The organism is Streptomyces sp. NBC_00328, assembly GCF_036139655.1.
In the GTDB taxonomy this organism is placed as follows: domain Bacteria; phylum Actinomycetota; class Actinomycetes; order Streptomycetales; family Streptomycetaceae; genus Streptomyces.
The window spans coordinates 6,829,735-6,886,338 of sequence record NZ_CP108013.1 but is presented as its reverse complement, the minus strand read 5'-3'; the positions used below and the strand labels follow the sequence as shown (position 1 = coordinate 6,886,338).

At 70.7% G+C, this 56,604-nt stretch carries 53 protein-coding genes and 1 pseudogene (2 of these 54 cut by a window edge); 11 read left to right on the top strand and 43 right to left on the bottom strand.

Annotated elements, in window-relative coordinates:
• Nucleotides 1–422: the 5' portion of a carboxymuconolactone decarboxylase family protein gene (locus OG485_RS30365; protein WP_328671758.1), read on the bottom strand. Its footprint begins 52 nt before the window's first position; 422 of the gene's 474 nt are visible here — the first part of the coding sequence; the start codon lies at nt 420–422; its stop codon lies off the left edge, out of view.
• Nucleotides 423–624: 202 nt separating this feature from the next.
• Between OG485_RS30365 and OG485_RS30360 the strand changes: the two genes are divergently transcribed.
• On the top strand, nt 625–864 hold the full coding sequence (locus OG485_RS30360) for a DUF6233 domain-containing protein (protein WP_328671756.1): 240 nt from the start codon (nt 625–627) through the stop codon (nt 862–864).
• On the top strand, nt 861–1,211 hold the full coding sequence (locus OG485_RS30355; RefSeq protein WP_443048785.1) for a hypothetical protein: 351 nt from the start codon (nt 861–863) through the stop codon (nt 1,209–1,211). Before OG485_RS30360 ends, OG485_RS30355 begins: the two co-directional genes overlap by 4 nt.
• Before the next feature lie 71 nt (nt 1,212–1,282).
• Here the strand turns inward: OG485_RS30355 and OG485_RS30350 are convergent, their stop codons facing one another.
• From OG485_RS30350 to rpsB, 5 genes are all read right to left on the bottom strand, one after another.
• The gene (locus tag OG485_RS30350) at nt 1,283–2,422 is read right to left on the bottom strand and encodes a phosphatidate cytidylyltransferase (RefSeq protein ID WP_328671755.1); all 1,140 of its coding nucleotides are present in this window, start codon (nt 2,420–2,422) and stop codon (nt 1,283–1,285) included.
• On the bottom strand, nt 2,422–2,979 hold the full coding sequence (gene frr, locus OG485_RS30345; protein WP_037625129.1) for a ribosome recycling factor: 558 nt from the start codon (nt 2,977–2,979) through the stop codon (nt 2,422–2,424). Before frr ends, OG485_RS30350 begins: the two co-directional genes overlap by 1 nt.
• Nucleotides 2,980–3,151: 172 nt before the next feature.
• The gene (gene pyrH, locus OG485_RS30340; RefSeq protein WP_037625128.1) at nt 3,152–3,922 is read right to left on the bottom strand and encodes a UMP kinase; all 771 of its coding nucleotides are present in this window, start codon (nt 3,920–3,922) and stop codon (nt 3,152–3,154) included.
• A gap of 182 nt (nt 3,923–4,104) precedes the next feature.
• Nucleotides 4,105–4,941, bottom strand: coding sequence for a translation elongation factor Ts (gene tsf / locus OG485_RS30335; RefSeq protein WP_328671750.1), 837 nt, complete (start codon nt 4,939–4,941; stop codon nt 4,105–4,107).
• Nucleotides 4,942–5,037: 96 nt separating this feature from the next.
• A complete protein-coding gene (gene rpsB, locus OG485_RS30330) occupies nt 5,038–5,979 on the bottom strand; it encodes a 30S ribosomal protein S2 (protein WP_326785271.1) in 942 nt (313 codons plus the stop codon).
• Between the two features lie 270 nt (nt 5,980–6,249).
• Here rpsB and OG485_RS30325 point away from each other — a divergent pair, with 270 nt between their 5' ends.
• Nucleotides 6,250–6,855 carry a murein hydrolase activator EnvC family protein gene (locus OG485_RS30325; protein WP_328671749.1) on the top strand — a complete coding sequence of 202 codons (606 nt, stop codon included), beginning with the start codon at nt 6,250–6,252 and terminating at the stop codon, nt 6,853–6,855.
• 410 nt (nt 6,856–7,265) lie between these two features.
• On the opposite strand, the gene OG485_RS30320 is transcribed toward OG485_RS30325, so the two are convergent.
• The 18 genes and pseudogenes from OG485_RS30320 to proS form a co-directional block, all read right to left on the bottom strand.
• Entirely contained in the window at nt 7,266–7,823 is a 558-nt protein-coding gene (locus OG485_RS30320; RefSeq protein ID WP_328458084.1) for a TetR/AcrR family transcriptional regulator, read from the bottom strand.
• A gap of 156 nt (nt 7,824–7,979) precedes the next feature.
• Nucleotides 7,980–8,822, bottom strand: coding sequence for an RNA polymerase sigma factor WhiG (gene whiG, locus OG485_RS30315; RefSeq protein ID WP_326785273.1), 843 nt, complete (start codon nt 8,820–8,822; stop codon nt 7,980–7,982).
• Between the two features lie 271 nt (nt 8,823–9,093).
• Nucleotides 9,094–10,242, bottom strand: a complete 1,149-nt coding sequence (gene dprA / locus OG485_RS30310) for a DNA-processing protein DprA (RefSeq protein WP_328671747.1) — start codon at nt 10,240–10,242, stop codon at nt 9,094–9,096.
• Entirely contained in the window at nt 10,239–11,864 is a 1,626-nt protein-coding gene (locus OG485_RS30305; RefSeq protein ID WP_328671745.1) for a YifB family Mg chelatase-like AAA ATPase, read from the bottom strand. The genes dprA and OG485_RS30305 overlap by 4 nt, the downstream gene beginning before the upstream one ends.
• On the bottom strand, nt 11,864–12,235 hold the full coding sequence (locus tag OG485_RS30300) for a YraN family protein (RefSeq protein ID WP_328447639.1): 372 nt from the start codon (nt 12,233–12,235) through the stop codon (nt 11,864–11,866). Before OG485_RS30300 ends, OG485_RS30305 begins: the two co-directional genes overlap by 1 nt.
• Before the next feature lie 204 nt (nt 12,236–12,439).
• Nucleotides 12,440–12,748 (bottom strand): DUF2469 domain-containing protein, encoded by a 309-nt coding sequence (locus OG485_RS30295; RefSeq protein ID WP_003965949.1) that lies wholly within the window; start codon nt 12,746–12,748, stop codon nt 12,440–12,442.
• Nucleotides 12,749–12,803: 55 nt separating this feature from the next.
• Nucleotides 12,804–13,328, bottom strand: a complete 525-nt coding sequence (locus OG485_RS30290) for an NUDIX hydrolase (RefSeq protein WP_328671742.1) — start codon at nt 13,326–13,328, stop codon at nt 12,804–12,806.
• Nucleotides 13,318–14,091, bottom strand: coding sequence for a signal peptidase I (lepB, locus tag OG485_RS30285; protein WP_328671740.1), 774 nt, complete (start codon nt 14,089–14,091; stop codon nt 13,318–13,320). Before lepB (OG485_RS30285) ends, OG485_RS30290 begins: the two co-directional genes overlap by 11 nt.
• A 148-nt stretch (nt 14,092–14,239) precedes the next feature.
• The gene (gene lepB / locus OG485_RS30280; protein WP_328671739.1) at nt 14,240–15,181 is read right to left on the bottom strand and encodes a signal peptidase I; all 942 of its coding nucleotides are present in this window, start codon (nt 15,179–15,181) and stop codon (nt 14,240–14,242) included.
• Nucleotides 15,069–16,157 (bottom strand): annotated as a pseudogene (lepB, locus tag OG485_RS30275) (signal peptidase I); the annotation flags it as partial. The gene lepB (OG485_RS30280) and the pseudogene lepB (OG485_RS30275), both read right to left, overlap by 113 nt.
• A complete protein-coding gene (lepB, locus tag OG485_RS30270; protein ID WP_328671736.1) occupies nt 16,150–16,866 on the bottom strand; it encodes a signal peptidase I in 717 nt (238 codons plus the stop codon). The gene lepB (OG485_RS30270) and the pseudogene lepB (OG485_RS30275), both read right to left, overlap by 8 nt.
• 80 nt (nt 16,867–16,946) lie before the next feature.
• Complete coding sequence (rplS, locus tag OG485_RS30265; RefSeq protein ID WP_328671734.1) at nt 16,947–17,297, bottom strand: 50S ribosomal protein L19; 351 nt, start codon at nt 17,295–17,297, stop codon at nt 16,947–16,949.
• Between the two features lie 131 nt (nt 17,298–17,428).
• Nucleotides 17,429–18,250: a tRNA (guanosine(37)-N1)-methyltransferase TrmD gene (trmD, locus tag OG485_RS30260; RefSeq protein ID WP_328671733.1), complete on the bottom strand. Its 822-nt coding sequence runs from the start codon at nt 18,248–18,250 to the stop codon at nt 17,429–17,431.
• Complete coding sequence (gene rimM, locus OG485_RS30255) at nt 18,250–18,837, bottom strand: ribosome maturation factor RimM (RefSeq protein ID WP_328671731.1); 588 nt, start codon at nt 18,835–18,837, stop codon at nt 18,250–18,252. The genes trmD and rimM overlap by 1 nt, the downstream gene beginning before the upstream one ends.
• A gap of 119 nt (nt 18,838–18,956) precedes the next feature.
• Nucleotides 18,957–19,196: an RNA-binding protein gene (locus tag OG485_RS30250; protein WP_005479813.1), complete on the bottom strand. Its 240-nt coding sequence runs from the start codon at nt 19,194–19,196 to the stop codon at nt 18,957–18,959.
• Nucleotides 19,197–19,198: 2 nt separating this feature from the next.
• A complete protein-coding gene (gene rpsP / locus OG485_RS30245; protein WP_326785285.1) occupies nt 19,199–19,618 on the bottom strand; it encodes a 30S ribosomal protein S16 in 420 nt (139 codons plus the stop codon).
• A gap of 449 nt (nt 19,619–20,067) precedes the next feature.
• Complete coding sequence (locus tag OG485_RS30240) at nt 20,068–20,664, bottom strand: hypothetical protein (RefSeq protein WP_037625093.1); 597 nt, start codon at nt 20,662–20,664, stop codon at nt 20,068–20,070.
• A 251-nt stretch (nt 20,665–20,915) separates the two neighbouring features.
• Nucleotides 20,916–22,331, bottom strand: coding sequence for a proline--tRNA ligase (gene proS / locus OG485_RS30235; RefSeq protein WP_328671705.1), 1,416 nt, complete (start codon nt 22,329–22,331; stop codon nt 20,916–20,918).
• Nucleotides 22,332–22,530: 199 nt separating this feature from the next.
• Between proS and OG485_RS30230 the strand changes: the two genes are divergently transcribed.
• On the top strand, nt 22,531–23,388 hold the full coding sequence (locus OG485_RS30230; RefSeq protein WP_328671704.1) for an SAM-dependent methyltransferase: 858 nt from the start codon (nt 22,531–22,533) through the stop codon (nt 23,386–23,388).
• A gap of 26 nt (nt 23,389–23,414) precedes the next feature.
• On the opposite strand, the gene ftsH is transcribed toward OG485_RS30230, so the two are convergent.
• From ftsH to nsdA, 6 genes are all read right to left on the bottom strand, one after another.
• Nucleotides 23,415–25,349 (bottom strand): ATP-dependent zinc metalloprotease FtsH, encoded by a 1,935-nt coding sequence (gene ftsH / locus OG485_RS30225; protein WP_328671703.1) that lies wholly within the window; start codon nt 25,347–25,349, stop codon nt 23,415–23,417.
• 135 nt (nt 25,350–25,484) lie between these two features.
• Nucleotides 25,485–27,035 (bottom strand): signal recognition particle protein, encoded by a 1,551-nt coding sequence (ffh, locus tag OG485_RS30220; protein ID WP_326785290.1) that lies wholly within the window; start codon nt 27,033–27,035, stop codon nt 25,485–25,487.
• Nucleotides 27,036–27,600: 565 nt separating this feature from the next.
• Nucleotides 27,601–30,060, bottom strand: a complete 2,460-nt coding sequence (locus OG485_RS30215) for a [protein-PII] uridylyltransferase (protein ID WP_328671702.1) — start codon at nt 30,058–30,060, stop codon at nt 27,601–27,603.
• 41 nt (nt 30,061–30,101) lie between these two features.
• On the bottom strand, nt 30,102–30,440 hold the full coding sequence (locus OG485_RS30210; protein ID WP_142192909.1) for a P-II family nitrogen regulator: 339 nt from the start codon (nt 30,438–30,440) through the stop codon (nt 30,102–30,104).
• Entirely contained in the window at nt 30,437–31,774 is a 1,338-nt protein-coding gene (locus tag OG485_RS30205) for an ammonium transporter (protein ID WP_328671701.1), read from the bottom strand. Before OG485_RS30205 ends, OG485_RS30210 begins: the two co-directional genes overlap by 4 nt.
• 437 nt (nt 31,775–32,211) lie before the next feature.
• The gene (nsdA, locus tag OG485_RS30200) at nt 32,212–33,687 is read right to left on the bottom strand and encodes a transcriptional repressor NsdA (protein ID WP_328671700.1); all 1,476 of its coding nucleotides are present in this window, start codon (nt 33,685–33,687) and stop codon (nt 32,212–32,214) included.
• 447 nt (nt 33,688–34,134) lie between these two features.
• On the opposite strand from nsdA, the gene OG485_RS30195 reads away from it, so the two are divergent.
• Nucleotides 34,135–34,797 carry a bifunctional DNA primase/polymerase gene (locus tag OG485_RS30195; protein WP_328671699.1) on the top strand — a complete coding sequence of 221 codons (663 nt, stop codon included), beginning with the start codon at nt 34,135–34,137 and terminating at the stop codon, nt 34,795–34,797.
• Between the two features lie 96 nt (nt 34,798–34,893).
• Here OG485_RS30195 and ftsY read toward each other — a convergent pair whose 3' ends face one another.
• On the bottom strand, nt 34,894–36,096 hold the full coding sequence (gene ftsY, locus OG485_RS30190; RefSeq protein ID WP_328671698.1) for a signal recognition particle-docking protein FtsY: 1,203 nt from the start codon (nt 36,094–36,096) through the stop codon (nt 34,894–34,896).
• A 344-nt stretch (nt 36,097–36,440) separates the two neighbouring features.
• Here ftsY and OG485_RS30185 point away from each other — a divergent pair, with 344 nt between their 5' ends.
• Entirely contained in the window at nt 36,441–37,409 is a 969-nt protein-coding gene (locus OG485_RS30185; protein ID WP_328671697.1) for an LLM class flavin-dependent oxidoreductase, read from the top strand.
• A 132-nt stretch (nt 37,410–37,541) separates the two neighbouring features.
• Here the strand turns inward: OG485_RS30185 and OG485_RS30180 are convergent, their stop codons facing one another.
• A complete protein-coding gene (locus tag OG485_RS30180; RefSeq protein ID WP_326785297.1) occupies nt 37,542–38,960 on the bottom strand; it encodes a sugar porter family MFS transporter in 1,419 nt (472 codons plus the stop codon).
• Nucleotides 38,961–39,480: 520 nt separating this feature from the next.
• On the opposite strand from OG485_RS30180, the gene OG485_RS30175 reads away from it, so the two are divergent.
• A complete protein-coding gene (locus OG485_RS30175; protein ID WP_328671696.1) occupies nt 39,481–39,825 on the top strand; it encodes a DUF4326 domain-containing protein in 345 nt (114 codons plus the stop codon).
• Nucleotides 39,826–39,888: 63 nt separating this feature from the next.
• Here OG485_RS30175 and smc read toward each other — a convergent pair whose 3' ends face one another.
• From smc to OG485_RS30160, 3 genes are all read right to left on the bottom strand, one after another.
• A complete protein-coding gene (gene smc, locus OG485_RS30170) occupies nt 39,889–43,491 on the bottom strand; it encodes a chromosome segregation protein SMC (RefSeq protein ID WP_328671695.1) in 3,603 nt (1,200 codons plus the stop codon).
• Between the two features lie 207 nt (nt 43,492–43,698).
• Complete coding sequence (locus OG485_RS30165; protein ID WP_028802434.1) at nt 43,699–43,902, bottom strand: hypothetical protein; 204 nt, start codon at nt 43,900–43,902, stop codon at nt 43,699–43,701.
• A gap of 382 nt (nt 43,903–44,284) precedes the next feature.
• Nucleotides 44,285–44,566 (bottom strand): acylphosphatase, encoded by a 282-nt coding sequence (locus OG485_RS30160; RefSeq protein ID WP_328671683.1) that lies wholly within the window; start codon nt 44,564–44,566, stop codon nt 44,285–44,287.
• Nucleotides 44,567–44,719: 153 nt separating this feature from the next.
• Here OG485_RS30160 and OG485_RS30155 point away from each other — a divergent pair, with 153 nt between their 5' ends.
• Nucleotides 44,720–45,712 (top strand): CAP domain-containing protein, encoded by a 993-nt coding sequence (locus tag OG485_RS30155; protein WP_328671682.1) that lies wholly within the window; start codon nt 44,720–44,722, stop codon nt 45,710–45,712.
• Between the two features lie 255 nt (nt 45,713–45,967).
• Nucleotides 45,968–46,444, top strand: a complete 477-nt coding sequence (locus tag OG485_RS30150) for a winged helix-turn-helix transcriptional regulator (RefSeq protein ID WP_328671681.1) — start codon at nt 45,968–45,970, stop codon at nt 46,442–46,444.
• Nucleotides 46,445–46,511: 67 nt separating this feature from the next.
• On the opposite strand, the gene mutM is transcribed toward OG485_RS30150, so the two are convergent.
• From mutM to recG, 8 genes are all read right to left on the bottom strand, one after another.
• Nucleotides 46,512–47,372: a bifunctional DNA-formamidopyrimidine glycosylase/DNA-(apurinic or apyrimidinic site) lyase gene (mutM, locus tag OG485_RS30145; protein WP_328671680.1), complete on the bottom strand. Its 861-nt coding sequence runs from the start codon at nt 47,370–47,372 to the stop codon at nt 46,512–46,514.
• Between the two features lie 271 nt (nt 47,373–47,643).
• Nucleotides 47,644–48,501: a ribonuclease III gene (rnc, locus tag OG485_RS30140; RefSeq protein ID WP_328671679.1), complete on the bottom strand. Its 858-nt coding sequence runs from the start codon at nt 48,499–48,501 to the stop codon at nt 47,644–47,646.
• Nucleotides 48,502–48,520: 19 nt separating this feature from the next.
• Nucleotides 48,521–48,694 (bottom strand): 50S ribosomal protein L32, encoded by a 174-nt coding sequence (gene rpmF / locus OG485_RS30135; RefSeq protein ID WP_006139588.1) that lies wholly within the window; start codon nt 48,692–48,694, stop codon nt 48,521–48,523.
• Between the two features lie 2 nt (nt 48,695–48,696).
• Nucleotides 48,697–49,350 carry a YceD family protein gene (locus tag OG485_RS30130; RefSeq protein WP_328671678.1) on the bottom strand — a complete coding sequence of 218 codons (654 nt, stop codon included), beginning with the start codon at nt 49,348–49,350 and terminating at the stop codon, nt 48,697–48,699.
• Nucleotides 49,351–49,523: 173 nt separating this feature from the next.
• On the bottom strand, nt 49,524–50,600 hold the full coding sequence (locus OG485_RS30125) for a cell division initiation protein (protein WP_328671677.1): 1,077 nt from the start codon (nt 50,598–50,600) through the stop codon (nt 49,524–49,526).
• Nucleotides 50,601–50,699: 99 nt separating this feature from the next.
• Complete coding sequence (gene coaD, locus OG485_RS30120; protein WP_326790782.1) at nt 50,700–51,179, bottom strand: pantetheine-phosphate adenylyltransferase; 480 nt, start codon at nt 51,177–51,179, stop codon at nt 50,700–50,702.
• A 26-nt stretch (nt 51,180–51,205) separates the two neighbouring features.
• A complete protein-coding gene (gene rsmD, locus OG485_RS30115) occupies nt 51,206–51,793 on the bottom strand; it encodes a 16S rRNA (guanine(966)-N(2))-methyltransferase RsmD (RefSeq protein ID WP_328671676.1) in 588 nt (195 codons plus the stop codon).
• Nucleotides 51,794–51,860: 67 nt separating this feature from the next.
• Complete coding sequence (gene recG / locus OG485_RS30110) at nt 51,861–54,077, bottom strand: ATP-dependent DNA helicase RecG (RefSeq protein WP_328671675.1); 2,217 nt, start codon at nt 54,075–54,077, stop codon at nt 51,861–51,863.
• 167 nt (nt 54,078–54,244) lie between these two features.
• Here recG and OG485_RS30105 point away from each other — a divergent pair, with 167 nt between their 5' ends.
• Complete coding sequence (locus OG485_RS30105; RefSeq protein ID WP_328671674.1) at nt 54,245–56,083, top strand: HSP90 family protein; 1,839 nt, start codon at nt 54,245–54,247, stop codon at nt 56,081–56,083.
• Nucleotides 56,080–56,604 carry the 5' portion of a tetratricopeptide repeat protein gene (locus OG485_RS30100; protein ID WP_328671673.1) on the top strand. It continues 2,670 nt past the right edge of the window, so only the first 525 of its 3,195 coding nucleotides appear in the window; its start codon is at nt 56,080–56,082; its stop codon lies beyond the right edge, outside the window. The genes OG485_RS30105 and OG485_RS30100 overlap by 4 nt, the downstream gene beginning before the upstream one ends.

Here is a 56,604-nt window from a genome sequence, read left to right as displayed (position 1 = left end):
TTCGCGCGGTTGAAGGCGTTGATGAGCGCGATGCAGCACACCAGCGCGGCGAGCTGCTCCTCGTCGTAGTACTTGGCGGCGTTCGCCCAGCACTCGTCCGTGACGCCGCCCGCCGCGTCGGCGATACGGGTGCTCTGCTCCGTCAGCTCCAGGGCGGCGCGCTCGGCGTCGGTGAACACCGTCGCCTCCCTCCAGGCCGCGACCAGGTTGAGGCGCACGGAGGTCTCCCCCGCGGCCTCCGCGTCCTTACTGTGCATGTCCGTGCAGAATCCGCAGCCGTTGATCTGGCTGGCACGAAGCTTCACCAGCTCCTGCGTCGCGAGCGGCAGCGTCGACTCCGCGAGCGGCCTGCCGGCGGCGACGATGTGCTTCATGAACTTGGCCGCCACCGGGCTGGCGAAGAGGTTCAGACGAGCTTCCATGGTGTGCTCCCTGTGTCGTTTCCCGTCGTTACACCTGGTTGACGGAACGACCCGGCACGATGTGACCGGCCTGAATGTGACCTGCGTCTCTCTACGATCGGGCGGCACGCGAGGAGTGCTGTCGCGACGTTCCGCCAGACCCTAGAATCGAACATGTGTCCGAAGAAGTGTCCCGCCCGCAGCATCTGCGCAGCGTCCGCGCGTGGCTGTTCTGGCAACTGCGCCGCACCGACGACACCATCGCCGAGCTGGAGCGCCTGGAGGTCGCGGCCACGCGTGCGGCCCGCACGTCGCCCCCGACGCCGTCCACACCGGCGACTGCGGCATGGCCGGGGAGAACACGAGGCCGCTCGCCCGCGAGCAGGCTCTCCGGGCGATCACCGAAGACGGCGTCACGGCCTGCCCGTACTGCCGCCCCGACACGGATCCGGGTGTCCTGTGAACCACGAACACATACAGCCGAACGAAGACTCGCGCCCCGACCACGAAGGCGCACGGCCCGACGACGCGCACGCGCCGACCGCTTCGACCACCCCCACCGCGCCCACCGCGCCCATCACCGTCGGCCGCCCGGTCGGTGCCGGCGGGCGCCGCGTGACGATCCGCGGACGAAGTGCCGGCATCGCCCACAGCGACGCCGACGTGGTCGAGTTCCTGCGCCGCGCCGGACTGCCCGACGCCTGGGAGTACCTGGACGATCCGCACTGGGTGGAGTGGCAGGACGGCCGGCCCCGCACATACGACACCACCCCTCCGGGTCACGGCGATCACGGTGAGGTGATCGGATGACCCGAAGGGGTGGTGTCGTGGATGTGCGCGCGTCGCGGATACGTACGTCGTAAACGCGTGCGGAGAAACGATCAGCCGGAGCCGACGAAAAGGACGAGCAGCAGCCAGACGACCGGAGCCGTCGGGAGCAGCGAGTCCAGCCGGTCCATGATGCCGCCGTGGCCCGGCAGCAGGGTGCCCATGTCCTTGATGCCGAGGTCCCGCTTGATCATGGACTCGCCGAGGTCACCGAGCGTGGCGCTGGCCGCGACCGCGAGGCCGAGGATCAGACCCTGCCACCAGGTGCCGTCGTCGATCAGGTACTGCATGCACAGCGCACCCGCCACCATCGCGAAGCTGACCGCTCCGAACAGACCCTCGCGGGTCTTTCCGGGGCTGATCCGCGGAGCCAGCTTGTGCTTGCCGAAGCGCCAGCCGATGGCGTACGCCCCCGTGTCGCTGACGACCGTCAGGAGCAGGAAGGTCAGAACGCGGCGCGGGCCGTCGTCGGCGGTGAGCATCATGGCCACGAAGGTCGCCAGGAACGGCACGTAGAAGGCCGCGAAGACCCCCGCGGTGACGTCCTTGAGGTAGCCCTCGGGCGGTTCCGTCATCCGCCAGACCAGCACGGCCAGCGCGGTGAGCGCCATGGCCACCCAGGCACCCTCGGCTCCGCGCACGTATCCGGCGACGACCATGGCGGCCCCGCCGAGCGCGAGCGGCACGAGGGGCGCCTTGATGCCCTTGCGCTCCTCCAGCCGTGAGGTGAGCTCCCAGAGCCCCACCACCACGGCCACCGCTATCACACCGACGAAGACGGCCTTGACGACGAACAGCGACGCGACGATCACGGCGCCGAGCCCGACGCCCACTCCTATGGCCGCGCCCAGGTCGCGTCCCGCACTCTTCTTCTGCGGTGCGGGGGCGGGCTCGGGTGCGGTGCTGGGCATGGGCTCCTGCGGGCTTTGCGGATTGTGCGACGGATCCCCGTAGGGCGCCGTCGGCGGTGAGTCGTTGCGGACCGGGGGGCCGCTCAGCCGAGCGGCCCCCCTGTCGTCATCCTGGTCCCCGCCATGAGCGGGTACGTCGGGCGCGGTGGGCATGGGCCGAGTGTGCTGCGCGTCATGCGCATCGTACGTGGGACCCGCCGGGGCCGCCCCCTGGAGTGGCCCCTGCTCGGACGGCCCCCAGTACCCGGCTTGTGGCGGCGCCCCCCAGGAAGAGTCGTTCATCAGACCTCGAGCAGCTCCGCTTCCTTGTGCTTCAGGAGCTCGTCCACCTGGGCGACATACTTCGCCGTGGTGTCGTCGAGTTCCTTCTCCGCACGGCGGACCTCGTCCTCGCCGGACTCCTTGTCCTTGACGAGCTTGTCGAGAGCGTCCTTGGCCTTGCGGCGCACGGCGCGGATCGAGACCTTGGCGTCCTCGCCCTTGGTCCGCGCGACCTTGATGTAGTCCTTGCGGCGCTCTTCCGTCAGCTCGGGGAACGTCACCCGGATGATGTTGCCGTCGTTGCTGGGGTTGACGCCCAGGTCGGAGTCGCGGATCGCCTGCTCGATGTTGCGCAGGGCACTCTTGTCGAACGGGGTCACCACGGCCATGCGCGGCTCCGGAACGGAGAACGAGGCCAGCTGGTTGATCGGCGTCAGCGCGCCGTAGTAGTCGGCCACGATCTTGTTGAACATCGCCGGGTGCGCACGACCGGTGCGGATCGCGGCGAAGTCCTCCTTGGCGACCACGACCGCCTTCTCCATCTTCTCCTCGGCCTCGAGGAGGGTCTCTTCGATCACCACTTGCTCCTGCGTGTCTTGAGTAGGCCCGGCAGCTTTTCCTCGTCGGAGTCCGGCGGCCGGCTGCGTCGCGTCTTGTTCCTGCACGGTTCCGGACCGGCAGGACATTGTCCATCCCCCGGTCGGGGTCCGTCCCGGACCGGAAGGCGTACCCGGTCCAGCGCGTTCCCCGTCAGGCTCGGCCGCTCTGGTCGCCCACGAGTGTGCCGATCTTCTCACCCTTGACGGCCCGCGCGATATTGCCCTCCGCCAGGAGTTCGAAGACCAGGATCGGCAGCTTGTTGTCCCGGCACAGCGTGATGGCGGTCATGTCGGCGACCTTGAGGTCCCGGGTGATGACCTCGCCGTAGCTGAGCGCGTCGAACTTGACCGCCTCGGGGTTGGTCTTCGGGTCGGAGTCGTAGACCCCGTCCACGCCGTTCTTGCCCATGAGGAGCGCCTCGGCGTCGATCTCCAGGGCACGCTGGGCGGCAGTGGTGTCGGTGGAGAAGTACGGCATGCCCATACCGGCGCCGAAGATGACCACACGGCCCTTCTCCAGGTGCCGCACGCCGCGCAGCGGGATGTACGGCTCCGCGACCTGGCCCATGGTGATGGCGGTCTGGACGCGGCTGTCGATGCCTTCCTTCTCCAGGAAGTCCTGGAGGGCGAGGCAGTTCATGACCGTGCCGAGCATGCCCATGTAGTCGGAGCGCGCCCGGTCCATGCCGCGCTGCTGGAGTTCGGCCCCGCGGAAGAAGTTGCCGCCGCCGATGACGACGGCGATCTGGGCACCGCCGCGCACGACGGCCGCGATCTCGCGGGCGATCTTGTGCACCACGTCGGGGTCGACGCCCAGTCCTCCGCCACCGGCGAACGCCTCGCCGGAAAGCTTCAGCAGGAAGCGGCCCGCGCCTTTGCCGTCGTCGCTCTTCTCGCCGTTGCCGGCCTGGGTGGTGGTCATGGAGATCTCCTCATGGTGCACATACGAAGAAGGCCATTGCCGCTGGGGTGTGTTCGCATCCCATACTCGGCAATGGCCTCCTCGTCAGATCTGCTGTCGTCCGGCACACACGTGTGAGTGCCGACGTACGCGGACGACTGCTGTCGACCCTATCGGGGTCGCGCGTCGATCGCTGTACGGACTCAGATGCCGACCTTGATGCGCGAGAAGCGCTTCAGGGTGACACCGGCCTCGTCCAGAACCTTCTGGACGGACTTCTTGTTGTCGAGCGCGTACGGCTGACCGAGGAGGGTGGCCTCCTTGAAGAAGCCGTTGACGCGACCCTCGACGATCTTCGGGAGGGCGGCCTCGGGCTTGCCCTCGGCGCGGGTGGTCTCCTCGGCGACGCGACGCTCGGTCTCGACGACCTCGGCCGGAACGTCCTCCTTGGAGAGGTACTTCGGCGCGAAGGCGGCGATGTGCTGCGCGATGCCCTTGGCGAGGTCGGCGTCGGCCTTGTCCAGCTCGACCAGAACACCGATCTGCGGGGGCAGGTCGGGCATGGTGCGGTGCATGTACGAGGCCACGAAGGCGCCGGAGAACTGGGCGAAGCGGTCCAGGACGATCTTCTCGCCCAGGTTGGCGTTGGCCTCGTCGACGAACGCCTGAACCGTCTTGCCGGGCTCGATCTCGGAGCCGAGGAGCGCCGCGATGTCCGCCGGGGACGTCTTGACGACGTGCTGGGCGATCTCGTTGGCGACGGCCTGGAACTTCTCACCCTTGGCGACGAAGTCCGTCTCGCACTTCAGCTCGACCAGGACACCGGAGGTGTTGTCGTCAGCGATGATGGAGACCACGGCGCCGTTCTCGGCGGAGCGGCCCTCGCGCTTGGCGACGCCCTTCTGGCCCTTGATCCGCAGCGCCTCGACGGCCTTGTCGACGTTGCCGTCGGCCTCGTCCAGCGCCTTCTTGCAGTCCATCATGCCGGCGCCGGTGAGCTCACGGAGCTTCTTGACGTCAGCGGCGGTGTAGTTCGCCATGATTCCTGGAGTCTCTCTCGAAGTCTGAAGATCTACGGGACGAACGGCGGGGGCTTTGTGGGCCCCCGCCGTTCACAAACCCGAAAGGGTGAGGGGTCAGGCCTGCTCGGCGTCCGCGGCGGGGGCCTCGGCGGCGGGCGCCTCGGCAACCTCGGCCTCGGCGGCGGGGGCCTCGACGGCCTCAGCCTCGGCGGGGGCCTCGGCCTGCTCGGCGTCGGCGACCTTCTCCGTCTCGGCGGAGGTCTGGACCTCGGCGTCGTCGGCCTTCTTCTCGCCCTCGAGCAGGTCGCGCTCCCACGCGGCGAGCGGCTCGCCCGCGGCCTTGTCGCCCGCGGCCTTGCCGGCGCCGGAGCGGGAGATGAGTCCCTCGGCGACGGCGTCGGCGATCACGCGGGTGAGCAGGGTGACGGAGCGGATCGCGTCGTCGTTGCCCGGGATCTTGTAGTCGACCTCGTCCGGGTCACAGTTGGTGTCGAGGATGGCGACGACCGGGATGTTGAGCTTCCGGGCCTCGCCGACCGCGATGTGCTCCTTCTTGGTGTCCACGATCCAGACGGCGCTGGGCACCTTCTGCATCTCGCGGATACCACCGAGGGTCTTCTCCAGCTTGGCCTTCTCGCGCGAGAGCACGAGAAGCTCCTTCTTGGTGAGACCCGAGGCCGCGACGTCCTCGAAGTCGATCTGCTCGAGCTCCTTGAGGCGCTGCAGACGCTTGTAGACGGTGGAGAAGTTGGTGAGCATGCCGCCCAGCCAGCGCTGGTTGACGTAGGGCATGCCGACGCGGGTGGCCTGCTCCGCGATGGCCTCCTGCGCCTGCTTCTTCGTGCCGACGAACATGACCGTGCCGCCGTGGGCGACGGTCTCCTTGACGAACTCGTAGGCGCGGTCGATGTACGACAGCGACTGGAGCAGGTCGATGATGTAGATGCCGTTGCGCTCGGTGAAGATGAAGCGCTTCATCTTCGGGTTCCAGCGACGGGTCTGGTGACCGAAGTGGACGCCGCTTTCCAGCAGCTCCCGCATCGTGACGACGGCCATGGCCGTTCTCCTCGGTGTTCTCGGTTGTACCGCGCATGCCGGACGGCACACGCGCCTGACGCCCGCGATGCGCCTTGCCACAAAGGACCGAGAGGCGCTGACACCGATCTGTGACGACCAGGTGCCGGGGCGTGCGAAGTCGACTCGGTGACCCGAATCGCCATCAGAAGTGTACGGGACCCGAGAGGGGGCAGGTGACGCCGCTGTCCACAACCAGCCGGTACTCCACAGATCCCGGCCATGATCCGCTCGGTGCGGCACGGTTCCCGCATGCGAGTGAACCGATGTGTGCGTGCGTGGCTCCTGCTGTGCCTGGCGGTGACCGTCCTGGGCGCGTCGGCGCCGGTTCACGGGACCGGTCCCGGACCGAGGGCCCCGGTCTCGGTCTCCCCGCCGACGACCGACCCCTCGGTGCCGACGCTCGCCCGCGCCTGGCCGGTGGGCGTCCGGCCGTTCGTCGTACGGGGCTGGGAACCGCCGGAGACGGCCTACTCGCGGGGGCATCGCGGGGTCGACCTGGCGGCCGGGCCCGGCGCCGAGGTACGGGCCGTCGCGTCCGGCCGGGTGTCCTTCGCGGGCCGGGTCGCGGGCCGCGGGGCCGTCTCGGTGGAACTGCCGGGCACGGGGGCGCCGCCGCTGCGGACGACGTACGGACCGGTGCGGGCCTCGGTGCGCAAGGGCGACGAGGTGCTCGCGGGCCAGGTCCTCGGCACCCTGGAAACACCGGACACACACTGCGGGCCGACAGCCTGTCTGCACTGGGGCCTGCTCAGAGGCACGGCCTATCTGAACCCGCTGTCGCTGCTCCCCCCGTGGCTCCTGGGCACGGGCCCGTCCCGTCTGCTGCCGCTCGACACCCCCGACACCCGTCCCTGACCGGCCAGACGCCGGCCAGGCAGGGGCGAGGCGGCAAGGAGGCGAGGAAGCGAGGAAGCGAGGAGGTGGTCAAGCGGGCAAGGCACCCCGGGCCCGTGACGGCGGGACCCAGCCTCGGGGCCGGGACGGCGGGGGCAGCCCGATCCCATGACAGGGCGAGGAGTCCCGGTCTCGGGGGACGGCGGGGGCCCAACCCTGGCTCCGGGACGGCGGGGGGCAGCCCCGATGACGGGGCGGGGAGCCCCGGCCTCAGGAGACGGCGAGGGTCCAGCCCTGGCTCCGGGACGGCCGGGGGCAGCCCGATCCCATGACGACGGGGGCAGCCCTGGTCTCGGGGGGGGGCGGCGGAGCTCAGCCCTGATCCCGGGGGGACGGCGGGGTTCAGCCCTGGCTCCGGGGAACGGCGGGGTTCAGCCCCGGACGCCCCGGAGGGCCATCGTCACGGCCGCCTCCGTGATCGCGGAGGGATCCTCGGCGGCGCCCAGCTCGATACGGCGCACCGCGGCGTCCACCACGCCCTGGAGGAGCATCGCGGCCAGCCGCGGCTCGGCGTGGCCCATCTCCGTGAGCGCCTCACCGATCATCGTGACCAGCCCGCCGTGCGCGGCCCTGATCTTCTCCCGGGCACCCGCGTCGAGTTCACTGGCGGAGATGGCGACCACGGCGCGGTGCCGCCGGTCCCCGACCAGGGCCAGCTGACGGCGCACATAGGCCTCGACCGTGGCCTCGGGGCCGTCCGCCGCGGCCATCGCGGCGGAGACCTCGGCCGCCCAGACGGGGAAGTCGACCTCGCACAGTTCCTCGACGACGGCCGCTCTGGACCGGAAGTACTCGTACACGGAGGAACGCGCGAGCCCCGTGCGCTCGGCGAGCGCGGGGAAGGTCAGCGCCTCCGTCCCGCCCTCGGACAACAGGGACCGCGCCGCGTCCAGCAGGGCGGCTCGCTGCATCGACCGGTGCTCGGCCACGGAGGCCGCTCGAATCCTTGGCACGTCAACCACTGTACGGACGCGGTGCCGCCGACGGGAACCACTCCGCCGAGCCCGCCCCGATGGCGTCCGCCACGACGGGCCCGCCGACAGGACGGCAGGGCGGCACCGCCCGGCATCACGGCACGGCCCGGCTCAGCGTCCGAAACTGGCCAGCTTGGCGCGCAGCTGAAGCACCGACTTGGTGTGGATCTGGCTCACCCTGCTCTCGGTCACCCCGAGCACATTGCCGATCTCCGCGAGCGTGAGCCCTTCGTAGTAGTACAGCGTGACCACGGTCTTCTCCCGGTCGGGCAACGTGTTGATCGCCCGCGCCAGCAGCCTCCGCAGCTCCCGGTCCTCGGCCACCTCGACCGGGTTGTCGGCGGCGGTGTCCTCCAGGGTGTCCATCAGGCTCAGCCGGTCGCCGCCCTCGCCTCCGGCATGCAGCAGTTCCTCCAGAGCGACCACGTTGGCCAGCGACAACTGGCTGAACACCGCGTGGAGTTCCTCCACACCGATGCCCATCTCGGCGGCGACCTCACCCTCGGAGGGGGTGCGCCGCAGCCGCGCCTCCAGCGTCGCGTAGGCGCGCTCCACGTTGCGCGCCTTCTGACGCACCGACCGCGGGATCCAGTCCAGCGCCCGCAGTTCGTCGATCATCGCCCCGCGGATGCGGGTGATCGCGTACGTCTCGAACTTGATCTCCCGCTCGATGTCGAACTTCTCGATCGCGTCGATCAGCCCGAACACCCCCGACGAGACGAAGTCGGCCTGCTCGACATTGGCCGGCAGACCCACGCTGACCCGGCCCGCGACGTACTTCACCAGCGGCGAGTAATGCAGGATCAGCTGTTCCCGCAGCCGCTCGTCACCGGTCGACTTGTACGACCGCCACAGCTCGTCGAGTGTCGAGGGCGCGGGCGGGCGCACGCTGCCGCCGTCGCGGGCGGCTGGCGGGATCGCCGTCCGGTCGGACCCGGAGGTGTGCTGGGGCATTCGTCGCCTTGTGCCGTTCTGCCGTGAACTGGGATGACCTGGGTGTCCTGTCGGCGCCGTGCCGAGATCGCGTGCCTGCTTCGGATTCCTGTGAGCGTAGCGTGACTGGGCTGTCGCAGTGCGCGAAGGGCGGGCTGTCACCCGCACGCGAAACCTTTCCCCGGGACGTCCCCCGGAGTCACGGCGGTCGCCCTGCGTAACTGTCACGAGCCGCCAACTGCGAGGATTCCCAGGCGTGTCGGCATTCCCCCGGACGGCCGAACACGCTCGGTCAGCATCCCTCCCGATCACCTCCGCCGGAGGCCGTCGCCTGGCGTGTCAACTTCCAGCCGTCGCCGTGTCGTTCGACGAATCCAAGTGCTCGGAGTTCGTACAGTCTCCCGACCGCGTCGTCCGTACTGGTCGCCGCCCGCCGGGCGATCTCCTCGGTCCCGGCCGGATCCCGTGCCGGCAGAGCGGCCAGGACACGCACCGCGTCCGGGGGCAGCAGGTCGCGCGGCAGTACGGGACCACGCCGTTCCGGAGCCAGCTCCCCCATGTCGCCCACCAGTTCGGCGACTTCCGCGGCGTCGGACACCAGGACGGCCTCCCCGCGCAGCATTTCGTGCACCCCGGCCGACAGCGCGCTGGTGACGGGTCCCGGCACGCCCATCGTGAACCGGCCCAGCCGCTGTGCGGCGCGGGCGGTGACGAGCGCTCCGCTGCGGTAGGCCGCCTCGACGACCACGGTCCCCCGGGTGAGCGCCGCGATGACCCGGTTGCGAAGGATGAATCTGCTCTGCGTCGGGTGCTCGCCCGGCGGCAGCTCCCCCACGACGAGACCCTGTTCCGCGATTCTGGTGATCAGCTGGGTGTGTCCGCGCGGATAGGGCCGGTCGACGCCGCAGGCGAGCACCGCGACCGTGGCCCCGCCCGCCCCGAGGGCGCCCCGGTGCGCGGCGCCGTCGATGCCGTAGGCGCCGCCGGACACCACCACCCAGCCCCGCTCCGCGAGACCGGCGCCGAGGGTGGCGGCCATGTGCGCGCCGTACTCCGTACAGGCACGGGCGCCGACGACGGCCACCGATCTCAGGGCCCACAACCGCAGACCGGCCGGCCCGCGCACCCACAGTCCGACGGGCCGGGCGTCCCCCAGGTCGTCGAGCTGCGCGGGCCATTCGGATTCACCGGGACAGACGAACCTCACCCCGGCGCCCCGGGCGAGGGCGAGGTCGCGCTCCGGGGCGGCCCGCGCGGCCCTGGCCCGCAGCCCGGCCCACCTTCTGTCGGTCATCCCCCGTGGCTGGTGGCCCAGGTCCCCGTGCAGCCACCGGACCGCTTCCGGGGCCCCGACCTCCCGGATCCAGCGCCCGCACACCTCGTCACCCGGTTCGACGACCCGGGACAGCGTGACCCGGGCCTCGCGTTCGACGGCTGTCATGCCGGCGAGCCGATCGCCATCGGCACACCGCGCGGGATGCCGGTGCGCAGCTGGAGGGCCAGGGCGACGTCCCCTGCGTCGGGCCGGTCGTGTCCGGACAGGTCCGCGACCGTCCAGGCGACCCGGAGCACCCGGTCCAGGCCACGGGCCGTCAGCAGCCCTCGCTCCAGGCCCCGCTCAGCCTCGTCCATCGCTCCCGGCCGCGCCTGCCAGCGTCCGCGCAGCTCGCGTCCCGGCACCTCGCTGTTGGTGTGCCAGGGAGTCCCCTTCAAGCGCTCGGCGGCCCGCTCACGGCCGGCGACGACCCGGTCCGCGACCGTCTTCGTCGACTCGCCCCGCGCCCCGCGCGCGGTGAGTTCGGCCCGGGTGACCGGTTCGACGTCCACGCGCAGATCGACCCGGTCGAGCAGCGGCCCGGAGAGCCTCGCCTGATAGCGGCGGATGACGGAGGGCGGACACTCGCAGAAGTCGTTCGTCGTGCTGAAGCGGCCGCAGGGGCAGGGGTTGGCGGCCAGCACCATCAGGAACTTCGCGGGGAACCTCACCACACCGGCGCTGCGCGCGATCACCACGTGTCCCGCTTCCAGCGGCTGCCGCAGGGCGTCCAGCGCGAAGCCGCTGAACTCCGGTGCCTCGTCCAGAAAGAGCACGCCACGATGTGACAGGGACACCGCTCCGGGGCGCCCGAGCCCCTTGCCGCCGCCGACTAGCGACTGCATGGTCGCGGAATGATGGGGTGCGCAGTACGGCGCGACGTCCACCAGCGGTTTGCCGGGCGGCAGCAGGCCCGCGACGGAGTGGATCGCCGTCACCTCCAGGGATTCCTGCCGGGTGAGGCGCGGCATGATCAGCGGCATCCGCTCGGCCAGCATCGTCTTGCCCGCGCCGGGCGGCCCCTGGAGGAAGACATGGTGGCCGCCGACCGCCGCCACCTCCATCGCGGTGCGTGCCGAGAGCTGGCCGACGACGTCGCCGAGGTCGTGGCCCTGGTCGTGTTCCGGCACGGCGATGCCGCACAGGCCGGTGGCCTCGCCCGTGCCGGGCAGGCGCAGACCGGCCGACAGCGGGTCCGGGCGGCCCCGCTCGTCCGGCTCCTCCTCGGGCACCGGTTCGTCCGCCAGTACCGCGATCAGCTGGCGCAGGCTGCGGACCCCGAGCACCGAGACCCCCGGCACGAGTGAGGCCTCGGCCGCCGCGCACTCCGGCACCACCACCTGTACGTACCCGGCGTCCGCCGCGGCGAGGACGGCCGGCAGGATGCCGCGGACCGGCCGCACCCGGCCGTCGAGCCCCAGTTCCCCGATCATCACGATGTCGGCGAGCACGCGGGGGTCGATCCGCTCGGAGGCGCCCAGCACCGCCGAGGCCACGGCGAGGTCGAAGCCGGAACCGCCCTTGGGCACCGAGGCCGGGCTCAGCCCCACCGTCAGTTTCTTCTGCGGCCAGGACGCGCCGGAGTTGACCACCGCCGCCCTGACCCGGTCCCGGCTCTCGGTCAGACTCTTGTCGGGGAGCCCGACCAGTGTGAAGGCGGCGATGCCCGGCTCCAGGTCGGCCTGGACCTCGACGACGACGCCCTCCACGCCCACCAGGGCGACCGAACACGTACGCGCGAATCCCATCAGGCCACCCCCCGCGCGTGCTCGACCACGGGCGCGCCGCGTTCGGGGATCAGGACGCCGACCAGGTCGATGCGGACGCCGCCCGGCGGGGCTCCACCGTGTTCCTGAAGCCAGCGTTCGGCCAGGCCGCGCAGCCGGCGGGCCTTGGCCGGTGTGACGGCCTCCATCGGATGCTGGAACGCTCCCGCCCCGCGGGTCTTGACCTCGCAGACGACCAGCGCGTCGCCGTCCCGGGCCACGATGTCGATCTCGCCGGTCCTGCCGCAGCGCCAGTTGCGTGCCAGGACCGTCATTCCGGCCCCGGTCAGCCGCCGCGCGGCCAGTTCCTCGCCGTAGGCTCCCAGTGCGTTACGTGCCTCGGGTGTCTTCATGTCGGCACCACCTCCGGCACCGACACTGAGGCCTTGTCACCCAGCTGTTGGATCTTGGTGGACGAGCGGGCGACTGTGGAGAACCCCGTCACCCGTACGAGTCAGCACCGTGATCGCCGCTCACCCTTGGCGGGCGGACCTGGGTCCGGCCGGCCCGACCTCGGCCGCCGGACCTCAGCCACCCGCATCTCCGTCACCCGGATCTCAGCCGCCCGGCAGCTCCAGATCGCTCTTGTTCAGCTCCTCGATGTTCACGTCCTTGAAAGTAAGGACGCGCACCTGTTTCACGAAGCGGGCGGGCCGATACATGTCCCACACCCAGGCATCCGCCATGGACACCTCGAAAAACACCTCACCCTGGACCGAGTGCACCTGCATCTCGTAGTCGTTGGTGAGATAGAAGCGCCGCTCGGTCTCGATCACATATTTGAACAGACCGACGACATCGCGGTACTCCCGATAGAGCTTCAGCTCCATCTCGGTCTCGTACTTCTCGAGGTCCTCGGCGCTCATGGCATGTTCCCCTTCAGCCGTGCGTTCCCCTATTGTGCGCCAGCCCCGGGAGCCCCTAGACGATTTCCGTGTCGAGGACCTCGGGCGTGGCCGGGGGCCCCTCGTCGAGCACCCTGCGCAGCAGCTCGGCGAGCTTGGTCGGATACACCGTCTCATGTGCCTCGGCCAGTTCCCGGCACGTCCACCAACGCGATCCGGCGACGCTGCGCCGCTCCAGCTCCGTCAGACCCGTGGCCGCCGTGGCGGTCTGGGTCGTACGGGCCAGGAAGTACCACTCGTCCTGGTCCCAGCGCCTGCCCGCGAACGGGAACGAGCAGGTCCGCCGCCACAGTACGGGGCCCAGTTCGACCTCGGTGATCCCGGTCTCCTCCACGAGTTCCCGCAGGGCGGCCTGCTCCCGGGTCTCGTCGCCCTCCACGCCGCCGCCGGGCGTGAACCACCAGTCGTCGGAGGGATCGTCCGGCTCGTGGCCGTGCAGCAGCAGGACGCGGTCCCGCGGGTCGAGCAGCACGACCCGGGCGACCTTGCGCAGCCCGTCCCGGCCGGGGCCCTCGTCCGTGCCCGCCGCCTCAGCGGGCACCGGCGGACTCCGTGCGCGCGCGGGAACGGCCGGCCAGCTTGGCGACCGGCCCGTACGCCGCGCCGCCCAGTACGAGGACGGCGCCCGCGATCACCAGGGCGATCATCGTGGGGAGCGGTCCGGGCCGGGACAGCGCACCGAGTTCCTTGAAGCCGTCGGGGCGGGCGAGCATGCCGTTCATGGGCCAGGCGACGGCTTCGACCCGGGCCTTCACGGCGCCGCGCGCCACGGTGCCGCTGGCCGCGTCCGTGAGGTGCGCGGTGGAGTCCAGGGAGCCGCGCCGCTCGTCGCCCAGCAGGAACAGCCGTCCCTCGGGGACCTTCACGGTCGGGAAGCCCGTGAGCTCGGCGAGGCTTCCCTCGGGCAGATACGGTTCGTCGATCTTCTTGCCGTTGACGGTCAGCTTGCCGTCGGTGCAGCAGCCGACGGTGTCGCCGCCGACGGCGACCACGCGCTTGACCACGGACGAGCCCGTGACCCAGGTCTTGTCCTCGAAGACGACGACGTCACCGCGGCGGACCTCGCTGCCGTCGACGCGCTGCGCCAGTACCCGGTCGCCGATCTTGATCGTCGGTGCCATCGAACTCGTGGGAACGGTGTACGGCCGGTAGACCAACGCCGCCCAGGCGAATCCGCCGAGGAACAGCACCAGACCGAGCGCGACAGCCAGCCCGGACAACCGCTGTCCGGTCCTGCTGCCCACCGGGGCCTTGCCGGTGCCGCCGCTGCGCGGGGCCGTACGTGTTGCGCTCTCGCCACCCATGGGCCCGCACCTTACCCGGGGGTACGGTCCGGGGTCAGCCCCCGCTGGATCACGATCGCCGGAGCGGACCGGATCCGTGCGGGAAACGAGCGGGGCCGGCCTCTGCGGACAGGTCCGCAGAGGCCGGCCCCGAAGGCCGTGCGGCGGTTCAGTCGTCCTTGGACGCCTTGCGCCTGCGTCGCACCAGCACGAGCGGCACGGCGCCCAGCAGGGCCACCGACCCCGGCGAGGTGACCGCCGCGGCCGCCTGGGCGCTCAGACCGGGCTGGTCGAAGGTGTCCGGCACCGGGAGGGTGCCCCAGCGGTTGATGGGCCAGGCCTTGACGATGGCGCGGCCGACGACATCGTTCACCGGCACCATGCCGTGGTGCTTGTCCGCCTGGTTGTAGCGCGAGTCCCGCGAGTTCTGGCGGTGGTCGCCCATCACCCAGATCATGCCCTTGGGGACCTTGACCTTGAACTGACCGCCGTCCTCGTCCTGGCTGCACGGGGTGTTCCCCGCGTACACGTACGACGACTCGTTCAGTGCCTTGCCGTTGACCTTCAGCGGGCCGGTGTTCTTGCACTCGATCGTGTCACCGGCGACGCCGATGACCCGCTTGATCAGGTCCTTCTCCTCGGCGGACGGCATCAGGCCGATCCAGCTGAGGACCGTCTGCAGGGCGTTCGGGTCGGCCGTGGGCTCGCCCGCCAGCCAGTTGTCCGGGTCGTGGAAGACGACGACCTCGCCGCGCTCCGGCTCGGAGCCGAACCACGGGGTCAGCTTGTCGACCAGGACGCGGTCACCCTGCTGGAGGGTGTTCTGCATCGAGTCCGACGGGATCGAGAACGCCTGCACCAGGAACGTCTTGATGATCAGCGCAAGGACCAGAGCGATGCCGATCAGGATCGGCAGCTCCTTCCAGAAGGAGCGCTGTTTGGTGGACTTGGGGTCCCGTTCGGGACGCCCGGCCGGGGCCTCACCGTCCTCGGAGCCGCTCCCGGAACCCGAACCGGGTTCTACGGCCGGTGCAGCCGCATCCTCGGGCCGCTCCGGCTGCCCTTCGGGACCTTCGTGCCCAGAACGCGCGCCGACCGCCACATCCCCCACATCCACTCCTCACTCCGTGCCGCCGCCCGCGCCGTATTCGGCGCAGGCCCACCACTCCCATAACGAGCGGGAGTTCCGCAGGGCTCGGGAGCGGGATCAATCCATCTGGATCCGCAGAGGCCACCCTATGCGACAGAGCTGGAGCGGAAGCCGACCCTCCAGGCGCGTCGGCCACCGTCGAGAACGTGTTCGGCTCCTGCAGACGGGTCCAGTGACCGATGGGCCAGCCGATGACCATCGCCCGGCCCACGACCGAGTCCTCGGAGACGGTGCCGGAGAACTTGTCGGTGCGGTGGTAACGGGAGTCCGCCGAGTTGCCGCGGTGGTCGCCCAGCACGAACAGACGGCCCGCGGGCACCTTCACCTCGAAGGAGAAGTCCGACGGTTTGTCTCCGGCGTAGATGTACGGCTCGGTCAGCGGAGTGCCGTTCACGGTCACCCGGCCCTGTACGTCGCAGCACTTGACGGTGTCCCCACCAAGCCCGACGACCCGCTTGATCAGGTCCTTCTCGTTGTCGGAGGGCAGCAGACCGATGAAGGTCAGGCCCTCCTTGAACTGCTTGACGACCACGGGGTCGCTCTTCTTCTGGGTGTCCTCGGCGGTGAGCCAGCCTCCGGGGTCCTTGAAGACGACGACGTCACCGCGCTTGGGCTGGGAGCCGAACCACGGGGTGAACTTGTCCACCAGGACGCGGTCGCCGATCTGGATCGTGTTCTCCATGGAGCCCGACGGGATCACGAAGGCCTGGACGAGGAACGTCTTGAGGACCAGGGCTATCAGGACGGCGACGCCGACGAGGAGGGGTATCTCCTTGACCGCCGAGCGGCGCCTGCGCCGCTTGATCTTGCGCGCGAGTTTGCGGCGCTCGACCCGGCTGGGCCGGGCGGCGCCTCCGGCGGCGCGCCGGGATCCGGTGGGGAGCAGGTTGTCGGCGGCGCTGGCGGAGACCCCGCGCGCCCGTCCACGGTTACCCATGCGCACCCCCGGCGGCCGGCACACCCGCGTAGGCGTCGGGACGCGTCAGACGGGTTCCGTGGCCCACGGGCCAGGCGATCCAGTCGGCCCTGCCGATGACATCGCCGACGGGGACCATGCCGCCGCCGGGTGAGCCCAGATGGTCACGGGAGTCGCGGGAGCGGCTGCGGTGATCGCCCAGGACGAACAGGGACCGCGCGGGCACGACGATGTCGAAGGGCACCTCGGACGGGCTGTCGCCCCGATAGAGAAATGTCGACTCGTCGACCGCTCGGCCGTTCACTTCGAGTCTCCCCTCCTTGTCGCAGCAGACCACGTGGTCTCCCCCTACTCCGACGACGCGTTTGACGTAGTCCGCGTTCCCGAAATAACCGGTGCCGTCGAAGACGACGACATCGCCCCGCTGCGGCTCGGAACCGAAACGGTACGCCAACTTGTTTACGAGAACGCGGTCCCCGATCCTCAATCCGGACTCCATGGAGCCGCTGGGAATTTCGAAGGGCTGCATCACGAAGCGGCTGACGAGCAGCAGGAATACCAGACAGACCAGCACGGTCAGGGTGATCCGGCCTCCGGGAAGCCACTCGGCGATCTTGTCGGAGAACGCAGAAAGCGACCGCTCCTCCGGCCCCGCTGTGTCCGAGATCTCCTCGGAAGCGGAAGGGCGGGAGGAGCGGTCGCGCTCCACGGGCTGTGCTTCGGTGTCCATCGGGGCCAGATGCTATCCGGCCTCCCTGAGACACCGTCCTACCGGCTCGGTCGCCGACGGATCACCGCGGCGGCACCGGCTCAGCGGTCGCGCTTCTCCTTGATCTTCGCGGCCTTGCCGCGCAGGTCACGGAGGTAGTACAGCTTGGCGCGACGCACGTCACCGCGGGTGACGACCTCGATCTTCTCGACGATCGGGGTGTGCACCGGGAAGGTGCGCTCGACGCCGACGGAGAACGAGACCTTGCGGACCGAGAAGGTCTCACGGACACCGGAGCCCTGGCGGCGGATGACTACGCCCTTGAACTGCTGCACACGGGAGCGGTTGCCCTCGATGACGCGGACGTGGACGTTGACGGTGTCACCCGGGCGGAAGGCCGGGATGTCGGTGCGCAGCGAGGCGCCGTCGACGGAGTCGAGCAGGTGAGACATTTTGTCTGCTTTCTTCGCTGATGCCACAGGCCATCAACGGGAGAGAGGTTCGAAGATGATGCTGTCTCGTCGGGACGGGCGTCGTGTCCCCCTGTGGCAGGGGCGCACGCCGGACGACGTAGAGCAGCGGCTTATTCTTCCACGGCGTCCGGCCTGCGCCAAAATCGGCCGTCGGGAGCAGGTCGCCAGCCCATGATCGAGAGCATCTCGCGGTCCTTCTTGTCGAAGGCGGAGGCTTCGCAGCGCTCGATGAGGTCGGGCCGGTTCGCCGCCGTACGGCGCAGGGCCTCGTCGCGGCGCCAGCGGGCGATCTTCCCATGGTGACCGCTGACCAGCACGTCGGGGATCTCACGGCCGCGCCACCGCGGGGGCTTGGTGTACACCGGGCCCTCCAGGAGGTTGGCCATGGCGCCGGGGGCGAAGGAGTCGTCCCGGTGGGACTCGGCGTTGCCGAGGACGCCGGGCAGCAGCCGGGCCACGGCCTCGGTGACGACGAGGACGGCCGCCTCGCCGCCGGCGAGCACGTAGTCGCCGATGGACACCTCGTAGACGGGCATCCTCGTCGCGTACTCGTCGATGACACGGCGGTCGATGCCCTCGTAGCGCGCGGGCGCGAAGACCAGCCAGGGGCGTTCGGAGAGCTCCACGGCGAGTTCCTGGGTGAACGGGCGCCCGCTGGGGGTGGGGACCACGAGGGCGGGCCCGTGGGAGCCCGTCTCGTACCCGTCCGCCAGAGCGGAATCCAGGGCGTCGCCCCAGGGCTCGGTCTTCATGACCATGCCGGGGCCGCCGCCGTAGGGCGTGTCGTCGACCGTGTTGTGCCGGTCGTACGTCCAGTCCCGGAGGTCGTGCACGTGCACGTTCAGCTGGCCACGCGCGCGGGCCTTGCCGACGAGCGAGACGTTCAGGGGCTCCAGGTACTCGGGGAAGATCGTGACGACGTCGAGCCGCATCAGGCGCCGGCCTCCGTGGCGTCCTCGCCGGCCTCGTCGGAGCTGTCCTCCGCGTCCCGGGTGGACACGACCTCCGCGAGGTCGTCGATCAGCCCGGGCGGCGGGTCGATGACGGCCCGCTGCTCCTCCAGGTCGATCTCGACGACGATCTCCTCGACGAACGGGATCAGCACCTCGGTGCCGTCCTCCCGCTCGACCACGAACAGGTCCTGCGAGGGCAGGTGCGAGATCTCGGTGATCCGGCCGACCGCGGAGCCGTCCGTGGTGAACACGTCCAGGTCCATCAGCTGGTGGTCGTAGTACTCCTCCGGGTCCTCCGGCATCTCGTCCGGGTCGACCTCGGCGATCAGCAGGGTGTTCCGAAGGACCTCAGCGCCGTTCCGGTCGCGTACGCCGGCGAAGCGCAGCAGAAGACGGCCGCTGTGGACGCGGCCCGTCTCGATGGTCAGCGGTCCGGCGGAGGCCGGATCGGTGAGCAGGACGGCACCGGGTCCGAGCCGCAGCTCCGGCTCGTCGGTGCGGACCTCCACGGTGACCTCGCCCTTGATGCCGTGGGCGCGGCCGACGCGAGCGACTACCAGCTGCACTGTGCTTGATCTCCTGTCGTGTACCGACGGCAATGCTTCGGAATACGGGTGCGCAGACGACTACGGGCCGGGGACGGCTGGTAAGCCCTCCCCGGCCCGAGCCGGTGCTGCCTGTTACGTCAGCGGACGTGGTCCACGTCGACGAGGTCGACGCGGACACCGCGGCCGCCGATAGCACCCACGACGGTGCGCAGAGCGCGCGCGGTGCGGCCGTTGCGGCCGATCACCTTGCCGAGGTCATCGGGATGGACCCGAACCTCGAGAACGCGCCCGCGGCGCAGGTCGCGCGAGGCGACCTGCACGTCGTCGGGGTTGTCGACGATGCCCTTCACGAGGTGCTCGAGAGCCTCCTCGAGCATGCTCAGGCCTCGGTCGACTCGGACTCGGCCGGGGCCTCGTCCTTCTTCTCAGCCTTCTTCTTCTGGGTGATGGCCTCACCCTTGCCCGTGTCCTCGCCACCGAGGGCGTCGAACAGCGGGCGCGCGGCCTTCGGCTCGGCGACGAGCAGCGGAGCCGGGGCCGGCAGGCCCTTGAACTTCTGCCAGTCACCGGTCAGCTTCAGGATGGCGAGCACGGGCTCGGTCGGCTGCGCGCCGACACCCAGCCAGTACTGCGCACGGTCCGAGTCGACCTCGATGCGCGAAGGGTTCTGCACCGGGTGGTACAGACCGATCTCCTCGATGGCCCGGCCATCACGGCGGGTACGGGAGTCGGCGACGACGATGCGGTAGTGAGGCGAACGGATCTTGCCCAGACGCTTCAGCTTGATCTTGACTGCCACGGAAGTGGTGTCTCCTGGTCTTGACGGGGTTGGGCACGCAGAGATGGCCGCGTGGGGTTGCGGTACCCGAGTGCCCGATGGACGCGTCAGCCGGAGGAGAGAGGGGTCCTATGCGGCTGTCGAGTACAGCTGACCATTCTGCCACATCCTGCGGTCCGCCCGGACCGAGGGTGTGCGAGCCCAGGCCTGGGCGAGGCCGCGCCTCGGCGAGGCGCGGCTGAGCGGGCCCTGCCTGAGCAGGGCCATGTCAGCGGGCACCCGGTGTTCCGGGTGCCCGTCGGGCAGGGGCGGCGGTGGACCGGCCGCCGGGGACGTCGGAGAGGGGCCGCCCGCGCGCACTCGTGCCTCCTGAATTCCCCCACGTGCTCCAGGGCAGTGGGGGAGGCACGACTGCTCACGGGCCGCGCGGACTCGTCCGGCACCCACGAGACGCCGGTGGAGCGCGCACCTCAGCCCGCGGCTGCTCCGACCACCTCCGGAATCCGGAAGGGTTTACCGCACCCTCCGCACACGATCGGCGCCTGCGCGAGGACCGAGGGGACCACGCGCACGTTGCGCCCGCAGTCGCAGACGGCCTTGACGCGGACACCTCCTCCGGAGGAGCCGTGGCGGGCGGCCGGACCGCGGAACGAGCGGGCGGTGTCCGCGGACGTGGCGGCCGTGTGGGCCTTCAGCGCGCGCTGGAGCCGCTCGATGGTCGGGCGGTAGCGACGCTTCGCCTCGGGGTTGAGCGTGACCAAGGAGAAGCCACTGCTGGGATGCGGCTCCTCGGGATGATCGAGGCCCAGCTCCTCGGCGATCGCGAGGAATCTGCGGTTGTGATAGCGGCCGGCGCGCGAGGTGTCGCGGACTCCACGCGCGGCGGCGATGCCGTGGACTGCTTCGTGAAGCAGTCGCTCGAAGGAGAGTTCGTGTCCGCAGGCGGACGACGACTCCCCGATCAGGGACTCTGGCGCGGCAAGATCGGGCAGTTCGGGGTGGTGCCGCTGAATGTCGGCCCACGCCCCTGCCAGCTCTGCGGCGAGAACAGGTGGTGTCGTGCTCACGTAATGACAACGAGCGGGAGTGCCTCCGTGTTCCTATTACGGGGCATCCCAAATAATTTGCACGTACCCGTCAGTTGCCACTGATGTGTCCTGACGAGGGCGGGTGCGCTGATCTGCGGAGAAGCCTCACAGCTCATATCAAGCCGGTACGTAGTAACACGTACGCCCCGGCGCGTAGACGGGATCCGCACGCCGGGGCACCTGGGGCCGGCGGATGCGCAAGTGGTGTTTCGGCCGCCCTGCGGGCCGGCTCAGTAGGCGCGGGCGACGACGGCGACGTTACCGGGTGCGTCGTCGGTGCCGGGCACCGACCCGTCCTCGGCGACCAGACACCGTACGGTCACCGCGTGCTCGGCGAGCCTGGCCTCGCCCTCTTCGCCGAGGTCGGCCCAGGGAATGCGCGCCCAGCCGCCGGCCACGGCGGCCTCCACGGCCGCGTCGATCGTCGACACGTCGGAGGTACGGGACTCGCGGCGCTCGCGGGACTGCCTCAGGAGCAGCGCCTGGTCCTCCTCGAGGACGGCGGGGAGCAGGGCCGCCAGCGCGTCGAGGGCCACCGGCTCCTTGCCTCCGGGGATACGGCGGGCGAGCATCGCCGTACCGTTCTCCAGGTCACGGGGGCCGACCTCGACGCGTACGGGGACCCCCTTGAGCTCCCAGTCGACGGCGCGGCGCCCGAAGGGGGTGTCCGTGCGGTCGTCGACCTGCACCCGTACACCCGCCGCCTTCAGCCTGTCGCCGGTCTCGCGGACCTTGGCCAGAACCGCTTCGTCCCCCTTGATCGCGAGGACGACGACCTGTACCGGGGCGAGCCGGGGCGGCACCCGCAACCCACTGTCATCACCGTGCGACATGATCAGGCCACCCACCATGCGGGTCGAGGACCCCCAGGAGGTCTGCCAGACGAGCTCCTGCTTGCCCTCCTTGGACAGGTACCGGGTGTTGAACGCCTTCGCGAAGTTCTGCCCCAGCTCGTGACTGGTGCCCATCTGGAGCGCCTTGCCGTCGCCCATCATCGCTTCGAGCGTGAGGGTGTTGATGGCGCCCGCGAACCGCTCGCCCGCCGTCTTCCGGCCGAGGACGACATCGATGCCGAGGACGTTCACCATGAAGTCGGCGTACACCTCCTTGTGGATGTGCGCGGCGTAGTCCCGGGCGTCCTCGTAGGTGGCGTGCGCGGTGTGGCCCTCCTGCCAGAGAAATTCGGTCGTTCGCAGGAAGACCCGCGGGCGCATCTCCCAACGGACCACGTTGGCCCACTGGTTGATCAGCAGCGGCAGATCGCGGTAGCTCTGCACCCACTTGGAGAAGTACTCGTTGACGATCGTCTCGGAGGTGGGGCGGACGACGACCGGCTCTTCCAGCTCCTTGCCGCCGCCGTGCGTGACGACCGCGAGCTCGGGCGCGAAGCCCTCGACGTGCTCCGCCTCCCGGGTCAGGTACGACTGCGGGATGAACAGCGGGAAGTACGCGTTCTGGGCCCCCGCCTCCTTGATGCGGGCGTCCATCTCCTGCTGCATCCGCTCCCACAGCCCGTACCCGTAGGGCCGGATGACCATGGTTCCGCGCACCGGTCCGTTGTCGGCGAGCTCGGCCTTGTTGATCAAGTCCTGGTACCAGCGCGGGAAGTCGTCCGCCCGGGGCGTGAGAACGGGTGCCTTTGCCATGGGGGCGATGCTACGGGCCCACGTTGCCGGTATGTGAATTCTTGCGCCTTTCGCGGCCTGGGCACAAACGGGCCCCCGCGCCCCCTGGACGGCACGTCGAGGGCGGAGTTACCTGACATACGGGGGGGTGCGGGCCTCGTGCGCGGGGGCGGAGGAAAGGGGGCCCGGCGGCAACTCTCGGCGGATTGGGGCACTTTCGATGACACCTACGCTCGTGCGGCAGCACCTTCCTCATGCGGGCCCCTCGTCCCGCGCGGACCGGGGTGCACGCGCGCGTGACTGGGCCGAGATCCAGGAGCGGATGCTGGTGCCGCTCTACGAGGCCGTCTACGAGCGGCTCGAAGTGGGCGGCGGGACACGGCTGCTCGGGCTCGGCTGCGGGTCGGGGCTCGCCCTGCTGATGGCGGCCTCCCGTGGCGCCGCGGTCACGGGTGTCGACTCCTCGTCGCCCGAACGGCTGGCCCTCGCACGGGAACGTCTGCTGCCGCGGGACGGGGACACCGGCCCGCGCGCCGGGATCCGGATCGTGTCCGGGTCCCCCCGGGACACGGTGGCGCAGGGAGCGCCGGCGTACGACCTGGTGACCGCGTTCGAACCGATCGGATGCGTGGCCGGCGACTCCGAAGGGCTCGGTTCGCTGCTCGCGGAGGCGGCACCGCTCGCCGGCCGGGGCACGCCCGTGGTGCTGGTCGGGTGGGGGCCGCCGGAGCGGTGCAGCACCTCGGCAGTGCTGAGGGTGGCCACCAAGCTGGCCGATCCCCTGCGCGGCGCGGCGAGCTGGCGTGCCGCTCGCCGGGACGACCTGGAGGACGTCGCCCAGCGGGCCGGGCTGCGGCCGGACGGCTCGGGGCGGGTGTCCTGCCCGTTCGGTTACGCCGATGTGGACAGCGCCGTACGCGGGCTGCTCTCGACGGGGCTCTTCGACGCCGCGGTCGCCGCCACCGACCAGGCGCAGGTCGACAAGGAGGTGGCCGAGGCGCTGCATCCTCATCGGCGGCGGGACGGGACGGTCTGGATGCCGAACGTGTTCCGGTATCTGATCGCCCGTACGGCCTGAGGCCGGTCCGGTCCGGGGCGTGGTGTTCAGACCTCCTTGGCCGTCCGGGGCACTCCGGCGATCCGGTACGCCTCGGCCTCCTCCAGCGTCTCGTTCGCGAGGAGCGCCTCGGCCAGGGCGTCGAGCTGTCCGCGGTGCTCGCGGAGCTTCTGGCATGCCTCCTCGTAGCACTCGTCGACGATGCGGCGCATCTCGTGGTCGATCGAGTCGAGGGTGCCCGGGGCCGCCGCGAGGCCGTAGGCCTGCTGGGAGTCGCCCGGCAGCGCGGACAGCCGGCCGACGCGTTCGCTCATGCCCCAGCGGGCCACCATGCCGCGGGCGAGGTTGGTGACCTGTTCCAGGTCGTTCTCCGAGCCCGTGGTGATGACGTCGTAGACGACGTGCTCGGCGGCCATGCCGCCGAGGGCGCCGATGATCCGGCCGCGCAGATATTCCTCGGTGTACGCGTACCGGTCCGCGTCCGGCGTGGAGAGGGTGACACCGAGCGCGCGGCCGCGCGGAACGATGGTGATCTTGCGGACGGGGTCGGCGCCGGGCCGCAGCATCCCGAGGAGGGCGTGGCCGCTCTCGTGGAACGCGGTGCGGCGGCGTTCCTCGTAGGGCATGACCAGGGAGCGTTCGGCGCCGAGCTGGACCTTTTCGAGCGCTTCGGAGAGGTCGCCCTGGGTCACCTCGGACTGCTTGCGCTTGACGGCGAGGAGGGCCGCCTCGTTGGCGAGGTTGGCGAGGTCGGCGCCGGTCATGCCCGGGGTCGTCCGGGCCACCTGGGTCAGGTCCACGCCGGGGGCGAGCGGGATGTCGCGGGTGTGGATCTCCAGGATCGCCTCGCGGCCGCCGCGGTCGGGGGGCGAGACGTTGACGACCCGGTCGAAGCGGCCGGGGCGGGTGAGCGCCGGGTCCAGGATGTCCGCGCGGTTGGTGGCGGCGATGACGATGACGCCCTCCGAGCCGGAGAAGCCGTCCATCTCGGTGAGGATCTGGTTCAGCGTCTGCTCGCGCTCGTCGTGGCCGCCCATGGCGGAGCCGCCCGACCGTGACCGTCCGATGGTGTCGATCTCGTCGATGAAGATGATGGACGGGGCCACCTTGCGGGCCTCGGCGAACAGTTCGCGGACGCGCGAGGCGCCGACGCCCACGATCATCTCGATGAACTCGGAGGCGGAGGCGGAGAAGAACGGCACTCCCGCCTCGCCCGCGACGGCCCGCGCGAGCAGGGTCTTTCCCGTACCGGGCGGGCCCGCCAGCAGCACGCCGCGCGGCATCTTCGCGCCCATCCTGCGGTACGCGTCGGGGTTCTTGAGGAAGTCCACGACGTCGTCGACTTCGCCGGCCACCTCGTCGATGCCGGCCACGTCCGCGAACGTGGTGCGCTTGCCGCCGGGCACGAGTTCGACCGGCTTCGGGGGCGCCTTGCGGCCGAGCATGCCGCCCGCGCCGCCCATGCCGGAGCCCATCCGCCGGGCGATGAAGATCCACAGGACGATGAGCAGGGCCATCGGGGCGAGCGAGATCAGCAGATTGAAGAGGACGCTGCGCTCCTGGACGACCGGCGAGGCGGTCACCGTGACGTCGTGCTTCTCCAGGTTCTGCCAGAGTTTGTCGTCCGCGAAGACCGGGCGCTGGGTCTTGAACTTGGTGTATTTCCCGTCGCCGTCGGGCTTCTCCTGCGAGTCCTTGAGCTGTCCCTGGATCGCGTCGCCCTTGGCGTAGATCTTGGTGACGTTGCCGTCGTCGACCTGCCGGCTGAACTCCGTGTACGAGATCGTCGGCTCGTTGCCCTTGTTGTAGAAGGACAGCACCAGGTTGGCGATCAGGAACACGATGAGCGCGGCCAGGGCCAGGCTCCACCAGCCGCCGGGCAGCTTCCGCCGGCCGCCCGGCGGCGGTGTCGGCTCGGGTGGCGTGCCCTCGGTACGCCACGGCTGGTCCGGTGCCTTGCGCGGCGGCACGGGATTGCTCATAAGTGGACGTTACGACAGATGGCGGACACCGGCACCTGCGGTCATGCCACTGGGGGCGCCCCTCACGGTGAGGGGCGCCCCCAGTGGGCGTCACATCGGCGCTCCCGCACGGGGCGGAAGGTCAGTGCACGAGCGTCAGCCCATGAACTTCTTGAACTCGTCCGGCAGCTCGAAGTCCTGGGCGCCCTGCTGCGGGAGGCCGAAGGCGTTGCCGCCCTGGGCGCCCGCCTCGCGGCGGGCCACCTCCTCTTCCTCCTGCTGCTTGCGCTTCATCGGGTTGCCGGAGCGCTGCTTGCCCTTGGCCTGCTTCGGCTTCTTCTTGGCGCGGCCGGGGCCGCCGCCCATGCCCGGCATCCCGGGCATGCCCGGCATCCCGCCGCCCTGGGCCATGCGGGACATCATCTTGCGGGCCTCGAAGAAGCGCTCGACCAGGCCCTTGACCGCGCTGACCTCGACGCCGGAACCCTTGGCGATACGGGCACGGCGCGAGCCGTTGATGATCGTCGGGTCCTGGCGCTCACCCGGGGTCATCGACTTGATGATCGCGCCGACGCGGTCGACGTCCCGCTCGTCCAGGTTGTTGATCTGGTCCTTGATCTGGCCCATGCCCGGGAGCATGCCGAGCAGCTTGCTGATGCTGCCCATCTTCCGGACCTGCTCCATCTGGGCCAGGAAGTCGTCCAGGGTGAAGTCCTGGCCCTTCTTGGACGCCAGCTTGGAGGCCATTTTCTCGGCCTCTTCCTGGCTGAACGTCTTCTCCGCCTGCTCGATCAGGGTGAGGAGGTCACCCATGTCGAGGATGCGGGAGGCCATCCGGTCAGGGTGGAAGGCGTCGAAGTCGTCGAGCTTCTCGCCGTTCGAGGCGAACATGATCGGCTTGCCGGTGATCTGCCGGATCGACAGGGCGGCACCACCGCGGGCGTCACCGTCGAGCTTGGAGAGCACCACGCCGTCGAAGCCGACGCCGTCGCGGAAGGACTCGGCGGTGTTGACCGCGTCCTGGCCGATCATCGAGTCGACGACGAAGAGGATCTCGTCGGGGCTGACGGCGTCGCGGATGTCCGCGGCCTGCTGCATCAGCTCCTGGTCGATGCCGAGGCGGCCGGCGGTGTCCACGATCACGATGTCGTGGACCTTGGCCTTCGCGAACTCGATGGAGTCCTTGGCGACCTTGACCGGGTCGCCGACGCCGTTGCCCGGCTCGGGGGCGTAGACGGCGACGCCCGCGCGCTCGGCGACGACGCTGAGCTGGTTCACCGCGTTCGGGCGCTGAAGGTCGGCGGCGACGAGGATCGGGGAGTGGCCCTGGTCCTTGAGCCACTTGCCGAGCTTTCCGGCGAGCGTGGTCTTGCCCGCGCCCTGGAGGCCCGCGAGCATGATCACGGTGGGCGGGTTCTTGGCGAACCGGAGGCGGCGGGTCTCACCGCCGAGGATCGTGACGAGCTCGTCGTTCACGATCTTCAGGACCTGCTGGGCGGGGTTCAGCGCCCTGGAGACCTCGCTGCCGAGGGCCCGCTCCTTGACGTTCTTGATGAAGGTGCGGACGACCGGGAGGGCGACATCGGCTTCGAGGAGCGCGATGCGGATCTCGCGGGCCGTGGCGTCGATGTCCGCCTCACTGAGGCGCCCCTTGCCGCGGAGGTTTTTGAACGTCGCGCTGAGGCGGTCGGAGAGGGTATCGAACACGGTGGCTTCGGTCCTCGGAGTCGGGGTCGGTTTCGGGCTGCCCTCCAGGGTATCTGTCCCCGCAAGCGATTCGTCCCCGCGCACCGCATTCGGCGACCGGGGACGAGGCCCGCGGCGGTGGGGGCGGCGGTCCGCGGCCCTGGCGGACCGGCTTTCGGAGACCGGACGGCTCCCCGGGTCGCGGAGATCACATGTCCGCTCGCCGCCCGGAACGAATGCGAGGGCGGAACGCACACGGGGTCATAGCGAGTCCGGGGGCGGAACGAGTGCGGCGACGGCGCAAGTACGCAGGCGGAGCAAGTACGCAGGCCGGCAGAGCGCGTGCGGGCGCGGGACGACCACGAGCCCCGGAACCGGTACGGGCCCGGAACGACCACAGCCCAGGACGACCACGGGCCCGGAACCCGTGCGGGCCCGGAACGACCGCAGCACGGAAACGACCGTAGGCCGGGACCACCACGAGCCCGGAACCGGTACGGGCGCTGAACGACCGCGGCCCCGGAACGACCGCGGGTGCGAAACCGGTGCGGCCCCCGGGACGACCGCCGGGCCGACAGGCGCGAGGTCAGCCCCGCAGCGCCTCCTCCACGGCCCGCGCCACCGAGGCGGCCTCCTCCCCCGGCAGGGGCTCCCCCTTCGTGCCTGTCACGTAGAAGGCGTCGACGGCGTTCGCGCCGAGCGTGGAGACGTGCATGCTCCGTACCCGTACCCGCGCCGTCTCCAGGGCCCGCCCGATGCGGTGCAGCAGGCCCGGGGCGTCGTGGGCGCGGACCTCGATGACCGTGGCCAGGCGGGACGCCGCGGGCGCGACGGTGACCCGCGGAGGGGGCGCGACCACACCCCGGCGGCGCGGGTACGCGGCGTCGCGCTCGGCGAGGCGGGCGGTGATGTCGAGGGAGCCGTCGAGGGCGCGTACGAGGTCGGCGCGCAGTCGGGCGGCCTGCGGCAGGGAGCCGTATTCGGCGGCGACGCGCCAGTTGAGCAGCAGCACCGAGCCGTCGACGCCGTCGGGCAGGTCCAGGGCGCGCAGTTCGGCGGTGCGGACGGTCAGCCGGTGCATGGCGAGGACGCCGGCCACCGAGGGGAGCACGCCCGGCTGGTCCGGGACCGCGATGAGCAGTTCCACACCGAGCGGTTCCGGGTCGTCCGGGACGGTGGCGGGCTCGGCGTCGGTGTCGACCGGTTCCGTCTGTGCGCGCAGGGCCAGGACGGGCCCGCCCGTGCGGCACGCCTCGATCGCGAGACGTTCCATCTCGGCGGTGGGCGCGGGGGCCTCGGGTTCCTCGGGAGCGTCCCCGGCGAGCACGGCCGAGACCCGTTTGACCAGGTCGGCGACGAGGGAGCCGCGCCAGGACGACCAGGCGGCGGGCCCGGTGGCCAGCGCGTCCGCCTCGGTGAGCGCGTGCAGCAGTTCCAGGGTGCCCTGTGATCCGACCGCCTCGGCGACGGAGCGGACGGTGACCGGGTCCTCCAGGTCGCGCCGGGTCGCGGTGTCGACGAGCAGCAGGTGATGGCGTACGAGGGTGGCGAGCACCGCGACGTCCACGCGGTCGAAGCCGATGCGGGCGGCCACGTCACGGGCGATGATCTCGCCGGCCACGGAGTGGTCGCCGGGCCAGCCCTTGCCGATGTCGTGGAGCAGGGCGGCGACGAGGAGGAGGTCGGGGCGGCCGACGCGGCGGGTCAGTTCGGAGGCGCGGACGGCCGTCTCGATGAGGTGGCGGTCGACGGTCCAGATGTGGACGGCGTTGCGCTGGGGCCGGCAGCGCACCCGCTCCCAGTCGGGCAGCAGCCGGGTGATCAGCCCTTCGGCTTCCAGCGCCTCCCAGACCTCGATGGTCGCGCGGCCCGAGCCGAGGAGGGTCACGAGCTGATCGCGTGCCTCGGCGGGCCAGGGCGTGGGGAGGGGACGTACGGCGGCGGCCATCCGCCGTACGGCGTGCAGGGAGATCGGGAGGTCCGCCTGCGCGGCGGCGGCAGCGGCGCGCAGCGGGAGCACGGGGTCGCGCTCGGGACGTGCGGTGCGGGCGAGCCCCACCTCGCCGTCCTGTTCGACGACTCCTTCGGCGAGCGGGGACCGTTCGGCGACGGGCTTGCCGCCGCCCAGCATGGCGCGCAGCCGCGGGCGTACGGCGCGCGAGCGCAGGACGCGTCCCACTTCGCGCCAGGTGACGTCGCTGGCGTACGACACGACGCGCGCCGCCTCGTACACCTGGCGCAGCAGGGTGTCGGCGTCCAGCAGGCCGAGTTCGGCGGCGACCTGGTCCTGTTCCTGGAGCGCGAGCCGGTCGGTGGCGCGGCCGGTGGCGAGGTGCAGGGCGTCGCGGACGTCCAGGAGCCGGCGACGGGCGTCCGCGAGTCCTTCGCGGGGGGCGTCCGCGAGCCAGGACGCGGCGACGGCGCGCAGCGCGATGGCGTCGCGCAGTCCGCCGCGTGCTTCCTTCAGGTCGGGTTCGAGGAGGTACTGGAGTTCGCCCTGGCGTTCGGCGCGCTCCTCGCACAGTTCCTGGAGCTGGGGCAGCCGCTTCGGCGCCTGGTTGCGCCAGTCGGCGAGGACGGCCGTGCGCAGTCCGGCGGTGAGGCCGAGGTCGCCCGCGATGTGACGGGCGTCGAGGAGGCCGAGCTGGGCCTTGAGGTCGTCGGTGGCGGTCTTGCGGGCCTCGACGGGTGTGCGGACCGAGTGGTCGAGATCGAGGCCCAGGTCCCATACGGGGTACCAGAGGCGGTCGGCGAGGGCGGCGACGGCGGCGGAGTCGGTGCCGTCGTGCAGGAGGAGCAGGTCGAGATCGCTGCGGGGGGAGAGTTCGCCGCGGCCGTAGCCGCCGACGGCGACGAGGGAGACCCCGCGCAGGCCCTGGGATCCGGCGGCGAACAGGCCGGTCAGCCAGTCGTCCGTCAGGTCGGCGAGGGCGGTACGGCGCGGCGGCCCGGACCGCGCCCCCTCTTGGAGGAGGCGCAGCCGGGCCGCCGCGTAGCCGCTGGGTCCCGAGTCCTCTTCTTCCACTCGCGTGTCCGTACTCGTCACCCAGCGACTCCTGTCTTTCTTCTTCGTGCGGGCCGATCCGGTCAGAGTGCGTCCGGGCCGCGCTCGCCGGTCCGCACCCGGACCGCCGTGTCGACCGGGACGGACCACACCTTGCCGTCACCGATCTTGCCTGTACGGGCCGCCTTCACGACGACATCGATGAGCTGTTCGGCGTCGTCGTCCTCGACCAGGACCTCTATGCGGATCTTGGGAACGAGGTCGACCGTGTACTCGGCGCCGCGGTACACCTCGGTGTGTCCCCGCTGCCGACCGTAGCCGCTCGCCTCGGTGACCGTCAGTCCGTGGACCCCGAAGGCCTGGAGCGCCTCTTTGATCTCGTCGAGCCGGTGGGGCTTCACGACGGCGGTGATGAGCTTCATGCGTCCACCTTCTTGGCGTCCGTGTCGGCCGGGGCGGGCACGGCGGTCCGGGCGGCGCCACCACCGGCGCCGCTGAAGTCGTATGCGGTCTCGGCGTGCTCGGCCTGGTCGATGCCGGCGATCTCCTCGTCCTCGGTGACCCGCATGCCCATGGTCTTGTCGATGAGGAAGGCGAGGATCGCGGAGACGACCAGGGAGTAGCCGAGGACGGCGAACACACCGGCGCACTGCTTCCAGAACTGGGTCAGACCGCCGCCGTAGAAGAGGCCTTCGACGGTCGACTGGCCCTTGCCGCTGGCGAAGAAGCCGATCAGCAGGGAGCCGATGACACCGCCGACGAGGTGGACACCGACGACGTCGAGGGAGTCGTCGTAGCCGAACTTGTACTTCAGGCCCACGGCCATGGCGCACAGGACACCGGCGATGGCGCCGACCGCGATGGCGCCGAGCGGGGAGACGGCGCCGCCGGACGGGGTGATGGCGACCAGACCGGCGACCGCGCCGGAGGCGGCGCCCAGTGTGGTGAACGCGCCGTGCCGGATCTTCTCGTAGAGGAGCCAGGCCAGCATGGCGGCCGCGGTGGCGATCTGCGTGTTGACGAACATCAGCGCGCCGACGCCGTCGTCGTTGCCCAGCCACGAGCCGGCGTTGAATCCGAACCAGCCGAACCACAGCAGACCGGAGCCGAGCATCACCAGCGGGAGGCTGTGCGGGCGCATCGGGTCCTTCTTGAAGCCGACGCGCTTGCCGATGACCAGGATCACGCCGAGCGCCGCGGCACCCGCGTTGATGTGGACCGCCGTACCGCCGGCGAAGTCGATCACACCGAGCTCGAAGGCCCAGCCGCCCGCGCCCCAGACCCAGTGGGCGACGGGGAAGTAGACGAGCGTGGCCCACAGCGTGATGAACAGCGACCACGCCGTGAACTTGACGCGGTCCGCGAGGGCACCGCTTATCAGCGCGGGCGTGATGATCGCGAACATCAGCTGGAAGATCATGAAGACGAAGACCGGGATGGTGTACCCGTCCCACAGTTCCGTCAGGCCGATGTTGCTGAGGCCGACCCAGTCGGAGGTCCAGCCGATGAACGATCCCTTGTCCGTGCCGAAGGCGAGGGAGAAGCCGTACAGCACCCACAGGATGGTGATGATCCCCATGCTGATGAAACTCATCATCAGCATGTTGAGGGTGCTCTTGACGCGGACCATGCCTCCGTAGAAGAAGGCGAGGCCCGGCGTCATGATGAGCACCAGGGCGGAACAGATGAGCATGAACCCTGTGTTGGCGGCAGAGAGCTTGGGTGCCTCTGCGGCAAGGGTGATGGCTGGTGCCATCGGCGTCTCCTCGTCGTTGGTACGGCCCCGTGCGGGCGAAGCCTGAGTGGGTCGTGAGGGGTGGGCCGGTTATGCGCCATGAGATTGACGCAGCGCGGTTTCCGTGGAAGCCCCTCGATGTTTCGCACCAGTGACGAAGGCACTCTGTGTGTTACACGTTCATGAACTGCCTGATTGTGGTCGAAGCGATCGTTATCGTGACGCAATCTCCGGCAGGATGCTCGCGGCGCCCCCGGCGACCGGGGACATGCCCACCGTGCGGGGCATCCCCGCGATGACGGGCCGCGTCCGCGCGAGCGGCGCAGGCCGGGGCCGCATACAGCGGAGCCGGCCACGGCAGGCCGTCCGATGACCTGGCATGGGGGAGCCGAGTCGGGCAGTTCGGGACGGCCGGCCGCGGCCGGGGTACTGAGCGGGGCCGCTTCGGCGGCCGGGCGTCAGACCGCCTCGGCGGTCTCGGGCAGGTCGACGGCCAACTGGTCGGTGAGGTCGATGACCTCGGCGAGGTCGCCGAACTCGCGGACCGCGGTGTCGACCGTCTTTCGGATACGAGTGTTGACGCGTTCGGAGCGCACTTTCCTGCCGATCCTCAGGGCTTCCTTGGCCAGGACGGCACTCTGCTCGGGTTCACGCTGGAGCAGGTGCACGGTGGCCATGCCGATGAGGTTGAGCGCGTACGACCGCTGGTGCTCGGAGTCCTTGCCGAAGCGGTCGACCGCCTCCTGCATCAGGGGCTCGGCCATGGAGGCGTACGTGGGGCTGCGTCCGGCGACGTAGGCGAGATCGCGGTAGGAGTGCGAGTTCTCGCCGTACAGCTCGGCCTGGGAGAAGAAGCGGATCCAGTCGGGGTCCGGGTCGTCCCACTCGTGCACGTCGGCGAAGGTGTCCTCGGCCATGCGGACGGCCCTCTTGCACTTTCCGGGCTGGCCCATGTTGGCGTAGGCCCGGGCCTCCATCGCATACAGCATCGACTGGGTGCGCGGGCTCGCGCAGTCACGGCTGCCGTACTGGGCGAGATGGACCAGCTCCAGGGCGTCCTCGGGCCGCCCGAGATGGATCATCTGCCGGCTCATGCTGGAGAGGATGTACGAGCCGAGCGGCTTGTCACCCGCCTCCTTCGAGGCGTGCAGGGCGAGCACGAAGTACTTCTGCGCGGTGGGCTGGAGACCCACGTCGTAGCTCATCCAGCCCGCCAGCTCGGCCAGTTCGGCGGCGACCTTGAACAGGCGCTTCTCGGTGGCGGCGGGCTGCGGCTCCTGGAGGAGGTCCGTCACCTCGTGCAACTGCCCGACGACGGCCTTGCGGCGCAGTCCCCCGCCGCACTGCGCGTCCCACTGACGGAACATCACGGTGGTGGACTCCAGGAGATCCAGCTCCGGCTGGGAGAGCCGGCCGCCGCGGCGCGTCGAGGCCGGCGGTTCGGCCGCCTCGTAGGACGCCGGTGGTGTGGGGACGAGCCAGCGCTGCATGGGCTCGATGAGGGCCGGGCCGGCGGAGAGCCCCAGCGAACTGCCGAGGAAGCCGCGCCGCGCCAGCATCAGGTCGCTGCGCGAGTACTCGCTGATCAGCGCGACGGTCTGGGGACCGGTCCACGGAAGGTCGATGCCGGACACGGAGGGTGCCTGGTGGGGCGCGCGCAGACCGAGGTCCTCCACGGCGACGACACAGCCGAACCGCTCGGAGAACAGCTCCGACAGGATGCGCGGGATCGGCTCGCGCGGGTTCTCCCCGTCCAGCCAGCGGCGCACCCGCGAGGTGTCCGTGGAAATGTGGTTGGCCCCCAACTGGCGCGCTCTGCGGTTCACTTGGCGCGCCAGCTCACCCTTGGACCAGCCACTGCGCACGAACCACGAGCCGAGCAGCTCGTTGGGGCGCTTGTCAGCGTTCGTCCCGCCTCCGCCGTTGCCGCCCACTGGAACGCCCCCACTCCCCGAGATCACTTGTCGCCGCTCTGCGCCAAGCCCTATCAGAATGCCCATAAACACGGCCGCGTGTCCGGTAGTTCTCACCCTTCGAACGGGAACCCGGCTTGCCCTTGGCATACTCACGAGTAAACAAAACCCCAGGACTCGTGCACTCAAAGTAATCCTACGATCACGCGTCCAGCCATGGCGATCCGTGAAACGCCACCATTCGCCACCCCTTCGAATGAACTCCTGTCGCCCTGCTCGCGATTCACTTGACACAGAACGACCAAGGGTGGGCGAAGAAGCGCACTCCAGGGCGCACGGAACCGAACGCACCACCCCACGCGCGACAAGGCGCCGCCTGGATCGCGCGATAACGGGCAGGCAGGAACAGAGGGTGACAATCCGGTTCCGTCACGTAACCACGGGCGCACCGGACCCGTTGGAGGGGGCATGGGCTTCACGATCGGCAGTAGTCGGGCGATGCGCGACATCCGGACCGGTGCACGTCGCCGCGGCCGCTCGTCGGAGGGCACCGCCGTAGCCGCGTTCACCGGACTGTGGGGATGGGACGTGGTCCCGGGTGCCCGAGCCGCCGCGGGGGCGTGCTCGTGCGGCCGGGCCGACTGCCCGGCGCCGGGTGCGCACCCCCTGGCCTTCGCCCCGACGATCCCGGCGGGCACGACGCTGGACGAGGCGACCGGGATCTGGGCCGGCTTCCCGGGCGCCGCGGTGATGCTGCCGGTCGGCCGGACCTTCGACGTGATCGAGATGGCCGAGCCGGCGGGGCGCCGCGCGCTCGTCCGGCTGGAGCGCATGGGTCTGCCGCTCGGCCCCGTGACGGCCACCGCGGACGGCCGCGCCCACTTCTTCGTCTCCCCCGGCTCCGCCGCCGAACTTCCCGAGCTGCTCTACCGCATGGGCTGGGACGACGCCTCCCTCGACCTGCGCGGCCTGGGCCCGGGCACGTTCATCACCGCCCCGCCCTCCGACCGGGCGGGGCTCGGCCCGGTCCGCTGGCTGCGCTCCCCCGTTCTCGACTCCGCCACGAAGCCGCCTCCGGCCAGGCTGCTACTGGGCACGCTCGCCTACGTGGCACACCGTTCGCGGGCCTGACGCGCCGGAGCGGTCCGTACAGGACGAAGCGCCCGTCCCCCGGCAGCACTGCGGGGGCGGGCGCTTCTTCGGTCACCTACGCGTTCACGCGGGTGGTCACTCGCCGATAAGGGCGTCAACGAACGCCTCCGGCTCGAACGGCGCCAGGTCGTCCGCGCCCTCGCCGAGCCCCACCAGCTTGACCGGGACGCCCAGCTCGCGCTGCACCGCGATGACGATGCCGCCCTTCGCGGTGCCGTCGAGCTTGGTCAGCACGATGCCGGTGATCTCGACGACCTCGGCGAACACACGCGCCTGCACCAGACCGTTCTGTCCGGTGGTCGCGTCGAGCACGAGCAGCACCTCGTCGAGCGGCGCGTGCTTCTCCACGACGCGCTTGACCTTGCCGAGCTCGTCCATGAGGCCGGTCTTGGTGTGAAGTCGGCCCGCGGTGTCGATGAGGACGACGTCCGCGCCCTCCTCGATGCCCTCCTTGACCGCGTCGAACGCGACCGAGGCGGGGTCGCCGCCCTCGGGGCCGCGCACGGTACGCGCGCCCACGCGCTCGCCCCAGGTCTGGAGCTGGTCGGCGGCGGCGGCACGGAAGGTGTCGGCCGCGCCGAGCACGACGCTCTTGCCGTCGGCGACGAGCACCCGTGCGAGCTTGCCGGTGGTGGTGGTCTTGCCGGTGCCGTTGACGCCGACGACCATCACGATGCCCGGGGTGTCGAGGTTCGAGTCGGTCTTGACGACGCGGTCGAACTCCGGGACGAGCAGCTGGATCAGCTCCTCGCGCAGCAGGCCGCGCAGCTCGTCCGGCGTCCGCGTGCCGAGTACCTTCACGCGCTCGCGCAGCCGGTCGACCAGTTCCTGGGTGGGCTGCACACCGACGTCGGCGACGAGCAGCGTGTCCTCGATCTCCTCCCAGGTCTCGTCGTCGAGGTGCTCGCGCGAGAGCAGCGTGAGCAGCCCCTTGCCGAGCGCGTTCTGCGAGCGGGAGAGCCGGGTGCGCAGGCGCACCAGACGCCCGGCGGTCGGCTCCGGGATCTCGATCTGGGGGGCGGCCGGAGGTTCCTCGACGACGACCGACGGGGCGGCCGGGCCGTCGGAGAGATCCACCTCCTCTATCGTGCGGCGCGGTTCTTCGCGCGGCGTCTCGGCTTCGTCGCCGACGTGCGGTTCGGCCGGAGGGGCGGTGATGTCGGGGGCGGCGGGGGGCGGCGGGGGCAGCTGCTTCCGCTTGCGACTGCCGACGACGAGCCCACCGAGTACGCCGATCACCACCACGGCGATGACTACAGCAAGGATGATGGTTTCCATAACAAGCCCAGTATGCGTGACCTGTCCTTCGGCCAGGCGTTGTCCGTGCGGGGCCGCGTGCCCCCGCGTCCGGGCCGGTCCGCCGCTCGGCCGCGCGTCGGCGGGAAGCCTTCAGGGCGGAGTCACAACGCACCCGGTATCAGCGGCGGCAGGTCGGCTGCTCTGGTTGGGGGTACGTACGGGTGCGCGCGGCGTACCCAGGGTGTGTCACGGCCCATGCCGTGGGCCGTGACACACCCTTGCCGCAACGTCACCTCCCATGGGCAGACCCCACCGGTTCCGCGCTATGGCAACCTGACGCCTCGTCAGTTACCGTCCCCCTCCACACACGAAGGGGGCTCCCCATGCCCGTGACGGTCGTGCGCTTCAACCTCGTCGAACCCGACGCCACCCCCGCCTCGCTCAGCGCCCGCTACCGGGCCGCCGTCGAGATGGCCACGTACGCCGACGACCGCGGGATCACCACGGTGCAGACCGAGGAACACCACGGCGCCGCCAACAACTGGCTGCCCTCGCCCTTCGCGTTCGCGGGCGCGGTCTTCGGAGCGACCCGGCATGTCGCGGTCACGGTCTCGGCGGTCATCGGCCCGCTGCACGACCCGCTGCGCCTGGCCGAGGACATCGCCGTACTCGACCTGCTCAGCGGCGGCCGCCTGGTGACCGTGGCCGGCATCGGCTACCGGCCCGAGGAGTACGCGCAGTTCGACGTGGACTGGAAGCGGCGCGGCAAACTCCAGGACGAGCTTCTGGAGACGCTGCTGAAGGCGTGGACCGGCGAGGAGTTCACCTATCGGGGCCGCACGGTACGGGTCACCCCGCGCCCGTTCTCGGACCCGCACCCCCTGCTGCTGGTGGGCGGCTCCTCCCGGGCCGCGGCCCGGCGTGCCGCCCGGCTCGGGCTGCCGTTCTTCCCGAGCGCGCACCTGCCCGAGCTGGAGGCCTACTACAAGGAGCGGCTCATCGAGTACGGCACCGAGGGCTGGACCATGATGCCCGGCGCCGAGACGCCGCTGCTGCACATCGCCGAGGACCCGGACCGGGCCTGGGCCGAGTACGGCCGCCACTTCCTGCACGAGGCACGGACGTACGCCTCCTGGCAGTCCGGCGAGATCCGCTCGGCGGTGAAGTCGGCGGCCACGACGGTCGGGGAGCTGCGCGCCGAGGGCGTCTACCGCGTCCTCACGCCCGATCAGTGCGTGGAGCAGGGCCTCGACAACCTCGTCCTGCATCCGCTGTCCGGCGGGATGCCCGTGGACGAGGGCTGGCGCAGCCTGCGTCTCTTCTGCGAAAGCGTGCTGCCCCGGCTCGCGTGACCTGACGGTCCGGGCCGGGGCAGCACGCCCTCTTTTACGAGTACGAGGAGAGGGGCAGCGGGGACTTGGCCCTTCTCCCCGAGTTCCGGGGAATCACCGGCGGCCGTGGGGAGCCGCCGGTGACGCGGGCGGTCAGCCCATCTCCTCCAGGGTCTTGCCCTTCGTCTCCTTGACGAACTTGAGGACGAAGGGGATGGAGAGGACGGCGAAGCACGTGTAGATCACATAGGTGCCGGAGAGGTTCCAGTCGGCCAGCGACGGGAAACTCGCGGTGATGGCCCAGTTGGCGATCCACTGCGCGGAGGCGGCGACGCCGAGCGCGGCGGCGCGGATGTGGTTCGGGAACATCTCGCCGAGGAAGACCCAGACCACGACGCCCCAGGAGAGGGCGAAGAAGAGGACGAAGACGTGGGCGGCGATCAGGGCTACCCAGCCCTGGGTGGCCGGCAGCTTGCCGTCGACCAGGTCGTAGGAGAAGGCCCAGGCCTCCAGGCCGAGACCGATGGCCATACCCACCGAGCCGATGAGGGCGAGCGGCTTACGGCCGATGCGGTCCACGAAGATCATGGCGATCACGGTGCCGATGATGTTGATGATCGACGTGGTGAACGAGTAGAAGAACGAGTCCGTCGGGTCGACGCCGACCGACTGCCACAGGGTCGCGGAGTAGTAGAACGCGATGTTGATGCCGACGAACTGCTGGAAGACCGAGAGGCCGATGCCGACCCAGACGATCGGCAGGAAGAGGAAGCCGCCGCCGAGCAGGTCCTTGAAGGTCGACTTGTGCTCGCGCTTCATGGCGTGCTCGATCTCGGCGACGCGGGCGTCCAGGTCGATCTTGTCGCCCTCGACCTCCTTGAGCACCTCACGGGCACGGTCCCTGCGGCCCACCTCGAGCAGGAAGCGCGGCGACTCGGGGATGACGAAGGAGAGCAGACCGTAGAGGACGGCCGGGATGACCATGACGCCGAGCATGACCTGCCAGGCCTCGACGCCGAGGAGCTGACCGCGCTGGTCGCCGTCTGCGGCGTTCAGGATGGCGTAGTTGACGAGCTGCGAGATGGCGATGCCCACGACGATCGCGGCCTGCTGGAACGAGCCGAGCCGTCCGCGGTACGCGGCCGGGGAGACCTCGGCGATGTAGGCGGGGCCGATGACCGAGGCCATGCCGATGGCGAATCCGCCGACGATGCGCCAGAAGGCGAGGTCCCACAGCGCGAAGGGCAGCGCCGAGCCGATGGCGCTGACGGTGAAGAGCGACGCGGAGATCTGCATGCAGCGGATGCGCCCGATGCGGTCGGCCATGCGGCCGGCCACAGCGGCACCGATGGCACAGCCGATCAGCGCGATGGCGATGACCTGGGCCAGCGCCGCGGAGCCGATGTCGTAGCGGCTCCGGATGGCCTCGACCGCGCCGTTGATCACAGCGCTGTCGTAGCCGAACAGGAAGCCGCCCATCGCGGCCGCCGCCGCGATGAAGATGACATGCCCGAGATGCTCGGGAGGAGCCGGCTTGACTCCTGGCACAGGTGCCTGCGATGCGCTGGTCACGTAAGACTCCTCGGGCCACCGGCCTCGCTGCCGGGGGTGGGGGGCGAAAGCCTTCGTTGGTGGTTACCAGTGGCGCACAGGTTCACGCGGGCCACCACCTGAAGGGAAAAGCAACGTCGGAGAGAATATGCCTTCAACTTTCGAAGTCAAACTTGCGCAGTTGTGAATATCTCTCATCGAAGTGACGCGGTTGTGTTCAAGACTTGAACATCAAGTGCCTGAATGGTCCAACGAAGCCCACGAGACACACCCGGCCGAACTCGCGCCCCGCCGGGTGAAGTCGGCGGATTCCACAGCGTGTCGGCTTGCCCACGGTCGACCTGTTCGGCTGATCGGGCCCGCCGGAACCCCGGCTCGGGCGGTGGGCACGAGGGCTGTTCCGGGGCGCCGGTCACGAACGGCGCCCGAGGTGTGACGCGCGCATGCGGTGGGCCGGTGCCGCAGAGGGACTCCGGACGCCCGCCGCGGCACCGGCCGTGTCCGCGTTGCCCGCGACCCTCTGAGCGGCGAGGATCCGGGCATGCCGCAGACCACGGTCGTCAACCTCAAGGGCCACCGCGACGATCCCGCGTACGCCGACGTGGTGTACGTGGGGCGTGCCATGCACCGGGGCGGCTGGCATCTGGCCGGCTCCCCGCTGGCGAGCCCGTTCCGCCCGGGCCACGACGGCACCCGGGAGGAGGTCGTCGAGATGTACCGGGCCTATCTGCTGGCACGCCCGGAGCTGCTGGCCCGGCTCCCGGCCCTGCGCGGCCACCGCCTCGGCTGCTGGTGCGTCCCCGAGCGCTGCCACGCCGAGGTGCTCGCCGAACTCGCCGACGAGGGCGTGGGCGTGGATCTGCCGGAAGCGGACGACCAGCCGTAGGCGGCGGGCCCGGCGACCCGCCCGGAAAGCAATGCAGGCGCCGGCCGATGACCCGCCCGGCGATCAGCGCAGGCGCTGGCTGATGACCTTCGAGACGCCGTCGCCCTGCATGGAGACGCCGTACAGCGCGTCGGCGACCTCCATCGTGCGCTTCTGGTGCGTGATCACGATGAGCTGGGAGGCCTCCTGCAGCTCCTGCATGATCCGGATCAGCCGCTGGAGGTTGGTGTCGTCCAGCGCGGCCTCGACCTCGTCCATCACGTAGAACGGGCTGGGGCGCGCCTTGAAGATCGACACGAGCAGCGCGACGGCGGTCAGCGACCGCTCCCCGCCGGAGAGCAGGCTGAGCCGCTTGACCTTCTTGCCCGGCGGCCTGGCCTCCACGTCGACACCCGTGGTGAGCATGTTGTCGGGGTCGGTCAGGATGAGCCGCCCGTCGCCGCCCGGGAACAGCCGGCTGAAGACCCCTTCGAACTCGCGGGCGGTGTCCCGGTACGCCTCGGTGAAGACCTGCTCGACGCGCTCGTCGACCTCCTTGATCACCTGGAGAAGGTCGGCGCGCGTCTTCTTGAGGTCCTCCAGCTGCTCGCTGAGGAACTTGTGGCGCTCCTCCAGCGCGGCGAACTCCTCCAGGGCCAGCGGATTGACCTTGCCGAGCTGCTGGTACGCCCGCTCGGCCGACCTGAGCCGCTTCTCCTGCTCGGCACGGTGGAACCGCCGGGGCTGGTTGCGCGGGTGCTCGGGGTCCTCGGGCAGCTCCTCGCCCTCGGCGGGCAGCGACGGTGGTACGAGCTGGTCGGGGCCGTAGTCCGCGACGAGTCCCGCCGGCTCGACACCGAGTTCGTCCAGCGCCTTCGCCTCCAGCTGCTCGATGCGCATCCGCTTCTCGGCGCCTAGCACCTCGCCCCGGTGCACCGAGTCGGTGAGCTTGTCGAGCTCCGCCTTGAGATCGCGGCCCCGGCCCCGCGCGGTCACGAGCTCCTGTTCACGGCGGGCCTTCGCGCTGTCGGCCGCGGTGCGCTCCTCCTCGGCACGGGCGAGCGAGATCTCGACGTGCGCGAGCAGCTGCCGTGCGCCGGAGGCGACGGCAGCGGCGACGGCCGCCTCGTGACGCAGCCGCGCACGGCGCTGTTCTGCACGCGCGCGTGCCTCGCGTTCGGCGCGGGCGGCCCGGTCGAGCGAGTCGGCCCGTCCCGCGAGGCCCTTGACCCGCTCCTCGTGCGTGCGCACCTGGAGCCGGGCCTCCATCTCCGTCTGCCGCGCGTTGGCGCCGTCGGCGGCGAGCCGGTCCCGTACCGAGGTGTCGGGTTCCTCCTCGACGGGCATCTCCTCGGCCACGGCGAGCCGTTCGGCCAGTTCCTCGGCCTCGGTCACGGCCCGGTCGAGCGCCTCCTGCGCCCGGGCGGCCGCCGCGGTGCTCCGCTCGGCCTCGCCCGCGGCGCCCCGCGCCTGCCCGGCCAGCCGGCCGAGCTGCTGCGCGACGGACGACTTCTCCCGCTCGGCGGCCCGCCGTCGCTCCCCCAACTCCTCGACGAGCGCGGCCCGTTCCTTGCGCTGCTCGGTCGCCAGCCGCTGCGTCTCGGTCAACTCCTCGCAGCGTACGGCCAGTTCCTCCAGTTCGGCCGCGGCCTCGTCCACGGAGGCCTGTACTTCGAGCAGACTGGGCGCTCCGGCGGACCCGCCGTGCGCGAAGTGCGCCGAAAGCAGGTCGCCCTCGGCGGTCACCGCGGTGAGTCCGGGCCGCGCGTGGACCAGGTCCTCGGCCTCCTCCAGGGTGCCGACGACGACGATCCCGCGCAGCAGGCGTCGTACGGCGGGCATCAGTTCGGCGGGGCCCCGGACGAGATCGGCGGCGTACGGCGGCGCGTCGTGGTCAAGGGGTACGTCCCTGGAGGCGCCGTCCGCCGGTCCGGTGCCGGCGTGGTCCTCGGCGCCGGGTTCCTCGGGTGTTCCGGCGAGCAGCAGGGCCGCGCGGCCCGCGTCCTGTTTGCGCAGCAGGCGGATGGCCTCGGCGGCCGAGGCCTGGGTGGCGACCGCGACGGCGTCGGCGGCCGCGCCGAACGCGGCGGCGAGCGCGACCTCGAAGCCGGGGGTGACCGAGAGCAGTCCGGCGGCGGGACCGAGGACCCCGGTGAGCCGGTCCGTGGCGCCGAGCAGCGCTCCCGTGCCGTCCTTGCGCCGCAGGCCGAGGGCGAGGGCGTCACGGCGGGCCTGGGTGGCGGCCCGCTTGCGTTCGGCGGCGGTGGCGGCCTCGCGGGCGGCGGTCAGCGCGGCCTCCGCGTCGGACAGGGCCCGCCGGGCCGCCTCGTGCTGCTCGGCGAGGTCGGCGTCGCCCGCGTCGAGACCGTCGACCTCGGCCTTCAGCTGCTCGTACTCCTCCTGGGCCGTGACCGCGCGCTCCTGCGCCTCGTCGCGGGAGGCGGCCAGCCGGTCGATCTCGGCCTGCGCGGAGGCGGCGCGCGATCGGGCGGCGTTGACCTGGCCGCCCAGGCGGGCGAGGCCCTCGCGGCGGTCGGCGATGGCGCGGGCCACGTCCTTGAGCCGGCGCTCCTCGACGGTGAGTTCGCGCTCCAGTTCGGCGCGGTGCGCGACGGTGTCCTCCAGGGCCCGCTCGGCCGCCTCCAGGGCCGCTTCGAGTTCGGCCTCCTGCTCGCGGACGCGGGCGGCCTCGCGCTCCATGTCCTCGGGGTCGCGTCCGCGCCGTTCCTCCGCGGGCACCGAGGTGGCGCTCTTCACCCGCGCGTCCGCCAGCGAGACCGTGCCGCGCACCCGCTCCGCGAGCTGGGAAAGTTCGTACCAGGTCTGCTGGGCGCGCTGGAGACGCGGTGTCAGCTGCCGTACCTCGTCCTCCAGCAGGGCCTCCCGCTGGAGTGCCTTCTTCAGCTCGGCCTCGGCGGATTCCTTGCGCTCCTTGAGCGCGGCCTCGTCGGCGATCTCGGACTGGAGCGCCCCGCGCAGACGCACGAGGTCGTCGGCGAGGAGCCGCAGCCGGGCGTCGCGCAGGTCGGCCTGGATGACGGCGGCGCGGCGGGCCACGGCGGCCTGCCGGCCGAGCGGCTTGAGCTGGCGCCGCAGTTCGTCGGTCAGGTCCTGGACGCGGGCGAGGTTCGCCTTCATCGCGTCCAGCTTCCGCAGCGCCTTCTCCTTGCGCTTGCGGTGCTTGAGGACGCCCGCCGCCTCCTCGATGAAGGCGCGGCGGCCCATCGGGTCGGCGTGCAGGACGGAGTCGAGCTGGCCCTGCCCGACGATGACGTGCATCTCGCGGCCGATGCCGGAGTCGGACAACAGCTCCTGGATGTCGAGCAGTCGGCAGGTGTCGCCGTTGATCTGGTACTCGCTGCCGCCGTTGCGGAACATGATCCGCGTGATGGTGACCTCGGCGTACTCGATGGGCAGCGCCCCGTCGGAGTTGTCGATGGTGAGGGAGACCTCGGCACGGCCGAGCGGCGGACGCCCGGTGGTGCCGGCGAAGATGACGTCCTCCATCTTGCCGCCGCGCAGCGACTTGGCCCCCTGCTCGCCCATGACCCAGCTGAGCGCGTCCACGACGTTGGACTTGCCCGAGCCGTTGGGGCCCACGACACAGGTGATGCCCGGCTCGAACCGCAGCGTGGTCGCCGAGGCGAACGACTTGAACCCGCGCAGGGTCAGGGCCTTGAGGTGCACGCCGCCGGACTCTACCTTTCGGGCCGGTCTCACTCCATGAACGCGCGGTTTCGCCCATGAACGCGCAGGGCACACCAGACGTTAAAGAGGGGGAGAGGTGCCCGGGGGAAAGAAAGAAGGGACGCCGGACGGCGTCCCTTGCAAATCCGACAACTTAGCGGTTGATTCGGGCTGCCCAACCACTGCTGTCATGGTGCGGTGCAGTGGTCAGGTGAGCGCAGGCTCCGCCTGGGGTACGTCGATGCTCTCGAGAAGCGAGTCGTGAGAAGCGGCAGCCGCGAGCGCGTCGTTCTCGGCCTGGATCCGTACAAGCTCGGATTCGAGGTCCTGGACGCGCTGCTGGAGCCGTCGCATCTCGGCAATGAGTCGCGGGTCGGAACCGCCGACGTAACCGAGAAGCGCCTTTGCCATGATGGATGGTCCTCCACACTGAGTGACCGACCGAAGCGGTGTGGGTCGTGAGGGAATCGCACCCGCGATGCTTGACACTGCTGATGTCCTGCTGCCGTTCCACATGCCAAACAGCTAGGGTGCGCGGGGCTTTCAGCGTCTCACCAAAAAGTTTGACGGTCAACACGATCACGCCCCGTATCGGCGGGCAACCCACTGTCGCGCGGCTTGTGAAGCGGCGGCGCTGCGACTCCGGCGGGGCCCTCAGGGCGTCGGGATCATCGTTATCCCGGGAGCCTGCCACTTCGAGCCGTTCTTGGCAACCACCAGGCCGTTTCCACTACTGACGGGTGCCGTTGGCATACTCCACGCCACCTTCCGGGGGCCTTCACGGGCATCACCGTCAGCGGATGGCGAAGCTGTCGTAGATGCCGCGGGGCGTGTCCCAGATCTCAGTCACTCCGTCCACCCGGCCGGGCGTGTCGTCTCCCTGGAGCCAGTCGAGCAGACTCTGGCAGCCGGCTCGGGGGCCCTCCGCGACCACCTGGACGCGTCCGTCGTCGAGATTGAGAGCAAAACCACTCAGCCCCCCGATCTCCAGCGCCCTGGCCCGCGTAAACCAGCGGAAACCCACACCTTGGACCCGTCCGCGGACCCAGACGACCAGCCGTGAAACCTCGTTCATGGCTGCACGCTAACCGGACAATGTCCCCTGGAGCACATCCTCCCCTCGCGCCATGGGGTACCGTCCCGACCCAATGAGTCTCATTAGAAACTCACTCTTTCGGGTGGGGTTTAGATGAGGATCGCTGACTCAAGATCGAGGAAGGCCCAAGAGATGGGACGCCACCGACGCTCCGACGCCGGCCGCGCCGCCACAGGGCGCGCCACCGGAGTCACAGATACGAGCGGGACCCACGCGGAGAGCTACGGCCCGGAGAACCTGTACGGCTACGCGGCCGTCGCCGATCTCCCGTCCGCCGCCGCAGCCCGCTCGCACCGCAAGCGGAAGGGTCCGAGCCCGGTCAAGACGGGACTGCTCGGCGTCTCGGCGGCCGTGGCCCTCGGCACCGTGGCCGTCGCGGCCGGTGTCGTGCCCGGCAGCGACAACTACGCGCTCGGTGGTGGCAGCAACAACTCCGACAGCGTCCAGGCCGCGGGCTCGCCCTCCAGCGTGGAGACCCAGCAGGGCGGTACCTCGGGCAGCGCGGACGCCCGAGAGGGCACGTCGACCAGCCGCGGCTCCGGTCGCGCGACGACCCCCTCGACCGTCGCCCCCTCGACCTCCACGTCGCCGTCACCCGCTCCGACCACGACGGAGCCGTCGAAGAAGCAGGGCAACGGGGCCTCCAAGGAGGAGAAGACGAAGGAGCCCAAGGCTCCCGAAGCTTCGAAGCCCTCCAAGGAGGAGACAAAGGCCCCGGTCGCCAAGACCCCGGTGGACGTGTCCGCTCAGACCGCCGCCGAGGCCGAGGTGCTCAAGCTCGTCAACGACGAGCGCGCCAAGGTCGGTTGCAGCCCGGTCGCCGCGAACAGTGCCCTGACGGACCTGGCCCAGGCCTTCAGCGAGGACATGGCGGCGCGTGACTTCTTCGACCACACCGACCCGAACGGGCTCAGCCCGTGGGACCGTGCGGCGACGGCCGGGATAGCCAGCCTCGGCGGCGAGAACATAGCCCGCGGCCAGGCCGACGCGGCAGCCGTCATGGATGCCTGGATGAACAGCCCCGGCCACAAGGCCAACATCCTGAACTGCGACTTCAAGACCCTCGGCGTCGGAGTCCACTTCGCCGAGGGCGGCCCTTGGTGGACGCAGGACTTCGGCTACTGAACTAACCACAGATCAGAGGGCTAAGCGCCCTCCTGGGCCGTGTCCGGGCCGTCGTGAATGGAATCTTCATCCGTGAAGACGCCGTCCACGGCGGCCCGAGTCCGTATGAGCCGTGGCTCGGGCGGCTTTGGACGCCCTGTTGTCCGCCTCGGTGGGACTGGACAGGAAGGGCCGCGCCACAGGGCGGACCTCGAGACACTGACCAGGAGTTAGTGCAACCTGCCGGGTGGCGCTGTGGCTGAGTATGCTGGCTGGATGGAATCGTCCGCGGGGATCACGGAGCGCGCCGGAAGCGGCGAGGGTGCCGTGTGCGCCGGCGGCAAGGACCTCGCGTACGACGTGTTCGCCCGCGGCTGTCCGTCCCGGGGCACGCTGGAGCACGTCACCGGCCGCTGGGGCTCCCTCACGCTGGGGGCGCTGTACGAGGGCACGTTCCGGTTCAACGAGCTGCGCCGCCGGGTCGACGGCGTCAGCGAGAAGATGCTCTCGCAGACCCTGCACGCGCTGGAGCGCGACGGTCTGGTGCACCGTGACGCGTGGCCCACGAACCCGCCGCGCGTCGACTACACCCTCACACCGCTGGGCCGCGAGGTCGCCGAGCGCCTGCTGGCCCTCATCGGCTTCGTCGAAGGGCGCATGGACGACGTCCTGCAGGCCCGTGGGCGCTACGACGAGACCCGCGCGGCTCAGAACGAGGCCCAGAACAAGGTCCAGAACGAGGTCCAGAAATAGGCGTAGGGGCGTACGGGCGTGTGGACCGGGGCTGGGCCTCGGACCGTCAGGCCGGGCGACCGGGCCGTCAGACCGCCGGGCGCGGTGCGCGCTGGCAGCGCGGGCAGAAATAGCTGGAGCGGTTCATCCAGGCCCGTCGGCGCATCGGGGTCCCGCAGCGGCGGCAGGGTTCGCCCTCGCGCCCGTACGCGTCGAGCGAGCGGTCGAAGTAGCCCGACTCGCCGTTCACGTTGACGTACAGGCTGTCGAAGCTCGTCCCCCCGGCGGCGAGGGCGTCGTTCATGACGTCGCGGACGTGGCCGAGGAGTTCGGCGGTGCGCGGCCGGGTCATGGTTCCGGCCGGGCGTTCGTAGTGCAGCTTGGAGCGCCACAGCGCCTCGTCCGCGTAGATGTTCCCGACACCGCTGATCAGTGACTGGTCGAGCAGGGCGCGCTTGAGGGTCGTACGGCGGGCCCGCAGCGCGGTGTGGAACGCGGCATCGTCGAAGAGGGGGTCGAGCGGGTCGCGGGCGATGTGGGCGATGACGTCGGGGAGGCCGTCCGGGGTGTTCTCGTGCAGGGACAGCCCGCCGAAGGTGCGCTGGTCGACGAAGCGCAGCTCGGTGCCGCGGTCGTCATCGAAGCGGACGCGGATGCGCAGATGCTTCTCCTCTGCGGCGTCCTCCGGCTGCACGAGGAGCTGACCGCTCATGCCGAGGTGCGCGAGCACGGAGAACGGCGAGTCGTCGAGCGGCAGCCACAGGTACTTGCCGCGGCGCATCGCCTCGCCCACCCGGTGCCCGGCGAGCGCCTTCGCGAAGCCGTCGGGGCCCGCCAGATGCCGCCGCACCGCCCGCGGATGCCGGACGTCCACGGATCGCACGACCCTCCCGGTGACCCAGCGCTCCAACCCCCGCCGCACGACTTCGACTTCGGGCAGCTCGGGCACGGGACTCCTCCTGAGGGGCGGACTGGGCCGGTGATGCCGGAAGGGTACATCGCGCCCGGAGGCAGCCGTCGGCGGGCGGTTCGTCCCGGAGGGGTGGAAAGGGAGGTGGAGGCGGAACGCTGGGCGCGGCGACTCGGGACGCGCGGCCCGGCAGCTCGGGACGCGGAACGCGCGGACCCCGCCGCGGCGCGAGTGCGCCGGGGCGGGGTCCGTTGGTGCGGGTCCCCCGCACGGGCCGCGAACACCGTGGTCCGTGCGGGGGGTGAAGGATTCAGGCCGTGGCCGTGTCGGTGGTGGGCGTCGAGGAGGTGTCGGCGGTCTCCTCGATGTCCTGAGCCGCCTGCTGGGCGGCACGAGCCGCCTGTTCGGCGGCCTGGGCCGACTTCGCGCGTTCGTCCGCGGCGGAGTGGATGGCACGCCACGCGGATTCCGCGGCCTGCTGCTCCGCCTCCTTCTTGCTGCGGCCGGTGCCGGTGCCGTACGAGACGCCTCCGACGCGGGCGGCAGCAGTGAAGACCTTCTCGTGGTCCGGGCCGGTCTCCGTGACCAGGTACTCGGGAACCCCGAGCCCCTCGGTCGCGGTGAGTTCCTGGAGACTGGTCTTCCAGTCCAGGCCGGCACCGAGATTCGAGGACTTCTCGATCAGCGGGTCGAAGAGCCGGTGGACGAGTTCGCCCGCAGCCTCCAGCCCCTGGTCGAGATAGACAGCGCCGATCACCGCTTCAAGGGTGTCGGCGAGGATGGACGCCTTGTCCCGGCCTCCCGTGCCTTCCTCGCCCCGGCCGAGCCGGATGAAGGAGCCGAGTTCGAGGCCGCGACCCACCTCCGCAAGTGCACGAGAATTGACCACCGCGGCCCGCAGTTTGGCCAGTTGGCCCTCGGGCAGGTCGGGGTGGATGCGGTACAGCGTGTCCGTGACCACGAGGCCCAGTACGGAGTCCCCGAGGAACTCCAGACGCTCGTTGGTCGGCAGACCGCCGTTCTCGTACGCGTAGGAACGGTGGGTCAGCGCACGCACCAGAAGGGCGGACTCGAGCTTGTAGCCGAGCCGCCCTTCCAGAAGCGTGTGGGACGAGGCTGTGTTGTCCGCCTTTTTCTTGGCGGTTGAATCCGCCTTGGCGTCAGACATCAGACCTCTCACCAGCCGCTCAGACCTCGAGGACCTGGCGCTTGTTATAGGTGCCACAAGCCGGGCACGCGATGTGCTGCAGCTTGGGCTCGTGGCAGCGCTCGCACGCAACCAGGGTGGGGACCGCAGCCTTCCACTGCGACCGGCGGTGGCGCGTGTTGCTGCGCGACATCTTCCGCTTCGGAACAGCCACGGCTACTTCTCCTGCTTCTCGTCGGCGTGCGCTGATGGAAGCGCGCCGCCGCTCATCTCGTCCTTCTCGCCATCTTCGAGTGAACCGGCGAGTCCCTGCAGTGCCGCCCAACGGATGTCGACGGCGTCATGGTGGTGGTCCGGGTCGTCCGCGAGCCGGGCTCCGCATTCGGAGCACAGACCCGGGCAGTCGTCCTGGCACACCGGCTGCATCGGCAGTGCGAGCACCACCGCATCACGCAGCACGGGTTCGAGGTCGAACAATCCGTCCTCGAGAGGGAGCGTGTCCTCGTCTTCCTCGGCGTCGTCGGCCGGCTCCGCCTTGGGGCGGCCCCGGTCGTCGGCGTCAGGGTACGAGAACATCTCCTGGAAATCCGCTTCGAGCACCTGCTCCAGCGGCTCAAGACACCTTACGCACTCCCCCTCGGCCGATGCACGGGCGGTGCCTGTGACAAGCACCCCTTCCATGACCGACTCGAGACGGAGTTCGAGCTCCATCGGGGCGCCTTCCGGCACTCCGATGACACCCTGGATCCCGAGATCCCTGGGAGCGTCGATCGTGCGGGTCAGGCGCTGGAGCGCGCCAGGACGCCGCCCCAGCTCGTGTGTGTCGAACACGAGAGGATTGCGGTGGTCGAGGCGGGCGTTCAGAGCCATGACTGCTTTCGGTTCTCGATCTCAGGGAATGCCACCCCCGGTGTCCCGCGGGCAGCGTTGATCGCGGACGTACACGCGACCGAAGAGCCAGGATACTGGACCTTTCGCTCTCGGCCCAATCCGGTGCGCGCCCGCCCCCCGGCCGGCGGCGCGCGCCCCTCCTGACCGGCCGGTCAGTGGCCGCCGCGCCCCTGCTCGTACGCCCTGAGCTGGTCCGCGCTGATCATGCTGGTGTCGAAGAGGCTGGCCTCGTCGAGGGCGTGGTTCTGCTGGTCCACGGCGTGGGCCTGCTGCTGGGCGTAGACCTGCTGGTTCTGGTCGTACCCCTGCTGGTCGTAGCCCTGCTGCTGGTAGGCGGCGTACGGGTCGGCCTGCTGGTAGCCGTAGGCGTCCTGCTGCTGGGCGTACTGCTGCTGCTGGTAGCCGTACGGGTCGGCCTGCTGCTGGTAGCCGTACGCGTCCTGCTGCCCGTAGGACGGCTGGGCGGCCGGCTCCGGGGTCCGGGCGCCCTGTTCGGGACCGTCGGAGAGCTCCGCGAGGCCGGCGAGGTAGTCGGCGTCGCTGGTGTGCGCCCCCGGCGTCCCGTCGTCCCCGAAGGAGCCGAGTTCGCCGAGGTCGTCGCTGGCGATCCGGCCCTGGAGCTTCTCCCGGCCGCGGCCGACGGCCTCCAGGGTCTTGGCGAGGACGGCCTCGAAGGCACCGAGCTTCACGTCGACGTACTCGTCGGCGTTACGGCGCAGGGTCTCCGGGTCGTAGCTGCGCTCGGGGGCGTCCTCGTCCTCGTAGCCCTGCTCGTCGAGGCCCGGACCGGTGCCGAGGAGCTTCTCGCGGCCGCGGCCGACGGAGCCGAGGGTCTTGGTGAGGACGACCTCGAAGTTGGCGAGCTGGGAGTCGACGTAGTCGTCGGCCTCCGCGCGGATCTCCTCGGCCTCCCTGCGGGACTCGTTCAGGATGCGGTCCGCCTCGTTCTGCGAGCGGCGGGCGACCTCGGTGTCGGAGATCAGCGAGCCGCGCTCGGCGTGCGCGGTCTCGATGATCCGCTCGGCCTCCTGACGGGCCCGCTCGACCATCTCCTCGCGTCCGCCGATCAGCTCCTGCGCCTGGGCGAGGGAGCCGGGCAGCGCCTGGCGCACCTCCTCCAGCAACGAGAGCAGCTCGGCGCGGTTGACCACGCACGATGCCGACATGGGCATGGAACGGGCACTGCCGACCGTCTGGACGATCTCATCGAGCTTCTTCTGCACGTCCACCGTGTGCTCGCCACTCTCTACAGCTGTGATGGAGACGGACGGGACGACTGTACGACCACTCCCTCACCGTCCGACACTGGGTGACGGACTGTCAGTCGCTCAGTCCTGGCCGAGCCGCCCCTTGAGCGCCTCCAGGACCACCGGCGGCACCAGGTGGGAGATGTCGCCGCCCCAGTTCGCGACTTCCTTCACCAGCGACGAGGAGAGGAAGCTGTAGGTGGGACTGGTCGGGATGAACAGCGTCTCGACACCCGAGAGGCCGATGTTCATCTGGGCCATCTGGAGTTCGTAGTCGAAGTCGCTGACCGCGCGCAGGCCCTTGACGATGGCCGGGATGTCCCGCTGCTTGCAGTAGTCGACGAGGAGGCCGTGATAGGCCTCGACCTGGACGTTGCCGAACTCGGCCGTGACCTCGCGGATCAGCTCGATCCGCTCGTCGACCGTGAACAGGCCCTTCTTCGACTGATTGATCATCACCACGACGTGCACGACGTCGTAGAGCGCGGAGGCGCGGGCGATGATGTCGAGGTGTCCGTTGGTGATGGGGTCGAATGACCCCGGACAGACGGCGCGGCGCAACAGTGGTCCCTCGCTCTCCGGTCCGGTCATCGTGCGTCTTCGCACGTAGAGGCGGCGCGACCGTACCAAAACGTGCCCTCGCCGTAGCGACGGGCCCTGACGGCGTCGAAACCGTCCGGCCAGCCGAATTCACCGCCTCTGGTGCTGCGCTCCACGGTGACGAGCGCATCCTCCGCGAGCCAGCCCCCGGTGCGGAGTGTGAGCAGAATCTCCCGAAGATCGCCGTCCGGGACGACGTACGGAGGGTCCAGGAAGACCAGGTCGTACGGTGCCTCGGGGGCCGCCGCCTTGACGATCTGCTCCGCTTTGCCCGCTCTGACCTCGGCGCCGGGCAGACCCAGCGTCTTCACGTTGTCGCGGATGACCTTGGCCGCGCGGGCGTCCGCCTCCACGAGCAGGGTGTGGCCGGCGCCGCGGCTGAGCGCCTCCAGGCCGACGGCGCCCGAGCCGGCGTACAGGTCGAGCACGCGCTCGCCCTCCAGCGGGCCGCCGAGCAGGGACTGCCAGGTGGAGAAGAGGCCCTCGCGCGCGCGGTCGGAGGTGGGGCGGGTGCCGGTGCCCGGCGGGACGGCCAGACGGCGTCCGCCGGCCCGGCCGGCGATCACGCGGGTCATGAGGGTCCTTTGCGCTGGGGGTGGTCGGTTCCTTCCAGTCTCTCAGCCGCCGGCCCCTCGCCGCCGCTCAGCCCTTGTCCAGGTACTGCTCCCGTTCCTCGTCCAGCAGGGCGTCCAGGGCGACGCGCAGGCCGGGCAGGCCCGTGAGGTCCGGGTCCGCGGCGACGACCGCGGTGGCCTCCTCGCGGGCCTCCTCGATGATCTCCTCGTCCTCGATGACGGCGAGCATGCGCAGCGAGGAGCGGACACCGGACTGCGCCTGGCCGAGGACGTCGCCCTCGCGGCGCTGTTCGAGGTCGATGCGGGAGAGCTCGAAGCCGTCCAGGGTCGAGGCCACCGCGTTCAGCCGCTGGCGGGCCGGGCTCGCCTCCGGCATCTCGGAGACCAGCAGGCACAGGCCCGCCGCCGAGCCGCGGCCGACGCGGCCGCGCAGCTGGTGGAGCTGGGAGACGCCGAAGCGGTCGGCGTCCATGATCACCATGGCGGTGGCGTTCGGGACGTTCACCCCGACCTCGATCACGGTCGTGGCGACCAGGACGTGTGTCTCGCCCGCGGCGAAGCGGCGCATCACGGCGTCCTTGTCGTCGGGGTGCATCCTGCCGTGCAGGACTTCGACCCTGAGTCCCTGGAGGGGGCCCTTGGTGAGCTGGTCGGCGACGTCCAGGACGGCCAGCGGCGGGCGCTTCTCGGCCTCGTCCTCGGAGGGCTTCTTCTTGCCGCCCTTCTTCGGGTCGTCGTCCTCGTCACCGATGCGGGGGCAGACGACGTATGCCTGATGGCCGTTCTCCACCTCTTCGCGCACGCGCTCCCACGCGCGCGTGAGGAAGTGCGGTTTGTCCGCGGCCGGGACGACATGGCTGGCGATCGGGGACCGTCCGGCGGGGAGCTGGTCGAGCACGGAGGTCTCCAGGTCGCCGAAGACCGTCATCGCGACCGTGCGCGGGATGGGGGTGGCGGTCATCACCAGGAGGTGCGGGGGCTGTTTTCCCTTGCCGCGCAGGGCGTCGCGCTGCTCGACACCGAAGCGGTGCTGTTCGTCGACCACGACCAGGCCCAGATCGTGGAACTGCACCTTGTCCTCGATCAGCGCGTGGGTGCCGATCACGATCCCGGCCTCGCCGGTGATCAGGTCGAGCAGCGCCTGCCGCCGGCCCGCCGCCCCCATGGAGCCGGTGAGCAGCACGACCTTCGTGGAGTGCTCGGCCCCGCCGAGCATGCCGCCCTCGGCCAGCTCGCCCATCATCTCGGTGACCGACCGGTGGTGCTGCTGGGCGAGCACCTCGGTGGGCGCGAGCATCGCGGCCTGCCCGCCCGCGTCGACCACGGCGAGCATGGCGCGCAGGGCCACCATTGTCTTCCCGCTTCCCACCTCCCCCTGCAGCAGCCGGTGCATCGGGTGTTCGGTGGCGAGGTCGTCGAAGATCTCCTTGGAGACCTTCCGCTGGCCCTCGGTGAGGGTGAAGGGGAGCTTGGCGTCGAAGGCGGTCAGCAGGCCGTCCGGCGCGGGGACGCGGGCGACGGCGGGGAGCTGGGCGTCGGCGTGGCGGCGGCGGGCCAGGGCGACCTGGAGGACGAAGGCCTCGTCCCACTTGAGGCGGGCGCGGGCGTCGTGGATGTCCGCCTTGGTGTGCGGGCGGTGGATCTTGAGGAGGGCCTCGGGAAGGGCGACCAGGCCGCGGCCGTCGCGCAGAGAGTCCGGGAGGGGATCGACCGCCTCCTGGGCGCTCGGCAGCACCGTCTGCACCGACTTGGCGATCTTCCAGGACTCCAGCTTGGCGGTCGCCGGGTAGATCGGGATGAGGGCGCCCGCCCAGCTGTCGACGCTCTCCGCGGCCTCGTCGCCCTCGCCGCGCAGCAGTTCGTAGGCCGGGTGGGCGAGCTGGAGGCGGCGGTTGAAGACGGAGACCTTGCCGGAGAACATCGCGCGGGTGCCGGGCAGCAGGTCCTTGTGGGGCTTGTGCACACCGTGCCCGAAGAAGACGAGCTGGAGGCGGCCGCTGCCGTCCGTGATGGTGACCTCGAGGCGCTGGCCCTTGCCGCGGGGCGCCTTGGACGAGGCGAAGGTGGCCAGGCGCGCGTCGGCGACCTGGGCGACCACCGTCACGTGCTCGTCCAGCGGCAGGTCGGCGAGGTGGGTGAGCTGCCCGCGCTCCTCGTATCTGCGGGGGTAGTGGTGCAGCAGGTCGCCGACGGTGTGCAGGCCGAGGTGCTCGGCCATCACCTTCGCGGTGGCGGGACCGAGCGCCTTCTTCAGTGGTTCTTCGAGCACGGGCACGAGATCCATTGCACACCACCGCACTGACATTGCCGTATACGTCCTGGAAATCCGCTGGTCAGACGGCTCGTTCCGGGCCTAGGATGACGCGCTCCGGCCCTCTTCGCGGTCACCGTCCCCCGGGACCGCCCGACCCCGCGCCGTCGCCCGTCCCCCCACCGACCGGCGCAGCGACGATGGACTCCCAGACCTCACAGCCGTCCCAGGCATCCCCGTCACCTCATACGTTCCAGGTCGACCTGCGCGGTCTGGTCGACCTCCTCTCCCATCACCTCTACTCCAGCCCCAAGGTCTATCTGCGCGAACTGCTGCAGAACGCCGTCGACGCGATCACCGCGCGGCGCGCCGAGCAGCCGGACGCCCCCGCCACGGTGCGCCTGTACGCCGAGGGCGGCACCCTGCGGGTGGAGGACTCCGGCGTCGGGCTCACCGAGTCCGACGTGCACAGCCTGCTGGCGACGATCGGCCGCAGCTCCAAGCGGAACGACGGCCTGGAGTCGGCGCGTTCGGACTTCCTCGGCCAGTTCGGCATCGGGTTGCTGGCGTGTTTCGTCGTGGCCGAGCGCATCCGGGTGGTCAGCCGCAGCGCCCGGACGCCCGACGCGGCGCCCGTCGAGTGGACGGCGGCCGACGACGGCTCGTACACCGTGCGCACCCTGCCGCAGGAGGCCCGCACCGAGCCGGGAACCACCGTGCACCTGGTGGCCCGCGCCGGGGCCGGCGAGTGGCTGAGCAAGGAGCGGGTCCGTTCGCTGGCACGCGACTTCGGGGCGCTGCTGCCGTACGACGTGCGCGTGGGCGACGAGCCGATCGCGGACCTTCCGGCGCCCTGGGACCGGCCCTATCCGAGTCCCGCCGGCCGAAGGGTCGCGCTGGCCCGGCACTGCCACGACCTGTTCGGGTTCACTCCGCTGGACTCGATCGACCTGGACGTGCCGGTCGCCGGGATCCGGGGCGTGGCCTACGTGCTGCCGTCGGCGGTCAGCCCGGCCCAGCGCGCGAGCCATCGCGTGCACCTGAAGGGCATGCTGCTCACCGAGCGGGCCGAACAGCTGCTGCCCGACTGGGCGTTCTTCGTGCGCTGCGTCCTCGACACGGACAGCCTGCGGCCTACCGCGTCCCGCGAGTCGCTGTACGAGGACGAGACCCTCGCCGCCGTGCGGGAGGCGCTGGGCGAGCGCATCCGGTCCTGGCTGACGGGGCTCGCGGCCGGCGATCCGGAACGGCTGGCGGCGTTCCTGTCCGTGCATCACCTGGGTGTGAAGTCGCTGGCGCGGCACGACGCGGAGATGCTGCGCACGATGCTGCCGTGGCTGCCCTTCGAGACGACCGACGGACGGCTGTCCCTGGAGGAGTTCGCGCAGCGGCACCCGGTGGTCCACTTCACGCGGACCGTGGAGGAGTACCGGCAGGTCGCGGCGATCGCCTCCGCGCAGGGCGTCGGGGTCGTCAACGGCGGCTACACGTACGACAGCGAGCTGATCGAGGCGCTGCCCGCCGTACGCCCGGGTACGGCCGTCTCGGAGCTGGACGCGGACACCGTGACGGCCCACCTGGACACGGTCGATCCGGCCGAGGAGCTGGCGCTGGCCGGCTTCCTCGCGGCCGCGCGGGCCCGGCTCGACCCGCTGAACTGCGATGTGGTGCTGCGCGCCTTCCACCCCCTGTCGGTGCCCGCCCTGCATCTGGACGACCGGTCGGCCCGCCACGAACAGGCCCGGGCGGAGGCCGAGGAGCAGGCCGACGACCTGTGGGCGGGCATCCTCGGCTCGCTGCGCGGCAGCGCCCCGCGCGCGCGTCTGGTCCTCAACCACCTCAATCCGCTGATCCGCAGGATCAGTTCGCTCGGTGATCCGGACCTGATAGGCACCGCCACGGAGTCCCTGTACGGACAGGCCCTGCTGATGGCCCAGCGCCCGCTGCGGCCCGCGGACTCGGCGCTCCTCAACCGCGCCTTCATCGGCCTCCTGGAGTGGGCCACCCACACCGACACCGGAAAGGACGACCGCCGATGACCCCGGCCATGGACTTCGACACGCTGCGCCGGGCGATGGCGGACAACTACGAGCAGCCCGAGGGCCCCGGACGCAACGCGCGCGCGGAGCAACTGCTCGTGGAGGCCGAGCGGCTGAACATCCCGCTCGCCGTCATCGAGGCGCTCGGCCACCAGCTGAAGGTCTACAACTACAGCTCCGAGAAGGGCAAGATGTTCGTGCCCTTCGCGCGCCTGCTGCGCATGTGGGACGAACACCCGGAGGACTTCGACGAGTTCGAGATCCACTCCCTGCACTGGGTCTTCAAGTGGATGTCGGCGGGGATGCTCGACCAGCCGCACGTCCCGCTCGCCTCCATAGAGAAGTGGCTCGGCGAGATGGAGCGGCGCTACCGCCTCGCCGGTCACTCCGAACGGGCCGTGCGCGGCGCCGAGTTCAGCGTCGCCGCCCATCTGGGCGACCTGGAGCGCGCCGAGCGGGCGTACACCGCCTGGCTGGCGGCGGACCGCGACGCGATGGCCGACTGCCACGCCTGCGAGCTG

What these genes read in the sequence shown, in the direction of transcription:
- OG485_RS30165 (WP_028802434.1), bottom strand. Translation starts at nt 43,902, where the DNA reads ATGGCAAAGGCGCTTCTCGGTTACGTCGGCGGTTCCGACCCGCGACTC.
- OG485_RS30175 (WP_328671696.1), top strand. Translation starts at nt 39,481, where the DNA reads ATGCCGCAGACCACGGTCGTCAACCTCAAGGGCCACCGCGACGATCCC.
- rsmD (WP_328671676.1), bottom strand. Translation starts at nt 51,793, where the DNA reads ATGACCCGCGTGATCGCCGGCCGGGCCGGCGGACGCCGTCTGGCCGTC.
- rplS (WP_328671734.1), bottom strand. Translation starts at nt 17,297, where the DNA reads ATGTCTCACCTGCTCGACTCCGTCGACGGCGCCTCGCTGCGCACCGAC.
- lepB (WP_328671740.1), bottom strand. Translation starts at nt 14,091, where the DNA reads ATGGGTGGCGAGAGCGCAACACGTACGGCCCCGCGCAGCGGCGGCACC.
- proS (WP_328671705.1), bottom strand. Translation starts at nt 22,331, where the DNA reads ATGGCAAAGGCACCCGTTCTCACGCCCCGGGCGGACGACTTCCCGCGC.
- OG485_RS30185 (WP_328671697.1), top strand. Translation starts at nt 36,441, where the DNA reads ATGCCCGTGACGGTCGTGCGCTTCAACCTCGTCGAACCCGACGCCACC.
- OG485_RS30195 (WP_328671699.1), top strand. Translation starts at nt 34,135, where the DNA reads ATGGGCTTCACGATCGGCAGTAGTCGGGCGATGCGCGACATCCGGACC.
- lepB (WP_328671736.1), bottom strand. Translation starts at nt 16,866, where the DNA reads ATGGACACCGAAGCACAGCCCGTGGAGCGCGACCGCTCCTCCCGCCCT.
- OG485_RS30210 (WP_142192909.1), bottom strand. Translation starts at nt 30,440, where the DNA reads ATGAAGCTCATCACCGCCGTCGTGAAGCCCCACCGGCTCGACGAGATC.
- OG485_RS30205 (WP_328671701.1), bottom strand. Translation starts at nt 31,774, where the DNA reads ATGGCACCAGCCATCACCCTTGCCGCAGAGGCACCCAAGCTCTCTGCC.
- OG485_RS30105 (WP_328671674.1), top strand. Translation starts at nt 54,245, where the DNA reads ATGGACTCCCAGACCTCACAGCCGTCCCAGGCATCCCCGTCACCTCAT.
- trmD (WP_328671733.1), bottom strand. Translation starts at nt 18,250, where the DNA reads ATGCGGCTCGACGTCGTCACGATCTTCCCCGAGTACCTGGAGCCCCTG.
- recG (WP_328671675.1), bottom strand. Translation starts at nt 54,077, where the DNA reads ATGGATCTCGTGCCCGTGCTCGAAGAACCACTGAAGAAGGCGCTCGGT.
- pyrH (WP_037625128.1), bottom strand. Translation starts at nt 3,922, where the DNA reads ATGACCACCACCCAGGCCGGCAACGGCGAGAAGAGCGACGACGGCAAA.
- OG485_RS30305 (WP_328671745.1), bottom strand. Translation starts at nt 11,864, where the DNA reads ATGGGATTCGCGCGTACGTGTTCGGTCGCCCTGGTGGGCGTGGAGGGC.
- OG485_RS30350 (WP_328671755.1), bottom strand. Translation starts at nt 2,422, where the DNA reads ATGAACGACTCTTCCTGGGGGGCGCCGCCACAAGCCGGGTACTGGGGG.
- OG485_RS30300 (WP_328447639.1), bottom strand. Translation starts at nt 12,235, where the DNA reads ATGAAGACACCCGAGGCACGTAACGCACTGGGAGCCTACGGCGAGGAA.
- ftsH (WP_328671703.1), bottom strand. Translation starts at nt 25,349, where the DNA reads ATGAGCAATCCCGTGCCGCCGCGCAAGGCACCGGACCAGCCGTGGCGT.
- whiG (WP_326785273.1), bottom strand. Translation starts at nt 8,822, where the DNA reads ATGCCCCAGCACACCTCCGGGTCCGACCGGACGGCGATCCCGCCAGCC.
- OG485_RS30250 (WP_005479813.1), bottom strand. Translation starts at nt 19,196, where the DNA reads ATGCTCGAGGAGGCTCTCGAGCACCTCGTGAAGGGCATCGTCGACAAC.
- ftsY (WP_328671698.1), bottom strand. Translation starts at nt 36,096, where the DNA reads ATGGAAACCATCATCCTTGCTGTAGTCATCGCCGTGGTGGTGATCGGC.
- tsf (WP_328671750.1), bottom strand. Translation starts at nt 4,941, where the DNA reads ATGGCGAACTACACCGCCGCTGACGTCAAGAAGCTCCGTGAGCTCACC.
- OG485_RS30155 (WP_328671682.1), top strand. Translation starts at nt 44,720, where the DNA reads ATGGGACGCCACCGACGCTCCGACGCCGGCCGCGCCGCCACAGGGCGC.
- rpsB (WP_326785271.1), bottom strand. Translation starts at nt 5,979, where the DNA reads ATGGCCGTCGTCACGATGCGGGAGCTGCTGGAAAGCGGCGTCCACTTC.
- dprA (WP_328671747.1), bottom strand. Translation starts at nt 10,242, where the DNA reads ATGACAGCCGTCGAACGCGAGGCCCGGGTCACGCTGTCCCGGGTCGTC.
- OG485_RS30295 (WP_003965949.1), bottom strand. Translation starts at nt 12,748, where the DNA reads ATGAGCGCCGAGGACCTCGAGAAGTACGAGACCGAGATGGAGCTGAAG.
- OG485_RS30160 (WP_328671683.1), bottom strand. Translation starts at nt 44,566, where the DNA reads ATGAACGAGGTTTCACGGCTGGTCGTCTGGGTCCGCGGACGGGTCCAA.
- rnc (WP_328671679.1), bottom strand. Translation starts at nt 48,501, where the DNA reads ATGTCTGACGCCAAGGCGGATTCAACCGCCAAGAAAAAGGCGGACAAC.
- OG485_RS30150 (WP_328671681.1), top strand. Translation starts at nt 45,968, where the DNA reads ATGGAATCGTCCGCGGGGATCACGGAGCGCGCCGGAAGCGGCGAGGGT.
- OG485_RS30230 (WP_328671704.1), top strand. Translation starts at nt 22,531, where the DNA reads ATGACACCTACGCTCGTGCGGCAGCACCTTCCTCATGCGGGCCCCTCG.
- OG485_RS30325 (WP_328671749.1), top strand. Translation starts at nt 6,250, where the DNA reads ATGCGAGTGAACCGATGTGTGCGTGCGTGGCTCCTGCTGTGCCTGGCG.
- OG485_RS30130 (WP_328671678.1), bottom strand. Translation starts at nt 49,350, where the DNA reads ATGGCTCTGAACGCCCGCCTCGACCACCGCAATCCTCTCGTGTTCGAC.